39 protein-coding genes, 1 tRNA gene, 1 other RNA gene and 1 pseudogene are annotated in these 45,919 nt (G+C 57.8%); 10 read left to right on the forward strand and 32 right to left on the reverse strand.

What is annotated here, in order from left to right; all coding sequences use genetic code 11:
• Positions 1–190: 190 nt before the first annotated feature.
• The 8 genes from pufA to THISIDRAFT_RS12715 form a co-directional block, all read right to left on the reverse strand.
• Positions 191–322: a light-harvesting antenna LH1, alpha subunit gene (gene pufA / locus THISIDRAFT_RS12680; protein ID WP_006787500.1), complete on the reverse strand. Its 132-nt coding sequence runs from the start codon at positions 320–322 to the stop codon at positions 191–193.
• Between the two features lie 17 nt (positions 323–339).
• Positions 340–579, reverse strand: a complete 240-nt coding sequence (pufB, locus tag THISIDRAFT_RS12685; RefSeq protein WP_006787501.1) for a light-harvesting antenna LH1, beta subunit — start codon at positions 577–579, stop codon at positions 340–342.
• Positions 580–738: 159 nt separating this feature from the next.
• On the reverse strand, positions 739–2,181 hold the full coding sequence (bchZ, locus tag THISIDRAFT_RS12690) for a chlorophyllide a reductase subunit Z (protein WP_040852319.1): 1,443 nt from the start codon (positions 2,179–2,181) through the stop codon (positions 739–741).
• Positions 2,178–3,581: a chlorophyllide a reductase subunit Y gene (bchY, locus tag THISIDRAFT_RS12695; RefSeq protein ID WP_006787503.1), complete on the reverse strand. Its 1,404-nt coding sequence runs from the start codon at positions 3,579–3,581 to the stop codon at positions 2,178–2,180. The genes bchZ and bchY overlap by 4 nt, the downstream gene beginning before the upstream one ends.
• 18 nt (positions 3,582–3,599) lie before the next feature.
• Positions 3,600–4,544 carry a chlorophyllide a reductase iron protein subunit X gene (locus THISIDRAFT_RS12700; RefSeq protein WP_006787504.1) on the reverse strand — a complete coding sequence of 315 codons (945 nt, stop codon included), beginning with the start codon at positions 4,542–4,544 and terminating at the stop codon, positions 3,600–3,602.
• A complete protein-coding gene (gene bchC, locus THISIDRAFT_RS12705; RefSeq protein ID WP_006787505.1) occupies positions 4,545–5,522 on the reverse strand; it encodes a chlorophyll synthesis pathway protein BchC in 978 nt (325 codons plus the stop codon).
• Positions 5,523–5,708: 186 nt separating this feature from the next.
• On the reverse strand, positions 5,709–6,851 hold the full coding sequence (locus THISIDRAFT_RS12710; protein WP_246585398.1) for an acetylserotonin O-methyltransferase: 1,143 nt from the start codon (positions 6,849–6,851) through the stop codon (positions 5,709–5,711).
• Complete coding sequence (locus tag THISIDRAFT_RS12715; RefSeq protein ID WP_006787507.1) at positions 6,852–7,709, reverse strand: polyprenyl synthetase family protein; 858 nt, start codon at positions 7,707–7,709, stop codon at positions 6,852–6,854.
• 326 nt (positions 7,710–8,035) lie between these two features.
• Between THISIDRAFT_RS12715 and crtD the strand changes: the two genes are divergently transcribed.
• From crtD to rsxC, 3 genes are read left to right on the forward strand one after another with little or no spacing between them, the layout of a single operon-like run.
• The gene (gene crtD, locus THISIDRAFT_RS12720) at positions 8,036–9,532 is read left to right on the forward strand and encodes a 1-hydroxycarotenoid 3,4-desaturase CrtD (RefSeq protein WP_006787508.1); all 1,497 of its coding nucleotides are present in this window, start codon (positions 8,036–8,038) and stop codon (positions 9,530–9,532) included.
• 26 nt (positions 9,533–9,558) lie between these two features.
• Positions 9,559–10,437, forward strand: coding sequence for a carotenoid 1,2-hydratase (locus tag THISIDRAFT_RS12725; protein ID WP_006787509.1), 879 nt, complete (start codon positions 9,559–9,561; stop codon positions 10,435–10,437).
• Positions 10,438–10,465: 28 nt separating this feature from the next.
• On the forward strand, positions 10,466–11,983 hold the full coding sequence (rsxC, locus tag THISIDRAFT_RS12730) for an electron transport complex subunit RsxC (RefSeq protein ID WP_159098521.1): 1,518 nt from the start codon (positions 10,466–10,468) through the stop codon (positions 11,981–11,983).
• Here the strand turns inward: rsxC and rsgA are convergent.
• From rsgA to THISIDRAFT_RS12775, 9 genes are all read right to left on the reverse strand, one after another.
• Positions 11,925–12,854, reverse strand: a complete 930-nt coding sequence (rsgA, locus tag THISIDRAFT_RS12735) for a ribosome small subunit-dependent GTPase A (RefSeq protein ID WP_006787511.1) — start codon at positions 12,852–12,854, stop codon at positions 11,925–11,927. The genes rsxC and rsgA overlap by 59 nt on opposite strands.
• Positions 12,855–12,912: 58 nt before the next feature.
• The gene (locus tag THISIDRAFT_RS12740) at positions 12,913–14,517 is read right to left on the reverse strand and encodes a type I restriction-modification system subunit M (protein WP_006787512.1); all 1,605 of its coding nucleotides are present in this window, start codon (positions 14,515–14,517) and stop codon (positions 12,913–12,915) included.
• Complete coding sequence (locus THISIDRAFT_RS12745; protein WP_006787513.1) at positions 14,514–14,759, reverse strand: type II toxin-antitoxin system RelE family toxin; 246 nt, start codon at positions 14,757–14,759, stop codon at positions 14,514–14,516. The genes THISIDRAFT_RS12740 and THISIDRAFT_RS12745 overlap by 4 nt, the downstream gene beginning before the upstream one ends.
• Positions 14,749–14,937, reverse strand: coding sequence for a hypothetical protein (locus tag THISIDRAFT_RS12750; RefSeq protein ID WP_006787514.1), 189 nt, complete (start codon positions 14,935–14,937; stop codon positions 14,749–14,751). Before THISIDRAFT_RS12750 ends, THISIDRAFT_RS12745 begins: the two co-directional genes overlap by 11 nt.
• Positions 14,938–15,044: 107 nt before the next feature.
• Complete coding sequence (locus tag THISIDRAFT_RS12755; RefSeq protein ID WP_006787516.1) at positions 15,045–15,437, reverse strand: type II toxin-antitoxin system VapC family toxin; 393 nt, start codon at positions 15,435–15,437, stop codon at positions 15,045–15,047.
• Positions 15,434–15,652, reverse strand: coding sequence for a hypothetical protein (locus tag THISIDRAFT_RS12760; protein ID WP_006787517.1), 219 nt, complete (start codon positions 15,650–15,652; stop codon positions 15,434–15,436). The genes THISIDRAFT_RS12755 and THISIDRAFT_RS12760 overlap by 4 nt, the downstream gene beginning before the upstream one ends.
• Complete coding sequence (locus tag THISIDRAFT_RS12765; protein ID WP_006787518.1) at positions 15,649–16,932, reverse strand: restriction endonuclease subunit S; 1,284 nt, start codon at positions 16,930–16,932, stop codon at positions 15,649–15,651. The genes THISIDRAFT_RS12760 and THISIDRAFT_RS12765 overlap by 4 nt, the downstream gene beginning before the upstream one ends.
• On the reverse strand, positions 16,929–17,102 hold the full coding sequence (locus THISIDRAFT_RS12770; RefSeq protein ID WP_006787519.1) for a hypothetical protein: 174 nt from the start codon (positions 17,100–17,102) through the stop codon (positions 16,929–16,931). The genes THISIDRAFT_RS12765 and THISIDRAFT_RS12770 overlap by 4 nt, the downstream gene beginning before the upstream one ends.
• A 17-nt stretch (positions 17,103–17,119) precedes the next feature.
• On the reverse strand, positions 17,120–20,146 hold the full coding sequence (locus tag THISIDRAFT_RS12775) for a type I restriction endonuclease subunit R (RefSeq protein WP_006787520.1): 3,027 nt from the start codon (positions 20,144–20,146) through the stop codon (positions 17,120–17,122).
• A 303-nt stretch (positions 20,147–20,449) separates the two neighbouring features.
• On the opposite strand from THISIDRAFT_RS12775, the gene THISIDRAFT_RS12780 reads away from it, so the two are divergent.
• Both THISIDRAFT_RS12780 and THISIDRAFT_RS12785 read left to right on the forward strand, forming a co-directional pair.
• A complete protein-coding gene (locus THISIDRAFT_RS12780) occupies positions 20,450–21,628 on the forward strand; it encodes a GGDEF domain-containing protein (protein ID WP_217159206.1) in 1,179 nt (392 codons plus the stop codon).
• 164 nt (positions 21,629–21,792) lie between these two features.
• Positions 21,793–22,818, forward strand: coding sequence for a GGDEF domain-containing protein (locus THISIDRAFT_RS12785; protein ID WP_006787522.1), 1,026 nt, complete (start codon positions 21,793–21,795; stop codon positions 22,816–22,818).
• Here THISIDRAFT_RS12785 and argE read toward each other — a convergent pair.
• Genes argE through hisD form a run of 3 tightly spaced genes read right to left on the reverse strand, consistent with a single transcriptional unit; the run spans position 22,777 to position 26,400 of the window.
• Positions 22,777–23,934 carry an acetylornithine deacetylase gene (gene argE / locus THISIDRAFT_RS12790; RefSeq protein WP_006787523.1) on the reverse strand — a complete coding sequence of 386 codons (1,158 nt, stop codon included), beginning with the start codon at positions 23,932–23,934 and terminating at the stop codon, positions 22,777–22,779. The genes THISIDRAFT_RS12785 and argE overlap by 42 nt on opposite strands.
• 50 nt (positions 23,935–23,984) lie before the next feature.
• Positions 23,985–25,091 (reverse strand): histidinol-phosphate transaminase, encoded by a 1,107-nt coding sequence (hisC, locus tag THISIDRAFT_RS12795; RefSeq protein WP_006787524.1) that lies wholly within the window; start codon positions 25,089–25,091, stop codon positions 23,985–23,987.
• Complete coding sequence (gene hisD / locus THISIDRAFT_RS12800; RefSeq protein ID WP_006787525.1) at positions 25,078–26,400, reverse strand: histidinol dehydrogenase; 1,323 nt, start codon at positions 26,398–26,400, stop codon at positions 25,078–25,080. The genes hisC and hisD overlap by 14 nt, the downstream gene beginning before the upstream one ends.
• A gap of 512 nt (positions 26,401–26,912) precedes the next feature.
• Between hisD and THISIDRAFT_RS12805 the strand changes: the two genes are divergently transcribed.
• Both THISIDRAFT_RS12805 and THISIDRAFT_RS12810 read left to right on the forward strand, forming a co-directional pair.
• Positions 26,913–27,515, forward strand: a complete 603-nt coding sequence (locus THISIDRAFT_RS12805) for a hypothetical protein (RefSeq protein ID WP_006787526.1) — start codon at positions 26,913–26,915, stop codon at positions 27,513–27,515.
• A 404-nt stretch (positions 27,516–27,919) separates the two neighbouring features.
• Positions 27,920–29,470 carry a 2-isopropylmalate synthase gene (locus THISIDRAFT_RS12810; protein ID WP_006787528.1) on the forward strand — a complete coding sequence of 517 codons (1,551 nt, stop codon included), beginning with the start codon at positions 27,920–27,922 and terminating at the stop codon, positions 29,468–29,470.
• A 75-nt stretch (positions 29,471–29,545) separates the two neighbouring features.
• Here THISIDRAFT_RS12810 and THISIDRAFT_RS12815 read toward each other — a convergent pair whose 3' ends face one another.
• From THISIDRAFT_RS12815 to THISIDRAFT_RS12840, 6 genes are all read right to left on the reverse strand, one after another.
• The gene (locus THISIDRAFT_RS12815; protein WP_006787529.1) at positions 29,546–30,196 is read right to left on the reverse strand and encodes an electron transport complex subunit E; all 651 of its coding nucleotides are present in this window, start codon (positions 30,194–30,196) and stop codon (positions 29,546–29,548) included.
• Complete coding sequence (rsxG, locus tag THISIDRAFT_RS12820; RefSeq protein ID WP_006787530.1) at positions 30,193–30,813, reverse strand: electron transport complex subunit RsxG; 621 nt, start codon at positions 30,811–30,813, stop codon at positions 30,193–30,195. Before rsxG ends, THISIDRAFT_RS12815 begins: the two co-directional genes overlap by 4 nt.
• 14 nt (positions 30,814–30,827) lie before the next feature.
• Positions 30,828–32,555, reverse strand: coding sequence for a potassium/proton antiporter (locus THISIDRAFT_RS12825; RefSeq protein ID WP_006787531.1), 1,728 nt, complete (start codon positions 32,553–32,555; stop codon positions 30,828–30,830).
• 395 nt (positions 32,556–32,950) lie between these two features.
• Positions 32,951–34,174, reverse strand: coding sequence for a glycosyltransferase (locus tag THISIDRAFT_RS12830; protein ID WP_006787532.1), 1,224 nt, complete (start codon positions 34,172–34,174; stop codon positions 32,951–32,953).
• A gap of 456 nt (positions 34,175–34,630) precedes the next feature.
• Positions 34,631–39,007, reverse strand: coding sequence for an ankyrin repeat domain-containing protein (locus tag THISIDRAFT_RS12835; protein ID WP_040852332.1), 4,377 nt, complete (start codon positions 39,005–39,007; stop codon positions 34,631–34,633).
• A gap of 197 nt (positions 39,008–39,204) precedes the next feature.
• Complete coding sequence (locus THISIDRAFT_RS12840; RefSeq protein WP_221914020.1) at positions 39,205–40,269, reverse strand: transposase; 1,065 nt, start codon at positions 40,267–40,269, stop codon at positions 39,205–39,207.
• Between the two features lie 170 nt (positions 40,270–40,439).
• On the opposite strand from THISIDRAFT_RS12840, the gene THISIDRAFT_RS12845 reads away from it, so the two are divergent.
• A tRNA-Ala gene (locus THISIDRAFT_RS12845) sits at positions 40,440–40,515 on the forward strand.
• 195 nt (positions 40,516–40,710) lie between these two features.
• On the forward strand, positions 40,711–41,559 hold the full coding sequence (locus THISIDRAFT_RS12850) for a hypothetical protein (protein WP_006788721.1): 849 nt from the start codon (positions 40,711–40,713) through the stop codon (positions 41,557–41,559).
• Here THISIDRAFT_RS12850 and THISIDRAFT_RS12855 read toward each other — a convergent pair.
• From THISIDRAFT_RS12855 to ffs, 6 genes are all read right to left on the reverse strand, one after another.
• The gene (locus THISIDRAFT_RS12855; protein WP_006788720.1) at positions 41,545–42,024 is read right to left on the reverse strand and encodes a hypothetical protein; all 480 of its coding nucleotides are present in this window, start codon (positions 42,022–42,024) and stop codon (positions 41,545–41,547) included. The two genes, THISIDRAFT_RS12850 and THISIDRAFT_RS12855, sit on opposite strands and share 15 nt — an antisense overlap.
• 10 nt (positions 42,025–42,034) lie before the next feature.
• Entirely contained in the window at positions 42,035–42,379 is a 345-nt protein-coding gene (locus THISIDRAFT_RS12860) for a histidine triad nucleotide-binding protein (RefSeq protein ID WP_006788719.1), read from the reverse strand.
• Positions 42,376–42,978, reverse strand: coding sequence for a recombination mediator RecR (gene recR / locus THISIDRAFT_RS12865; RefSeq protein WP_083824675.1), 603 nt, complete (start codon positions 42,976–42,978; stop codon positions 42,376–42,378). Before recR ends, THISIDRAFT_RS12860 begins: the two co-directional genes overlap by 4 nt.
• A gap of 12 nt (positions 42,979–42,990) precedes the next feature.
• On the reverse strand, positions 42,991–43,317 hold the full coding sequence (locus THISIDRAFT_RS12870) for a YbaB/EbfC family nucleoid-associated protein (RefSeq protein WP_006788717.1): 327 nt from the start codon (positions 43,315–43,317) through the stop codon (positions 42,991–42,993).
• Between the two features lie 188 nt (positions 43,318–43,505).
• The gene (gene dnaX / locus THISIDRAFT_RS12875; protein ID WP_006788716.1) at positions 43,506–45,200 is read right to left on the reverse strand and encodes a DNA polymerase III subunit gamma/tau; all 1,695 of its coding nucleotides are present in this window, start codon (positions 45,198–45,200) and stop codon (positions 43,506–43,508) included.
• Positions 45,201–45,322: 122 nt separating this feature from the next.
• Positions 45,323–45,419, reverse strand: an RNA gene (gene ffs / locus THISIDRAFT_RS12880) — signal recognition particle sRNA small type.
• Positions 45,420–45,595: 176 nt separating this feature from the next.
• Here ffs and THISIDRAFT_RS12885 point away from each other — a divergent pair.
• Positions 45,596–45,919: pseudogene (locus tag THISIDRAFT_RS12885) on the forward strand (transposase); the annotation flags it as partial.

The raw sequence follows: 45,919 nt of genomic DNA on the forward strand, positions 1-45,919 counted from the left end.
ATCCTCTGATCGGAAGGTGTTTTCTTAACACCCCCCCGCAGCACTCAAAGCAGCGGACGAATCCAGGCAATACTCACGGAATTCGTCCGCTCCTTCACCCCCTGGCTCAGCCAAACCAAGACATACACTTGTGGTGCAAGCGATGGCTTGATCTGCATACCAGTCAATCAGAACGCGTAGGTTCTAACGATTACTGAGCCAGCCAGTTGAAGTTCTCTGTGCTGAGCACGATAAAATGGATGATGAATGCCAGCAGGGTCAGGAAAGCAAACAGAGCAGTCAAGGTGCCGCGTGGATTAAAGGTCTGCCACATTTTATACATGATGCGCTACTCCTCAATTAACCCAAGTTGGTGAATGCAAAAGGAACATAGGTTTGTGCCAGCACTTTGGCCTGATCAACGATCATGCCAACCTGCCAGGAATAGCCTTCTGGACCAGGAATCCAGGGGCGCCAGGACCATGCCAGGAAGTGGGCCACGATGGCCACCAAAATGAAGGCAGCAAAGCTCATCATGAAAATGCCGTGGAACTCAAGCGCTTCGTCTTCTGTCAGACCCGTTACTGATTTATCAGCCATTTTATAACCTCCAAGATTTAAGGTTTTTTTAGATTTACACCAACTCAAATAGCTGCGCCTTGACAGCGCAGCCGCTCAGCGCAACGGCATTGAGCCGCTGCGCTGGCTTACCCCCCGTAAATCGGGCAGATAATTCTATATTACAACACCTGCCGGGCTTTAGCTCAGAACCCTCTTGGCCTGCTCTACATGGTGTTGCGTAACCATTTCGGCGCCACTTTCCTGGGCCAGTTTTTCCGCCTGATCCCGCAGACGTTTGGCGGCGGAGATACGAATCAATACCGGGTAGGCATTGACGATTCGATCCAGCGCCAGTCTTGCTTCATCCTCCCACGGCAGCTCCCGATGGAGTCGGGCGCGGGTGGCCTCAACTTTATCTAAGTCTGTGCCTAACGGCAAGATGTTGAATAAGGCATCAAACAAGGCATTGCATACCTCTTGCACGATATAGGTCGCCCCGGCATAGCCCATAAAGGGGGTTCCGGTATGGCGGCGAATAATCGCCCCGGGAAAAGACACCGGGATATACATCGCCCGCCCGCCGATCTCGGCCAGATACATGCGCTCATTATAGCTGCCAAACAATACCAGCGGCGTTTTTTCATGCACGGCACGGCGCACCTGTGCGTTATCGAGCTTGACACCGGGGCTGCGCATAAAGCTGAAAGTGCAGGGGAAGCCCATTTCCTGTTCGAGAAAATGGCGAATCCCGCGAGCATGTGTTTCGCTGGCCACGATGGCAAAACTGGCGGTGCCAAAGAAATCCTGGGTCACCGAACGCCAGAGATCCCAAATAGGCTTTATAGTCGTATGTTTTTCACGTTCAATAAAGGGGTCTGGATCAAGTTTTAGTAATTCACCCAATTTTTTTAAGAATTGAGTGGTGCTATGCAGACCAATCGGCGCTTGCAAATAGGGGCGATCCAGGGCTTCGCAGAGCTGGCGCCCAAATTCACGGTACATGCAGATATTGACATCCGCATCGGCAAGCTTGGGGATATCGGCCAGATGCGTACCCAGCGGGAACACCAGATTGACCTCAGCCCCGATACCCTCGACCAGCCGGCGAATTTCGGCCAGATCCGAGGCGCTATTAAAATAGCCATAGCTTGGGCCAATGATATTCACGCGGGGTTTTTGATCGACGGCACGCGGGCTTTTTGGGCTACGCTGGGCCGCTTTCAGACCAAATTCACGCCATAACCAGAATAAGGCGCGATCCGCGCTTTGCCATTGATCTTCGTCAATAGTGCGCGGTAAAAAACGCAAAATATTGGTGCCTTCAGGTACCACACCACCACCGATCATCTCGGCAATGGAGCCGGTGACCACCACGGAGGGCAAATCCGGATCCAGTGTGCGATGCGCCCGCTCCATCGCCTGCTCCGTACCCAGTTGGCCCAGCTCTTCTTCACCCAGGCCGGTGACGACAATGGGCAGCTCATGCGGCGGCAGGGCATCGGTATAATGCAATACCGAGGTCACCGGCAGGTTTTCACAGCCCACCGGCCCGTCAATGATGACCTGCAGGCCCTTGACGGCGCTGAAAACATACACGGCGCCCCAATAGCCGCCGGCGCGATCTAAATCCAGCAACATCAGCAGCCCTCCTTGCCAGGCAATACATTGATGCGATGCAAGGTGCGCTGTGCATAACGCTGACGGAATTGCGGACGGTCGTGTGGAATGTCTTCCCAGATACCGGCGGCATAGCCGGTTCCGGCGCCTTCAAAAAAAGATCTCATCACATCAAAACGCGCTTTATTATTCAAGGCTGTATTGATTACCTGCGCCAGTGAACCGGCCCCGGCAACCCCCATCAGCGGGCGGGCAGAAATCAGGTTGGTAAAATACAAAGCAGGAATGGCCATCTCTTTGGCCTTTTGCACCACCGGCGTGGTTCCTATGGCCAGGTCGGGCTTGAATTCGCGCACGGCCTCAATATCTTGTTCCAGGGAGGCACGAAACTGCACCCGCACGCCTTTGGCTTGTAGCCATTGGCGATCCGCATCTGACCACGGGGTACGCCCACAAGCGCTGCCCACATAAGGCACCTCTGCGCCACTTTCAAGCAGCAGGCGTGCAACCAACAGCTCCGAGCCTTCATAGCCGGACACGGTGATGCGCCCCTTGATCGGGGTTTGTGCCAAAACGCCCTTGATGGCCGGCAAAAACTGGTTCTTGGCGGCGTCAATGGTATCTCTGGTGATCCCGCACAAGGTGCCAATCCCTTCCAGCCAGCCTGCGGTGCCCTCGTAACCGACCGGCGCAGAACCAATCACCTCGCGACCGGCCAGATTAAACTCACGCACACTGGCGGTATAAAACGGGTGAATCGCCGCTACGGCGGCGCAATCAAGCGCGGCATACAGCTCGCGCCACTCCCGCGTCGGCACCACCGGCCCACAGGCTAACCCCAGCGGCTCAAGCATCATGCCGATGCTCATCGGGTCTGCCGGGAACATCTCACCCAGTAAGGTCACTGTCGGCTTGGCACTACGCCCGCCGCGAGGGGCCTGCACCGGCCCCTGTTCGGCTTCATTGCGCGCATAACGCAGCATGGTGGCGGCCAGCAGGTCTTTTGCCTCAGCATGGGTGGGCACACCAAACCCCGGCACATCCAGACCAATGACGCGCACCCCATTGATTTCCTTGGGCAATAACTGCAGCGGCACCCCGGAGGCCGTCGGCACGCACAGGTTCATGATGGCAATGGCATCATAGCGTTCCGGGTCGGCCAGTGTTTCCACTGCGGCGCGGATATCTTCAAAGACCTTGCCGGTCACCAGGGTTTCGGAATCAAAGGGCACATAGCCCACAGTGCGCCGGGCACCATAAAAATGCGAGGTAAAACTCAGGCCATACACGCAGCAGGCCGAGCCACACAGCACGCTGGCGGTGCGCCGCATCCGTAGCCCCACGCGCAAGGCACCAAAGGCCGGGCACATGGTTTGCGGGCGATCATGAGGTCCCTGGGGACAGGAGGGATTTGATTCAGTCATGCCGGGATCCAGTGCGTGTTACGCGTCGTCGTAAATCACTTCAAGCGAAGGCTTCTTGGTCACGGTCTGACCACACATATCTTCGAGGGTGGCAGGCTCTAACACCACATCACGCCCTACGGCATCCCCGGCAAACAGCCCTAACAAGGCGTCCTGGCTCAGGGCCGTGGGGTGCATCGGCGGGGCGGTGGTGACGTTTTCTGCCAGCTGATTAAACAACGGCGCCCAGGCACTGTCTGCGCCACTGACAATCTGATAGCTGGCGCTTTTGCGCCGGATTTCTTCGTTGGCCGGAATGGTCGCCAGTACGGGAATCCCTACCTGGGCGGCGAAAGTTTGCGCCTCGCCCGTGCCATCGTCTTTATTGATCACCATACCGGCGACGCCGACATTGCCGCCCAGCTTACGGAAATATTCCACCGCCGAGCAGACATTATTCACCACATACAGCGATTGCAGGTCATTAGAACCGACCACAATCACCTTCTGGCACATATCGCGCGAAATCGGTAAGCCAAAGCCGCCACAGACCACATCGCCGAGAAAATCCAGCAAAACGTAGTCAAAGCCCCATTCATTGAAGCCCAGTTTTTCCAATAACTCAAAGCCGTGAATAATGCCGCGCCCACCACAGCCACGCCCGACTTCCGGACCACCGAGTTCCATGGCGAAAACGCCGTCACGCTTGAAGCACACATCGCTGATGGTCACTTCTTCCCCAGCGAGCTTTTTTCTGGCCGAGGTTTCAATGATGGTCGGGCAGGCACGCCCGCCGAACAGCAATGAGGTGGTATCACTTTTTGGATCACAGCCGATCAGCAATACTTTTTTGCCCTGCTGGGCCAAGGTATATGACAGATTGGCCAAGGTAAAACTTTTGCCAATACCTCCCTTGCCATAAATAGCGATAATCTGGGTCTCTTTTGCCGATGCAGCCTGCGCATCCTGGGAGCTCAGGGTCATTTACATGCTTCTCCAGTCTAAGATCATTTTCAAACAGGCCGGGTCGCCAAAGGCCGTACGATAGGCACGATCTGCCTTGTCAATGGGCATCCGGTGCGTAATCAAGCCTTCCAGCGAAAGGCTTTCGTCGGCAAGCAGCGCTTTGACGGCCTTGATATCGGTCTCACGCCATTCGGCGGCCACCCGCAAACGCGCTTCGCGCATGAAGGCCGGGGGGAAATGAAACGACAAGGGCTGACTATAAAAACCGGCCAGCACCACCTCGCCTTGCGGTGCCAGATGGGCAATCAGGGTATCCAGTATGGTGGAATCGCCGCTGACATCAAGGATAGTTTTATACTGCTTGCAATCATCGGCGTCCGGATCAAGCACAGTATAGCCCAATGCACCACTGGCGCGTTCGGGGTTACGCTCCCAGACTGTAACGCTGTGCGGGCCTTTTTTGGCAACAATGATGCGCGCCAGCAAGCGTCCCAACACGCCATGCCCGACCACCAGGGTTTTACCCAAGTCCTCGCTCAGGTGGAAAACAGCATGATACGCGGTAGCCGCCAGGGCCAGCAAAACCGCCTGCTCGCCCAGGGATTCACTGATCGGAACCAGACGCACGCCGGGTATCACCACCCGCGAGGCCGCCCCGCCAAACAAACCGTTAACCTCACCATAACAGCGCGCCCCAGGCACAAACACAAATTCATCGACACAACGCCCGGAATCTGCGCCTGCCCAGATGACTTTGCCGACAGACTCATAGCCTGGCACCAGCGGGTAGCCCATGCCGGGGAAACTCGGCATGCGCCCCATCCACAGCAAACGCTCCGTGCCCGTACTGATACCACTGTAGTGAATATCCACCACCGCATCTTCAGCGCCCGGCGGTGTCAGATCCAGGGTCTTGACCACCAGGGATTCAGGACGCTCCAGCACAACAGCGGTGGCGCTCAGGCTCAGATTTGGATCAAATGTTGCAGCAGACAAGGCAGTCTCCAGATAAAAATACGGGTGATGGACACACCGATATGCGGGTCGTCGATCTTAGGCGTGGCATTGTAGCGACGCCCTGTATGTCCCTGCAAGCGCAGTCCCACCGCCAACGGCAGAAACGCGCTTCAAATACATCAGGCATCATGCCGCTTAATGTCGCTTAGCTCGCCGCCGCTGATCTCAGCGGGCTGGATGCGCCAGCATGACGCGCGTCAATAGGGGCGTGTGGGTGGCTAAAATGCGAAAGCGCTCAAAGCCTGCGGCAATCAGCAGCGCTTGAAGCTCGGTGGGGGTACGTGCCCGACCGGTTCCCATCGCCAGGAGATAAAAGCCAAAATAAGCATCGCTGATCGGCTCTGCACCGCTGGTACCCGCCATTGGTTCGGCCAGCAACAAGACCCCATCATCGGGCAAGGCCGCACGCGCAGCGCGCAAAAAGGCCAGTGCCACCTCATCTTCATGGTCATGAATCACCCGTACCAGAGAGATAATATCCGCCCCCTGGGGCAAGGTATCCGACAAGGCGCTGCCGCCAAATACCTGCACGCGCTCGGCAAGCCCGGCATCATTAAAGCGCGCTTTGGCCTGCTGCGCCACGGCGGGCAAATCAAACAGCATCAAGCGCAGCTGCGGGGCCTGTGCAGCCACCGCCCGCAAAAAGGTACCATCGCCCCCACCCACGTCCAGCAAGCAGCGATGCCGCTTGAAGGAATAAACATTCAAGACCTCTTGGGCGACCATCGGCTGCGAGGCAGCCATCAGCTCGGTGTAAGCGGCGATTTTTTCCGCCTGCAGGCTGGAGGGTTGATCCGTCGTCGCATAGGGCCAGTACTGTCCCAGGCCCGTTTGCTCCTGCTCACCACGCAGTAGGGCCAGCGGGTCACGCAAATCATGGTAGAGCAGCGCATGGTGCTCTACCATCGCCATGATGCCCTGATTATCAATCATCGCCGCACCCAGGCGACCCAGACCATAACGCCCGCCACTGCGCGCCTGCACCAGCTTGAGCGAGGCGGCGGCCCGCAACAGGCGCAGCATCGCCTCCTCCGATAAGGCAAAACGGCTGGCCAGCTCCGCCGGGCTTTGCGGGCCATGCTGGGACAAATGTTCAAACAGACGCAGGCGCACACAGGCGAGCAGGGTCTGGGAATACACAAAGCCCGCGCATACATCGAATAAGGCGCGGGCATGGTGGCGCGCCAGCGGGCGGGTCAAGGGGAAGGCGGCGGCAAAGCGGCGAAAGCGCGCATTGCTCAACCAGCGGTCACGGGCAGCAAAGAAATGATCAAATAGGCTCATGGCAAATAAGGCAATACGCGACACTCAGGCGGCAAACCGCGCCAAGGCCTTGGGCAGAAACTGCTCGGCTTCCTTGGCAAAAGAGGCCCGGAGCTCAGCCTGGCCGGGGCAGGGAGGGATGGATTCAATGGCCTCGGCCAACAGCGTCCGCAGGCGGGTCTTGGCACCGGACAAGCCCAGCTCATTGGCAGCACTGGGTCGCCCCAGGGCCGCATCACGCCCGCCGGGTTTGCCAATATCAGCCTCGGTGGCGGTGGCATCGAGAATATCATCAGCAACCTGATAAGCCTCGCCCAAGCACTCACCCAGCGTCCGCCAGGGTTCATGTTCTGCACCCGCTGCAGCCGCACCCGCCATCGTCGCAGCGGCAAACAAGGCGCCGGTTTTGGCGCGCTGATAATCGGCCAGCACAATCTCTGACTCGCATTCCCAGGCCTGTCCGGGGATGATGCCGCTGGGCAGGCCGACCGCACGACCCACAATCGCGATCAAAGCCGGCAGACGCTGCGGCGAATCCGTGGCCGCCCGCGCCAGGGCCTGAAAGGGCAACACAATCAAGGCATCACCGGCCAATACCGCAATGCGCTCACCAAAGGCGACATGCACGGAGGGTTTGCCACGGCGAATGCAGGCATTATCAAAACAGGGGAGATCATCATGAATCAGGGAGGCGCAGTGCATGATTTCCACGCTCGCCGCCGCCATGGCCGCCAAGCGCGGATCATCCTCACCGCAGGCCTGTGCAACCGCTAAAGCCAGACTTGGACGCACCCGCGCCCCACCCGGAAACACGGCATATCGGATGGCAGCAGCCAATTGGGGCGGACAATGCGGCCCTTGTTCATAGGCCAACGCCTCAATGAGGGCCTGTTCGATACGCATCAAGGGGTCCACGTTGTTTAGCTCCCAAAGAGATTTGATTTAACGATAAAAAAGCCCGGCAACTCGGTCAACACCATCACGTTAAATCACGCAAGGCAAAGACAAAAGCGCCTTTTATTGAGCACACGACTTGCTTAATGCCGATTTGAGTCATGTAGAATAGACATTGCACGGATAAGGAGTCAAGCACACCTTGGCCTGGCTTGCCGAAGATTGGCGCAAACAGCAAGTCCGTCGGGAAGCAGGCGTAGATCATTGCAGATCATCAATGCGTACCCCGGTGGCGTTACATCAAAAATTTCAGGACCAATGATCAGGATCAATGCATGCCGACACATCGTGTGATTGTGATTGGGGCGGGCATGGGAGGCTTAGTGAGCGCCCTTGAGCTGGCCTCGCAAGGCTTTGAGGTCACGCTGCTTGAGCGCGCGGCCACCCCCGGCGGGAAAATGCGTGAGGTTCGTCTCGCCGACCATGCCATCGATGCCGGCCCAACGGTATTTACCATGCGCTGGGTATTTGAAGAGATTTTTGCCGAGGCCGGGGCGCAGCTTGCAGATTATATTGATCTGCAGCCGGTTGAAACCCTCGCCCGTCATGCCTGGGCGGATGGCCAACAGCTGGACCTGTTTGCCGATCTGGCCCGCTCGCATGATGCCATTGCGAATTTTGCCGGGGCTAAAGAGGCGCAAGGCTTTCTGGCCTTCAGCGAACGGGCGCGCTCCATCTATCAAACCCTGGAACACTCATTCATTCGCACCCTCAAACCCAGCCCCTTGACACTGATGAAGGATGCCGGGCTGAGTGGGTTAAGTGATCTGTGGCGCATCAATCCCTTTAGCATCCTCTGGCAAAGCCTCGGGGAGTTTTTCCAAAACCCGCGCCTGCGCCAACTGTTTGGGCGTTATGCCACCTACTGCGGCTCTTCGCCCTTTGCAGCCCCGGCCACTCTGATGCTGGTCGCGCATGTGGAGCAAAACGGCGTCTGGCTGCCGCAAGGCGGAATGCACCGCATGGCTCAGGCGCTCGCAACCCTTGCGCAACAGCAGGGCGTCAGCCTGCGTTACAATTGCCACGTCGCCGAGATTTTGCTAAAAAACGGACGTGCGCAGGGTGTGCGCCTGGCCGATGGTGAGTCCGTATATGCCGATGCGGTGGTGGTCAATGCGGACCCTGCCGCCCTGGCGGCTGGTCTTTTTGGCGCCTCCGTACAGTCTGCCGTGTCCCCCATCCCGGTGCGAATGCGTTCGCTCTCGGCCCTGACCTGGAGTCTGCTGGCGCGCTGTGAAGGAATGCCCTTGCTGCGGCACAATGTGTTTTTTTCCGATCAGTATCAGGACGAATTTGACGCCATTTTCAACCAGCACAAGCTCCCGCAAACCCCCACTGTGTATATTTGCGCACAGGATCGCGATGATCATGAACACCTCAATCCAGCCAGCCCTGAGCGCCTGCTATGTCTGGTCAATGCGCCCGCTATCGGTGATCAACGCCCCTTCGCCCCCAATGAGATTGCATCATGCCAAGAAACGACCTTTGCCCTGCTTCAGCGCTGTGGCCTGACCCTTCATCCCGAGACGAGCGTACTGAGTACCCCCAGCGACTTCAACCAGCTTTTTCCGGCGACCGGGGGCGCCCTGTATGGTCAGGCCTCCCACGGCTGGCGGGCCTCCTTCACGCGCCCTGCTGCCAAAACGCGCATCCCGAGGCTGTATCTGGCGGGGGGGAGCACACACCCAGGGCCGGGCATTCCGATGGCCGCGATGTCGGGACGCCTGGCGGCACAGATTTTGATCAAAGACCTGCTTTCGACCAAGCGATAACGCCGGGGGGCTATCTCTGGTGGTATGTGGATGCCTTCAGCGAAGACCATCGCTTTGGCATCATCCTGATTGCCATGCTGGGAAGCGTGTTTTCCCCGTATTACGCCCGTTCTCGGGCACGCGGTGAGCTTGACCCGCTGAATCATTGCGCGCTCAATGTTGCCCTTTATGGCCCGAATGGCAAACGCTGGGCCTTGACCGACCGAGGCCGTTCATCGGTTGAGCGCGGCCGTGATTTTCTACGCATTGGCCCCAGCCAGTTATGCTGGCAGGATGGCGCCTTGCTCATTGACATCAACGAAGTCACCGTGCCCGTTCCCTCAAAAATCCGGGGACAGGTGCGGGTTTATCCGCAAGCCTTCAATCCGCAAAGCTTTAGCCTGGATGCGGCGCAGCGTCATCACTGGCGCCCGGTGGCCCCCTGTGCGCGGGTGGAGGTGGCGCTGAACAGCCCAGAATTGCACTGGAGTGGGCCGGGTTATCTGGACAGTAACTGGGGCGATGAGTCGATTGAGCAGGGCTTCACCCGCTGGGACTGGTCACGCGCCGAGCTTAAAGACGGCACGGCGATTTTGTACGACATCACCCGACGCAATGGCGAAGCCTTTGCCCTGGCCTTGAAATACCACCCTGACAGCGGGCTGACCCAACTACCGCCGCCGCCTGCCCACCCCTTGCCCAGCGGCCCGATCTGGCGGGCGGGGCGCAACATGCAAGCCGATGAGGGCCATCAGCCCAGGATTGCCAAAACCTTTGAAGATACGCCGTTTTATGCCCGCTCCATGGTACATTCACAGCTCTTTGGCGAGCCCGTCACCGCGATGCATGAAAGCCTGGATCTGGATCGCTACAGCAAAAAATGGGTACGCTCCCTGATGCCCTTTCGGATGCCGCGTGTGGAGTGAGGCACTGCGCCGCGTGTGGCGCCGTGCCGTGCCAACCGCGCACCCCAAAACATGGCATTTCCCCGGCGGCCTGATACTGCCAGATCGTAAAGCGCTCAGCACACACACACCGCTACAATCCACGCCACTGTCCACACACTTGTATCTGCCGCTGCGCCAGCACATCGGTGCAGCGGCCACGCCGGTGGTAACAATGGGTGACTACGTTTATCGGGAGCAGCTGCTGGCGCGCTGCGAAGATCCCCTTGGCGCCCATCTGCACGCCCCCACGTCCGGCTGGATTGAGGGGCAGGTCGAAATGGCCGTGCCGCACCCCTCGGGACTGCGTGCTCCCGGCCTGATCCTGCAAGCGGATGGCCTGCATCAGCGCACCCCGTCCCCCTTACTCCCCATTGAAAACCCGTTCAACCAGCCCAACGCGCGGCTGCGTGAACGGATGCGCGAGGCGGGGATTGTCGGTCTGGGCGGGGCCGGCTTTCCCACAGACCGCAAAAATCACCCCCCAGAGGGGCTGGTCATTGACACCCTGATTGTCAACGGCGCCGAATGTGAGCCATACATCAGCTGCGACGATCTGCTGATGCGCACCCAGCCCGAAGCCATCTTGCAGGGCGCCCGTCTGATACGCCATCTGCTCGGCGCTGCGCGCATCCTCGTGGGCATCGAAGACAACAAGCCCCAGGCGCTGGCAGCCATGCATCAGGCGCGCACGCAATGGCCGACAGAACACATCGACATTATCACCATCCCCACCCGCTACCCCGCCGGCGGTGAACGCCAGCTCATCTACACCCTCACCGGGCGCATGGTTCCCAGTGGACGTTTACCCGCCCATAGCGGCGTGGGTTGCCATAATGTCGGCACCCTCGCCGCCATTGCCCAGGCCGTCTATGCAGGCCAGCCGCTGATCTCGCGCATCGTCACCGTCAGCGGGCACGGCGTCCGCCAGCCGGGTAATTTTCAGGTCGCTATCGGCACCCCGGTGAGCGCCCTGATAGCCGCCGCTGGCGGTTATCGGGAACGCGCACCGCGCCTGATTCAGGGCGGGCCGATGATGGGCTTTGCCTTGGCGCATGATCAGCTGCCGATCATCAAAACCAGCAACTGCATCCTCGTGCCTGGCAAAGAGGAACTGGGCCACCCTCGGCCTGCACAGGCCTGTATCCGCTGCGGGGCCTGTCAGCCGGTTTGCCCAGCACAGCTGCTGCCGCAACAGCTTTACTGGTTCGCCAAAGCTCAGGATTTTGCGGCACTGGAGGATTACCACCTGTTTGACTGCATTGAATGCGGCTGCTGTGCCTACGTCTGCCCCAGCCATATCCCTTTGGTGCAGTATTATCGCTTCGCCAAACACAGCATTCGCACGCAGCAGCAAGAGCGCCGCAGCGCCGCCGAGGCCCGGCAACGCTACGAACACCGTCAGCAACGCCTGCAGCGCGAGGCCCAGCTCAAGGCCCAGCGCCGCGCCAAGCGCAAGACCCCAACTCCTAAGCCATCGCCTCCTGCGTCAAAAGCGTCCGATAATGCGCATAGCGACGCGCATTGATCTGCCCACGGGCAACCGCCGCCTGCACCGCACAGCCCGGCTCATGAAGATGCAAACAATTATGAAAGCGACACTCCCCGGCCAGGGCGCGAATTTCCACAAAGCCCTGTTGCAAGGCCGCCTTATCCAGCCCTTGCGGAATAAAATCACGCAGGCCCGGCGAATCAATCAAAGACCCGCCCTGCGGCAGATGATATAAGGCGGCACTGGTGGTGGTATGTTGCCCTTCGCCGCTCAAGGCCGACAAGGCACCAATGCGGATCTCCAGCCCCGGAATCAAGGCCTGCACCAGCGACGACTTACCAACCCCCGACTGCCCCACACACACCGCCGTACCCTCGCCTATGCGGGCGGCCAGTGTGTCAATCCCCGTGCCCTTGAGCGTGCTGGTTTGCACGATGGCATAGCCCAAGGCCGCATATTCATCCAGCAACGCCAACGCCGCATCATCCGCACTACACAAATCACATTTATTAAGCACCAGCAGCGCCTGTGCCGGCAGATTTTCCGCCGCGATCAGATAACGATCCAACAGCAAAGGATTGGGCGCAGGGCGTGGCGCCAGAACAATCACCAATTGACTCAGGTTCGCGGCAATGCCCTTGAGCTGCCCCCGTGCATCGGCACGCTGTAACAGATTACGGCGCGGCGCAATCGCCGTCACCACATGGCCGCGCCGCGCCGCATCGTGCGTCCAGGCCACGCCATCCCCACAGACTGCATCCTGCAAGCGCCGCCGCAAGGTACACCGATACAAGCCGCCCTGCGCATCCTCCACCAAAACCTGCGCGCCAAAACGCTGCACAATCCGCCCAGACAACGCACCATCCGCCGACGAAGGCACCAAAAGATCTTTTTTCAAAGGAATCACAAATGCTCCAAATTAAATGCTCCAGCGTCTCTGGTGCCATGCGCCCGGTAATCCGCGCTCACACCGGCGGCAGATTTAGCTGTTTCAGATACTGGTTATGCTGGTTTGCTGCCTCAGCCATGCGCTTTTCGATCTCCCCCAGCCGCGCATGTACCGCTTCCAGGTCGATGTCCTCCTCGGCCTTGGCGGTGCTGACATAGCGGGAGATGTTCAGGTTGTAGTCGTTCTTCTCGATCTCCTCCATGCTCACCCGGCGGGAATAGCGTTCTTCTTCCTGGCGGTGCTGGTAGGTCGCGACGATCTTGTCGATGTGCTCGGGCTTGAGGAAGTTCTGGCGCTTGCCTTTCTCGAAGTGCTCGGCGGCGTTGATGAACAGCACGTCGTCGGGCTTTTTGCATTTCTTCAGCACCAGGATGCAGACCGGGATGCCGGTGGAGAAGAACAGGTTGGGCGGCAGGCCGATGACGGTGTCGATGTGGCCGTCTTTGAGTAACTTGGTGCGGATGCGCGACTCGACCCCGCCCCGGAACAGCACGCCGTGGGGCAGGATGATGGCCATCGTGCCTTCGTCGCTGAGGAAGTGGAAGCCATGCAACAGAAAGGCGAAGTCGGCAGCGGATTTCGGGGCTAGACCGTGGCTCTTGAAGCGGAAGTCCTCGCCCAGCGCCTCGTTGGGCTCCCAGCGGTAGCTGAAGGGTGGATTGGCGACCACCGCATCGCATTTCAGCTTCTTGGCCGGGTTCATCTCGCTAAGCAGCGGCCAGTCATTGGTGAGGGTGTCGCCGTGGTAGATGCTGAACTCGCTGTCTTTCAACCCGTGCAGCAGCATGTTCATGCGCGCCAGGTTATAGGTGGTGATGTTTTTCTCCTGCCCGTAGATCATGCCGATGCCATGCGGCCCCATCTGCTGGCGGACGTTGAGCAGCAGGGAGCCGGAGCCGCAGGCGAAATCAAGCACAGATTTCAGGCGCTGCTTCTTGCCGGTGGAGGGGTCCTGGCTGTCGAGGGTGACGATGCGCGAGAGGATGGTGGAGAGCGTCTGCGGGGTGTAGAACTCCCCGGCCTTCTTGCCAGAGCCAGCGGCAAACTGGCCGATCAAATACTCATAGGCATCGCCCAAAATGTCGCTGTCGGTGGAAAACTCAGCGATACCCTCGGCGATCCTGGTGAGGATGGTGCAGAGCTTTTTATTGCGCTCGGCGGGAGTGCGCCCGAGTTTTTCGGAGTTCAGGTTAATCTCGGAAAACAGACCCTGAAAGGTGCTGGAAAAGGATTCGTTCTCGATGTACTTAAAGCCGCGCTCCAGGGTTTGCAGCAACGCATTGTCCTGGGTGCGGGCGCGCTCGTACAGACTGCTCCAAAGATAGTCCGGGTGGATAACATAGTGAATCTTGCGCCGTATATGCGCCTCAAACTCGGGCACATCAGCGGCATTGTCGGCATACCAGAGCGCGAGCGGGGCGCGGCGGTCGTCGGCGGCGGGCGTGGGGTAGTCCCCCTTGAGTTCATTTTGCGCGGCGGCCTCGTAGTTGTCGGAGAGGTAGCGCAGAAACAGAAACGACAGCATGTAATCGCGGAAATCGTCGGCATTCATCGCGCCGCGCAGATCATCAGCGATGCTCCAGAGGGTTTTGCCGAGTTGGCTCAGTTGTTCTTGGGTCATCGATAGCTTTCTCTTCGGTGAAGAACCCGGCCAATCAGGATAGTCTCGCCGTCGATATCGAATAAAACGCGATAATCGCCAATCCTAAGCCGATAGGCCGGCTCGAAATTCGTCAATCGTTTCAGATTAGGTACATCTGGAAAATCGACTAACGTCTTGATCGCCTCATGCAGGCGTTGTTTTTGGTGCTTGTCAATCCGTTGCAGATCCTTGATCGCGCTCTTGCGCAATTCAATCCGCATGGGATAAGTAATCCTCAAACGGCACTGACGCCTCTCGGCGCGTCGCGTGAAGCGCCTTCAAGTCTTCAAGGTCTTCGACAGAGATGATCTCCAGGCCATCCTCCTTGAAGTGCTCAAGCCACCACAGAACCTGTTTGGCTAACTGATCGTCTTTGATGTTGATTGTGATCTGATGCATTATGAATTATTCCTCTTCGGTGACGGATACAACCGGAAAAAGCGTCTGCATCCGCCCTTTTTTGTGGGTTTTTAGGGTTTTGCCGAGTTGGTTCAGTTGTTCTTGGGTCATTGTTCAAGACTCGGCTTCAGGGTCACTCTCTCGGTATTGAGTCCAAGGCGCTCAAAATCGCTCGTATTATGAGTCACCACTGTTAAATCATGAACGAGCGCCGTCGCGGCGATGATGGCGTCCGGGGTTTTGGTTTTAAACTGCTGCCGCAAGCGAATCGTCTGCTCAATGATTGCCTCGGAGAGCGCGAACACTTGAGCATGGCTGAGAAAGGCTTGCGCCTGGTTGTAGAGCCGAGGATCGCTGGCAAATCCGCTCCATCCCAAGAACTCGATCTTGGTGATGGCGGAGATGTTGAAACTCTCGGCCAGACGCTGATGCAGGGTTTCATCGGCGGTCAGACCGTTGAAGTAATAGATGACGATATTAGTATCGAAAAGATGAGTCATTCACGCCAACCTTCGCGCGCTTCGGCCAGGTACTGATCTACGGCTTGCCGTGACTGGTGTGCTAGACCATAAAAGCGTTTAGGGTCAAAGCGTTCCCGTGCTCGCTCAGTGGTGCCATCATCCTGCACAAGTTGTTCAAGAACAATCTGCATCAAGCGGATTTTTTCCGCATGAGACAGCGAATTCACCGAAGGAATCAGTTGTTCGATGGTCATGGCGTCGGTTCCTCTTCGGTGGCGGATGCCACCGGAAAAAGTTGTTGCATCAGCCCTTTTTTGTGCAATTTGAGGGCGTCGAGTTTGTCGGCTTGGGCGGTGATGAGGGTGTCGAGGGAGGAGAGGCAGGCGGCGATTTTTTGTTGTTCGTCTAATGTAGGTGGTATCTGAAAAGGTAAGGATGCATATTCTTTTCCGTTTATTCCAGGCTGGCCGCTACGAGCAGAGATAAAGGCAACCCAGCGCCAATATTTTTCGGTTGAAAGGAATTGATACAATAATTCGGAATCGAGTTTATTTTCGTCCGGTCTTATCCGAATCAAGAATCCAGCAAAAACCAACCTGCCATCTTTTTTTCTGTACTTGTAAGCTTTACCAACACTCGCGCCAGTTCTAGCAAGTACGATATCGCCTTCCTCCAGATAATTCTGGTCGGTTACATTCTTGGCAACAGATACCTTTTGATCTTGACGGATCTGCCCATCGTCAGAAATGTCAGTTATCCGGAGATAGACAGGAAGTTTTTCGTGGTATGCCACCGCTGGCGCATTGATTCCATACTCAGGCTGTCTTGAAAGATGTTGGCCTAACGTAGTTTCCTCCCACTCCCCAGCCTCCCGAAACTCGGGAAAGCGCAGGCGGGGGACGGTTTCGCCCTCGCGGGGGAAGAGCTGCTGCATCAGCCCTTTCTTGTGGGTCTTGAGGGCGTCGAGTTTGTCCGCCTGCGCGGTGATCAGGGCGTCGAGGGAGGAAAGGCAGGCGGCGATTTTGCGTTGTTCTTTTAGGTTTGGTAGGTAGACCGCGAGTTTTGAAATGTCTTCTTTTGTAAAGCCTTTAATAGCCATGCCTTGGCCAAAGCTTTCCAGTACACTTCTGTTTGACGCAAGCAAATAGCCAAGAAATTCAAGATTATCGTTCCACGGTGTCAAATTGGTAAAGTCTTGACTTGTGCAAACAGAAGATTTCGTTATCGCAAGTTTTCCAACCCCAACACGAGACACAAGAAGAATACTGTTCTTGGGCACTAGCTTTGTAGCTGAGTTTTTCAGAGCTTCAGGAGTGATGAATCGGCTGATTTTAATTTCATGGATCGAGTCTTCTGATATGTCAGAACTCGAAACCCATGGAATATTTCCTTTCCAAAAAGAGTCATTGCTTCTACTTGGCGTCCCGCCGCCAGTAAATTCACCAATTCCTTCAAGCGGCTTCTCCTCCCACTCCCCCGCCTCCCGAAACTCGGGAAACCGCAACCTCGGCACCAATCCTTTTTTCTCGCTCATTGATCCTCCAACCCGTCATAGCAGGCGTAGCACGTCAGCATGATGTCGCTGATCTCGCGTTGACTGCCGGAGCCGAGTTCGACCATTTTCCCGACATCGGCAAAATGGTCGGCGATGTCGTGGCCCCACACGAAGCTTTCCGTCATGGCGTAGACAAATTCATTGTGCATATCTCGATTTCCCCTTGTTATTCATATGCTGCTAATCCCGAAATCTCGCGTGCCCCGGCTTGCTTCTTGAGCACCGGGACTAATTCTACCATTAAGGCTGTCTCGGCCTTGCCGCGTGCCTTCCAGCCGAGATCTTGCGGAGCGAACAGCTCGCTCAGTTGCTCGCTGTCGAATCTCCCCCGCTCGATAATCTCCTCAAAAAAGCTGTGCAGCGCGTCGGCGTCAAGGCCGTGTCGCTCAGCGATGGCGGTGAGTTCTTCGCGGCTTTTGTTTGTCTTGAACACCTGATACTCGCCTTTGATCTCCTCAATACCGCCGTGGCCCTTGCCGACGTTCAGGGTGTCGATGTAGGCGATGATGTCCTCGCGCTCGTCCATCAGGTTGCTGTGGGCGCAGAGCAGATTGACGATCTGCTCGCGGGTCATGGTTTCCTTGCCCGGTGCCTCCTGACGATATTGGGCAATCAGGCCCATGATGTAGTCGTAATCAATCAGTGCCGAGGAGAACAGCACGAACTCGAAGTCGAGTTGGTCGATCTCCGGCGGAAGGGCGCCGTCGTTGCCGGTCTTGCCCTGCTTTTTGCGCAGCCGCTGGGCGATCTCTATGTATATGCCCTTGAAGCCGCGATCAATCTCGGTGGGCAGGCATTGCTCGATCTGTTCGCGCTGGGCGTCGCTTAAGTCGGTGTATTGATTCAGATCGGTCTTGATCCTTTGCACCGCCTTGAAGCATTCGATGAACTCAGCGCGGGCGATGTCGCCCTTGAGGTTGTTGACCGCTGCGGGGGTGAAGGGCTGGTTGTGGGCGGCCATGAACTGTTCGAGCTTTTGCACGGCGGCCTCGAACTTTTGGATGACGGTGGGCGCGGAATCGGCCAGCCAGATGTCGCGCGAGCGGTGGGTGTTTTCGCCGGAAAACAGCGCGATGGCGGCATCAACAGCCTGCTCTTGGGCGCGGAAGTCGAGAATCTGCCCGTGCGGCTTGGTGTCGTTGAGCACCCGGTTGGTGCGCGAGAAGGCTTGAATCAGACCGTGGTGCTTGAGGTTTTTATCGACATAGAGGGTGTTGAGGTATTTGGAATCAAAGCCGGTCAGCAGCATATCGACGACGAGGGTGATGTCGATCTTGAGGCGATGCGGCACGTCTTTTTTGGAGTACTGCTGATCCTTGATGCGGGTCTGCACGTCCTGATAATAGAGATCAAACTCGCTCAAGCTGTGGTTGGTGCCGTATTGAGCATTGTAGTCGTTGATGATGGCTTGCAGCGCGGCTTTTTTGTGCTCGGGCTCCTGCTGGTTGTCGGCCTTTTCTTGCGGCAGGTCTTCCTGAAGCTGCTTGACATCGCGGTTGCCCTCAGCGGGCGGCGAGAAAACGCAGGCGATGTTGAGCGGGTGATAATCCGGGGTTTGTGTTTTGCGCTCGGCCTGAAGCTGCTTGAACAGGTCGTAGTAAGCGATGGCCTCGTTAATTGAGCCGGTGGCAAACAGGGCATTAAAGCGACGCTGGTTGGTGGCGGCGTCGTGCTTGGTAAGAATCGCCTCGGCGATGGCGCGCTGGGTCAGCGCCTGGTTGGGCTTGGGCGTGGCCGCAGACTCGCCCTCGGTCCTGACTTCGGGCTTGTAATACTCGATATGAAAGCGCAGCACATTGCGGTCATCAATGGCGTGGGTGATGGTGTAGGCGTGCAGCTGCTGTTGAAAAATATCCTCGGTGGTCTTGAAGGTGCCCTGTGTGCCGTCAATCTGGGTGTGGCTGGCGTTTTCTTCAAAGATCGGCGTGCCGGTGAAACCGAACAGTTGCGCCTTGGGAAAGAACGCCTTGATGGCCTGATGGTTCTCGCCAAACTGCGAGCGGTGGCACTCGTCGAAGATGATCACCAGGCGCTTGTCGCGCAGCGGGGCCAGGCGTTCCTTGTAGGTCTGCTTGCCTTTCTCCTTGTGCTGCAAGGCTTTCTTGCTGGATTCATCCAGCGCCAGGCCGAGCTTTTGAATGGTGGTGACAATCACCTTGTCGGCGTAGTCCTCGGAGAGCAGGCGGCGCACCAGGGTCTCGGTGTTGGTGTTCTCCTCAACGCAGCCTTCTTGGAATTTGTTGAATTCGAGCCGGGTCTGGCGGTCGAGGTCTTTGCGATCCACCACGAACAGGCATTTCTCGATGTCGGGGTTGTCCTTGAGCAGGGTGGAGGCTTTGAAACTGGTCAGGGTTTTGCCGCTGCCGGTGGTGTGCCAGATATAGCCGTTGCCGCGATTCTGATGGATGCAGTCCACAATGGCCTGCACGGCGTAGATCTGATAAGGCCGCATGATCAGCAGCTTCTGTTCGCTGGCAACCAGCACCATGTAACGACTGAGCATCTGCCCAAGGGCGCATTTCGCCAAGAAAGCCTCGGCGAAGTCGTTCAGATGGGTGATCTTGCGGTTGTTCTGATCCGCCCACTGATAGATAGGTAAAAAGCGCTCGTCAGCGTTGAAGGCGAAATGCTGGCTGTGGTTGTTGGCGAAGTAGTAGGTATTGTTGCGGTTGCTGACGATGAACAACTGCATGAAGCAGAGCACGCTGTTGGTGTAGCCGTTGCCGGGGTCGTTCTTGTAATCAACGATCTGCTCCATGGCGCGGCGCGGGGTAATCTCCAGGGTCTTCAGCTCGATTTGTACCAGCGGCAGGCCGTTGAGCAGCAGGATGACATCGTAGCGGTGGTGGCTGCTGTCGGTGTTGATGCGCAGCTGATGGATGACCTCGAAATGGTTTTTGCACCAATCTTTGAGTTTGACCAGCATGTAATGCAGCGCCGAGCCGTCCTCGCGCTGAAAATAGCCGATCTCGCGCAGCTGTCTGGCGGCCTGGAAGACATCGGCGCAGATGATCTTATCGCGCAGCCGGGCGAACTCGGTATCGGTGAGGCTGACCTGGTTCAGCGCCTCGAACTGGACGCGAAAGTTGGCCTCCAGCGCGGCTTTGTCGCGGATATCGGGGCGGTAGGTGTATTTCAGCTCCTGAAGCTTGGCGATCAGCGTTTGTTCAATCTGGCTTTCTGTCAGAGTCATCCTGTGACCTTCTCGTGATGTTGGGGTAATGCGTCTGGATTTTTTGTGTGCTTAGGTTTTCCATGCTACAACATGCGGCTATTTGAATTTTATCCCATAAAAAACAAATAGCTTAAATCATCTTTTGCCGTAATGCAGAAGTCTTTAAAATACAAAGCAGCGCATTTTATCCTGTCTTGCGTTGAGCGTTCCTTAAATGTCCCCGCGCTTCTGGTACAATGCGCTGCCTCTGGGATAGAGTGCCCGCCATGCACTCGCGATAAACACGATTAGGCGGCCTTGCGCCGTACCATGGACCCCCCCGTGCCAAAAAACCCATTGTCGCAACTGCCCATCCCCGAGATTGCCGAGATCCGGCGCCTGCGCGCCCGTTTTGTAGATCAGCAGGTCGAAAATACCTATTGCAAGCTACGCATTGCCGGATTTTTGCGCACCTATCTGATTATCCTTGGTCTGATTATCCTCATGGCCGCCGCCATCGCTCCGCTGGATATCGAACGCTTAAGCGGTGGGCAATTGCATGCGGTCTTGGCGGTGCGCAGCTTCTTTATCGGCGGCCTGATCATTTTGGGCATTATCGCCTGTTACCGCCCGGCAAGCCTGATGCGCATCGCCCCGGCCACCGGCATACTGGCCACCCTCTGTACCCTGCTGATTACCTTGCTATACAAAACTGACCATGGTTCCGTGGTGGGCAATGTCACCCAGTTTGCCTTCATCGGCCTGGTGTTTTTGCTGCTGCTGCCTAACACCTTCACCACCCGCCTGCTGCTCACGCCCCTGATCCTGGTGTCCACCTGGCTGGTTGCGCTAGACAGCCAAGGCGTGGCCACTGATGCGCAGATCTTTATGAGTGGTCTGTTTGTCAGCGGCGTCGTTTTGATGATTCTGGCGGTGGCTCATCGCGAAGATCTGATGCGCCGCGAACAATTCGCCACGCTGCATGCGCTGATACGCCTCTCCACCACCGATATGCTCACCGGCATCGCCAACCGTCGGGCATTTTTTCATCATGCCGAACACCTACTGAAAAGCGCGGCTCAACAAGGCCGCGCGGTCAGCGTGCTGATTTTTGACATTGATCATTTCAAGTGTATTAACGACCGCTTTGGTCATGCCAATGGCGATGAGGCGCTGCGCTGCTTCAGCCGGACCATTCAGGCCCTGCTGCGCCCTGACGACCACTTCGCCCGGATCGGCGGGGAGGAATTCAGCGTGATGCTCCCGCAAACCACGCTCAATGAGGCGTTGGCCATCGCCGAACACCTGCGTCAAGGTGTCGCCGCCATCCGTCTGCAAAGCCCGCAAGGATATATCCCGCTAACCACCAGCATCGGCGTCGCGCAATGGCAGCCGCATGAAACCATCGACCAGACCTTGGCCCGCGCCGATCAAGCCCTATACCTGGCTAAAAATAGCGGACGCAATCGCGTTATTGCCAGCGAGAGCACTGCCGAAAGCTGCACCTTGCCGCAATTTTGACACCCGCCCGCGTGGCGTTTATCCAAACCCGCCCGCGCATCAATATTTTGACTCGTATAAAAATCAAGTCTTTTACAATCAAAAGATTAAACAATAAAGTTAAATTGGCACAGAACTCGCATCAGACCCGTCAACATACTAAATCTTCATTTGAGGTCTGCGCAATGAACCATAACTCCACAAGCCCGCAGCTTTTGACCTCTGTGGCAACTGCCGGCGCTTTCCCCCAAGAGCTCAATACATTAAACCATGCTTTACTGACGCCAACCGCACTGGCCTTGCGTTTGCAAACCACGCTGGAGATTGAAAAGCTGCTGGATCTGTTTTCGCAAACGGTTGGCTACGCCATCCCCCACGATGGTCTGACCTTTAGCCATCAAGACAGCGGCCTGCACCTGTCTCAAGGTCGCATCTCCCGCCACAGTTGCAGTTATCGGCTGAGCCTGGAAAACGAGTCATTGGGGGAATTGCGGTTTTTGCGGGGGCGCAAATTCCGTGAGGCTGAATTGAGCCTGCTGGAGGAGTTTTTGGCGGTATTGGCGTACCCGATTCGTAACGCCTTGTGGTATCGCCGGGCGTTGCTGGCCGCGCAAACCGATGTCTTGACTGGGCTTTCCAACCGCCTGGCGATGGAAACCCTGGTCAACAAAGAGCTGGCCCAGTTTCGCCGGGGCGGCCCAAGCACCGCCCTGGTCGTCATTGATCTGGATCACTTCAAGCGTATTAACGACGAATATGGCCACCTCACCGGGGATCTGGTCTTAAGAACCGTTGCCCAAGCCCTGCAAAAAGCCACCCGCAAAAGCGATAGCCTGTTTCGTTATGGCGGCGAGGAATTTGTCGTCTTGATCCCCAACACCGACGCTGAACAGGCACAGCTCGCCGCAGAACGCTTCTGCCAGGCGGTACGCGATTGTGAAGTCATCCTCGAAGACGGCACACAACTGGCCTTATCCGCCAGCGTCGGCGTAGCCCTGTGCGAATTACAAGACAGTTGCATTGACTTGTTCCAGCGCGCTGATGCGGCCATGTACGCCGCCAAAACCGCCGGGCGCAATCAGGCCAGAATGGCATCGTATACGGGCGATTTTGTGGCCAAAGCGCATCCCGATACCACAACGGTGAGCCAGCGCGAATGCGGCGCGGATCTATCCAGCGGTGCCGCAAAAGCGCTGGATCAGCGCGCGTAACAGTGTCACGGTTGGCGCCAGGCGCTCCACGGCGAGATATTCGTTGTGCTGATGAGCCTGGGCGATATCGCCGGGGCCGCAGATGACCACATCCATGCCCAAGGCGTGCAGATAAGGCGCTTCGGTGCCAAAGGCCACCGCCTGGGCTTTTTCGCCGGTCAAGGCTTCCAGGCTCGTCACCAGATGCGAATCCGCCGGGGTTTCCATCGCCGCAATCCCTTCAAACAGGCTAAACAGCTCCAATCCAAGGCCGTGGCGCTGGGCAATCGGCGCCAGGCGTTCGCGCAGGGTGTGACGCAGTTCATCCAGCGCCATGCCGGGCAGCGGGCGCAGATCAATATGCAATTCACACTGGCCGCAAATGCGATTGGGATTGTCTCCGCCGTGGATATGGCCGAGGTTGAGCGTGGGATGGGGGACGCTGAACAAGGGATGGTGATGGTGTTTTTGCAGCGTGTCACGCCAGGCGAGTAGCTCCCCGATCACGGCATACATCCCTTCCAGGGCATTGATGCCCAGTGCGGGGTTGCTCGAATGTCCGGAGCGCCCGGTCAGGCGGATGCCTTCCATCAGAATGCCTTTGTGCATCCGTACCGGAATCAGGTTGGTCGGCTCGCCAATGACCGCATAGCGGGCCGGTAAAGGGGCGATGCTGCTCAGCAGCTTGGCGCCTTCCATGGAGCTTTCTTCATCGGCGGTGGCTAACAATATCAAGGGACGATGCAGATCTTCAGCCTTGATACCCCGCACCGCTTCCAGTGCCAGGGCAAAAAAGCTTTTCATGTCGCTGGTGCCTAACCCGTACAGCTTGCCGTCGCGCTCCGTCAGGCAGAAGGGATCACTATCCCACAATGCCGGATCGCAGGGCACTGTGTCGGTGTGCCCCGCCAATAGCAGACCCTCTTCGCCATGCCCCAGGGTTGCCACCAGATTGGCCTTACCGGGCCGCCCCGGCAAAGGTTGAATGCTGACCTCAAAGCCGGCGCTTTGGCAAAACTCCGCCAGAACCTCAATCAGCGGCAGATTGGACTGATCAAAGGCAGGGCTGACACTGCTGACGGAGGGAATCTCAATCAGCCGCCGCAGGAGTGTGTGCAGATCAGGAAGTGTGGACATGAGGCTGCTCTCTATCAGACAGCAAAAGGGTTTGTAACGGCGTGGGTTGCCTACAGGCAATCTGCCAGCGCGGCTAAAAAGGCGCGGTTTTCATCCGGTGTCCCGATGGTGACGCGCAGGCAATCGTGCAGCAAACCGCCCGCTGGGGCGAGATTTTTAATTAAAATCCGCCGTTCGCGCAGGGCATTGAAGATTGAGGTGGCCTGCCCGCTGGGCGTGCGCAACAGGATAAAGTTGGCCTCACTGGGAAAGGGTGTGATACCCGGCATCGCAGACAAGGCTGCAAAGACCTGCTCGCGGTCGCGGCAAATGGCCTGTGCCTGGGCGGCAAAAACGTCCTCATGCTCCAAAGCAAAGCTGACGCTGATCTGGGTCAGGACATTGATATTATACGGCAGGCGCACCTTGTCAAATTCACTGATCCAGGCCGGATCGCCACACAGATAGCCCAAACGCAGCCCTGCCAGCCCTTGCTTGGACACCGTGCGCATCACCAAAAGCTGCGGATGCGCGGGCAAATCAGCCATGAAGCTGTCGCGGGCAAAGGGGGCATAAGCCTCATCCAGCACCACCAGCCCCGGCGCAACCTCCAGCAAGCGCTCAATATCGGCACGCGCAAAACAGTTACCCGTCGGATTATTCGGATAGGCAATAAACATCACCGCCGGCTGATGATGCTCAATGGCGGCCAGCATCGCCGGCATATCCAGCGAGAAATCCTCGCGCAGCGGCACCCCCACATACTCAAGCCCGGTAAACCCGGCAATCATCCGATACATCACAAAGCCTGGCTCCGGTGCCAGCACACACTGCCCCGGCTGGGCCAGCGCCAGCAGCAGGATCTGGATCAATTCATCCGAGCCATTGCCCAGCATGATCGACTGCCCCTGGGGCACCTGAGCATGACGGCGCACCCGCTCAAGCAACGCACTGGCCCGAGGATCTGGATAACGATTGACGCTCACCTCACGCAGGCGCGCCAGCCACTGCTCGGTCAACGGTTCTGGCCAGTGATAGGGATTTTCCATCGCATCCAGTTTGATCATGCCGGTACTGTCAGGCACCGGATAGGCGCTGATCGTGCGCACCAGCGGCTTGATCCAGCGCGTCAGCGCGTTCTCCAGCGCGTTCTCCAGCGCGGTCTTAGGCGTCGTCACGGGCATCGTCCTGCATCAAGCGATATTCCGCCGAACGGGCGTGGGCAATCAGACCCTCGCCGCGTGCCAGAATGGCCGCCGTGCGCCCCAGAGTATCCGCGCCCTGGGCGCTGGCATGTACCAGGGTGGTACGCTTTTGAAAATCATAAACCCCCAGCGGCGAGGAAAAACGCGCCGTGCGCGAGGTCGGCAACACATGATTAGGCCCGGCGCAATAATCGCCCAGCGCCTCACAGGTATAACGCCCCATGAAAATCGCCCCGGCATGACGGATGCGTGGCGCCAGCGCCTGCGGATTATCCACCGATAACTCCAGATGCTCCGGCGCAATATAATTGGCTAACTCCACCGCCTCATCCATATCCTGCACATGAATCAAGGCCCCGCGCAAAGACAGCGAGGCGCGGATAATCTCAGCGCGTGGAATATCCTCAAGCAGGGTATCCATCGCCGCCGCCACCGCATCCAAAAAAGCCTCATCGGGAGACACTAAAATCGCCTGCGCATCCTCATCATGTTCCGCCTGCGAAAACAGATCAGCGGCAATCCATGCCGGATCAGTTTGGCCATCACAGATCACCAAAATCTCCGACGGCCCGGCCACCATATCAATGCCCACCGTGCCAAACACCATCCGCTTGGCCGTGGCGACATAGATATTGCCCGGCCCAACGATTTTATCCACCTGCGGAATGGTCTGCGTGCCATAGGCCAGCGCCGCAATCGCCTGCGCCCCGCCAATGGCAAACACCCGATCCACATCCGCCACATCCGCTGCCGCCATCACCATATCGTTAATCTCGCCATCGGGCGTTGGCACCACCATAATCAGCTCCGGCACCCCCGCCACCTTGGCAGGAATCGCATTCATCAACACCGACGACGGATAAGCCGCCTTGCCACCGGGCACATACATCCCCACCCGATCCAGCGGCGCCACCTGCTGCCCCAGCAAAGTGCCATCCGCCTCGGTATAGGACCAGGACGCCAGCCGCTGCTTTTCTGCATAAACGCGAATCCGCTCAGCCGCCAGCTCAATGGCCTCAAGCTGCGCCGCCGGAATATTACGCCGCGCCTCCGACAGGCGCTCATGGGAAATCTCCAGCTCCGCCAGCGAACTAGTCGACATACGATCAAAGCGATTGGTGTATTCCACCACCGCCTGATCCCCCTCACGCCGGACGGTTTTCAGAATATCCTTGACGGTATTAAACACGCCCTCATCAGAGACCGAATCCCAGGCAAGCAGGGTATCTAAGCGTTGGCGAAAATCAGACTGGCGGGAACTTAAGCGGACGATATCAGGCATGATCTCGATCAATCGAATGGTTGCAAGAAGAGCCTCAAGTTTAGCGGTGCAAGCCAAGTCACCGCAAGAGCGCAGCGCCAAAGCGACTCTGTATGGGCGCGGCACGCAGTGGCGGCGGCTTCTAGCCGTCGCTTTCTTTTTGCGGCATCAAGATGATGCCGCCCCTTTAGGGGGGGGGGTTATAAAAGCAAACACCTTAAAACATAACCCCCTCCCCGCCTGTGGCGGGAGTTCCCCTTAACAGGGGGAGAGTTTTTTAACGGCCACGGAGCTGGAGCTCGGCGCTCCCAGTGGCGGCATCTTCCAGATGCCGTTGCAAAGCGACGGGTGGAAGCCGCCGCTACTTCGGGCCAGGCGGGTGCTCGGCACGCCCAAGCCGCAGGAGAAACTTTCACAGTCTTTGCACAATCTATGCAAAACACTTGCAATGTTAGCGAGTAGACTAGGTTCCAACGGTGAGGAAAATAGGCTCCGAGCCGCTTCGTTCGTTGAATCATTTTTAGGAGAACACCATGAGAAAACATGCACTCGTACTTGCTCTGGGGTTGCTGGCAGGCACCGCTACGGTTCACGCGCAGGGCTTCGAATACGGGCCGTATGGTCCGGGAGCCGGGCCGGGGGCCTGGCAGCAGCCGCAAGGCCATTATTGCCATCCCGGCATGATGCAGCCTCGTCATGGCCAAGGGCAGATGCAAAAAGGCCAGCGCATGATGCAGGCCGATCCACAACAGCGGATTGAGCAACGGCTGCAACGCATGACACAGCGCTTAGAGCTTGATGCCGATCAGCAAGAACAGATGCGCAGCTTGCTCAAAGAGCAGCAGGAACAGCGCGACGCACAGCGCGCCGAACGCATGAAACAGCGCGAGGCGATGCAGGCACGCATGGATGAGATTCTCAGTCCGGAGCAGCGGATGATGCAGCGCCAAGGCGGTGCTAACCCGGCTTTTCGTGGCCCTTGGCAAGGGATGTCGCCGCAACAGGGAATGCCACAGCAGGGCATGGGACGTGGTCAAGGCTATAATAACCCCTATGCCCAGCAGCCCTGGCACCCCGCACCTTACGGACAGCAGGGATTTGGCCCCGGCCCCGGTTATGGCTATGGCCGCTTTTAAGCACGCCACGCGCATTCGATAAATATACTTGACTTATACACTAAGGCTTTGCTAGATTCGGGTCAAATGGCGTCGCTAAATCACGGCGCTGTTTGACCCGAGTTTTTTTGATACACGGCTGAAATACACACATGTCATGCGCAAACGCTCACCATAGTGCTGTTTGGGTGACGCCGCCATCGACAGGCTGCGTCGCTACGGTGTTGCCGGTTGCCTTGTTATCTTCCCTCCTGGTTTTGCTGCGACTGCCGCGGCTGTGCGGCGACTTCTCCTGATCATGCCTGGCGAGGCTTAACGCATTCCCCAAAACACGCCTGTCCTGATGGTGGCAGGAATCGTATAAGATAGCCCCACTTTTAACCGCAGCAGGTGCCGCCGTGCGCCTGTTTTATGAGGTCGCAGCCATGTCCAAAGATAAATTGATCATTTTTGATACCACCTTGCGCGATGGTGAACAAAGCCCCGGCGCCTCCATGACTCGTGATGAAAAGGTGCGCATTGCCAAGGCCCTGGAAAAGATGCGGGTCGATGTGATCGAGGCCGGTTTCCCGATTGCCAGTGTCGGTGATTTTGAGGCGGTCAACGCCGTGGCCAAGGTGATTAAAGACAGCACCGTGTGCGGCTTGGCACGGGCCAAGGAGGCCGATATTGACCGCGCCGGTGAGGCTTTAAAACCCGCCGAATCCAAACGCATTCACACCTTTTTGGCCACCTCGCCCATTCACATGCAGCATAAGTTGCACATGACCCCGGATCAGGTCGTGGAGCAGGCGGTGCATGCGGTCAAGCGGGCACGCCAATGGACGGATAATGTCGAATTTTCACCCGAGGATGCCGGGCGCTCTGAATTGGATTTTTTGTGCCGCGTGATTGAGGCGGTGATTGACGCCGGGGCCACGACGATCAATATTCCCGATACCGTGGGGTATAACATCCCGCAACAATTCGGCGAATTGTTGAAAAACTTGATCGAACGGGTTCCCAATGCCGACAAGGCGGTATTTTCCGTGCATTGCCATAATGACCTGGGGCTGGCCGTGGCCAATTCCTTGAGCGCCGTGCTCAATGGTGCCCGGCAGGTGGAATGCACCATCAATGGCTTGGGGGAACGGGCTGGCAATGCCGCGCTGGAAGAAATTGTCATGGCGGTGCGCACCCGCCAGGATATTTTTGCGTGCGATACCACCCTGGATACCACGCAAATTCTCCCCTGCTCACGGCTGGTATCCGGGATTACCGGCTTTCCGGTGCAGCCGAATAAGGCCGTGGTGGGTGCCAATGCCTTTGCCCATGAGTCCGGGATTCATCAGGATGGCGTACTAAAATCACGCGAAACGTATGAAATCATGCGCGCCCAGGATGTGGGCTGGACCGATAACCGCATCGTCTTGGGCAAACTCTCCGGGCGCAATGCCTTCAAGACCCGCTTGAAAGATTTGGGCATTGAAATAGCCTCTGAGGAAGAATTAAACGAGGCCTTTGCCCGCTTCAAGGATTTAGCCGATAAAAAACACGAGATCTACGACGAGGATTTGCAGGCGGTGGTCAAAGATGCCTTCAGCACCATGGAACACGAAAGCTTAAAATTGATTGCGCTGAAAGTCTGCTCAGAAACCGGCGAAACCCCGGTGGCAACCGTAACCCTCAATGTGCGCGGTGAGGAATACACCGGCAGCGCCCCCGGCAGTGGCCCGGTAGATGCCTCCTTTCGGGCGATAGACAGCGTGGTCGGCAATCATACCCAGTTGATGTTGTATTCGGTCAACAACATCACCAGCGGCACCGACTCACAAGGCGAGGTCAGCGTGCGCCTGGAAAAAGCCGGGCGCATCGTCAACGGCCAGGGCGCGGATACCGATATCGTCATCGCCTCTGCCAAGGCCTATCTCAATGCGCTTAACCGCTTTGAACTCCCCGCCAACCCCCGCGCTCATCCACAACTGGGCGATGTGTAAACCGGCATAACCCCGCCCCGGCAAGCCATCGCGCTTGCCGCCTCTGGTGAGTTTGCGGCCTTGTCAATGCCTGGATCAGGTTTTGTGTGCGCGCGCCGTCAGCCAGTTTTTCAATGCCAGCAAAAGCCCCAGGGCAATGAATGCCCCTGGGGGCAGCAGCGCCAGTAAAAAGCCGGGGTAGTCGGGGAAGATGATCAGGCTCAGGGCCTTAGCCTTTTCGCCAAACAGCAGATGCGCCTGGGTTAACAGGGTGCCTTGTCCGATCAGTTCACGCACGGCGCCCAAGGCGATGAGTGCCAGGGTAAAGCCCAGACCCATGGCCAGCGCATCCAGCAGCGCCCGTGGTAGGGGCTGGCGCGAGGCAAAGGCCTCGGCGCGCCCGATAATCAGGCAATTGGTGACAATCAGCGGGATGAAAATCCCCAGCAGGGTGTGCAGTTCATAGAAATACGCCTGCATCAGATGTTCAATCGTGCTCACCACCGAGGCAATGATCAATACATACAGCGGGATGCGGATCTCCGGGCGTATCCAGTGGCGCAACAGCGACACGCTGGCATTGGAGATCAGCAGGGTCAACATTGTCGCCAGACCCAACCCGAGGGCGTTGATCACCGTTCCTGACACCGCCAGCAATGGACACAATCCCAGCAATTGCACCAGCGCCGGGTTATTCGTCCACACCCCTTGATACACAATACTGCGATAACTCGGCGGCGCTATCATGATGGCTCGGTGGGCTCATGCCACAGTTGCGGATGTAGGGCCACATAGCGCAGCACATCACGCACCGCATGAACCACAGCGCGGGCCGTAATCGTTGCGCCGGTGAATTGGTCAAACACCCCACCATCGCGCCGGACGGCCCATTGGGTCAGCGCCGGATCAGTCAGCGAGCGTCCATTAAAACCCAGAATCCAATCGCTGCGGCGTAGCTCAATATCATCACCCAGTCCAGGGGTTTCCTGATGCGCCACCACCCGTACCCCCACAACCGCACCGTCTTGTGCAATGGCAATCAGCAGATCAATCGGTCCGGCATAGCCTTTAGGCGCCCGGGCGGCAAAAATCAGCGCAGTGGTCCGCCCCTGCTGGCGCACCGGGTACACCCACACCGGCTGGCTGTGACCTAAGCACGGATCGGGCGCAACGGTAAAAGCCTGCGCGAGGATGTCGTTATCATAAACCCGGTTAGCCAGCAAAGCCTCCAGACTCAGGCGCATCGCCTCCGCCGTATTGGCCTGGATGCGCGGCGCCGTGGCCCAATGGGTCAGCGCCACCAGCCCCGTACCCACGCTGGCAAACACCGCAAGCACCATGGCCGCAAGCAGGCTACTACGCACAACGGCGAAGGTCCTTAGGCATCATCGCGGATCAACTTCAGGCCCACGCGGGTCACTTGATCCCCCTCCATTTCGCGTACCACCAGCTCCACACCGCCGATCTGCAGTCGATCGCCGACGACCGGCTGGGTTTGCAGATGCGCGTGAATCACCTCATTGAGGGTCTGATCCGCCTGTTCTGGCGGCATATTCAGGCCATACACCAAGGACAGCTCGCCGAGCGTCGCCTTGCCATTGAGCGCAAACTCGCCGAAAAAGCGCTGCTCCGAGAGCCGCTTGGGTGCCAGACTCTGGGTAAACAGACTATCCAGCACCGCAAAATCCTGGGGTACAGCCATCAGATATAAATAATCGTTTGGCCGCAGATCAAAGAAATCCAACGTATCCAGCAGCCGTTTATCACGCAGATGGGCCACCACCCGCACCGTCTTTGGCAGGGTGAAATTGCTCCACTTTTTGCGCACCACCGGGGTATTTTCGGTCAGGCGATAGCCTACCAACACCAGCTCCTGCTGACCGGGAATATCCAGCGCCACCCGCTGCACCTCCTTGCTGGTCGGCGGCACCTCCAGTTTCAGCAGGCGCGCCGACAAAGACACCGTCCAGCCCTGAATCAACAACGACAGCAACACCACGAAAAACACGATATTGAAAAAGCTCGCCGCGACATCCAGCCCGGCCAGCAGCGGAAACAGCGCCAGAATAATGGGCACGGCCCCGCGCAAGCCCACCCAGCCAATAAACACCTGCTCACGCCAGGGAAAATGAAAGGGCAACAAACACAGCCACACGGCCAGCGGCCGCGCCAGCAAAATCAGCACCAAGCCGATCAGCAAAGCATCCAAGGCCACCGGTAACAGCGCCGAAGGCGTCACCAACAGTCCCAACATCAAAAACATGCCGATTTGTGACAGATTCGCAATGCCATCATGAAAGCGGCTGATATGGTGACTAAACTGCAGCGGACGATTGCCCAGAATCAAGCCCACCAGATAAATCGCAAGAAAACCACTGCCATTGACAACAGACACCAGACCAAAGATTGACAAGGCCCCAGCCAGCGCCAGCAAAGGATACAAACCCGCTGACAGCTCCAGACGGTTAATCAGCCACAACAGCGCAAAACCCCCGGCAATGCCAAGCAAGGCCCCCAGCCCCATTTGCTGGACAAACTGCCACAACACCATCAGGCCCATATGCTCAGCGCCACTGAGCAAAAGCTCAATTAACAGAATCGTTAAAAAAATCGCCATTGGGTCATTACTGCCCGACTCAATCTCCAGCGTTGCGCCCACCCGCTGCTTAAGCTCCAGACCGCGAGAATGCAGCAAAGAAAATACCGCCGCCGCATCGGTTGAACCCACAATGGCGCCGAGTAACAAGCCCTCCAGGATGCCCAGTTGCAGCCACCACGCCACAAATGCACCGGTTATCGCCGAGGTAATCACCACCCCCACGGTCGCCAGCACCAGCGCCGGTTTCAAACCCACCCGGAAGTTTTTTACCGGTGTGCGCATCCCGCCATCAAACAAAATAATTGCCAAGGCCAGTGAGGCAAATAAATGCGCAATCTGCACATTATCAAAATCAATCCCCCCAAGCCCCTCCTCGCCCAGCAACATGCCGATGATTAAAAAAACCAGCAATAAAGGCGCACCGACGCGGGCCGTGATGACATTGGCCAGCACACTGACCAATAAAATCAGACCACCAAGCAAAATAATATGATTCGTTAAATCCATGCAGGGCTATTGATGAGGTAAAAGTCGGAAGACAACGGATGGCGCGTATTGTCACACCACGCAACCGTCATAAAACGCCAGTATACAAAAAACTGTGCTGTTCAGCGCACAAACCCTTTGAGTTTTGCGACTTAACGAAACAATGGCGATAACCTTGCAGGACTTACCGCTCATCAATGGCTGAGATAATCGACACCATCCGTCCTTGTCTCGCCATGTTCACGCCGTCAGCACCCGCGCGGGCGAACCCGTCTTACCTGGCTCTTGCGTGCGTTTAACGTCCGGCCTGAGCGCGTCCAGACGATCCAGACCATTGCGGTCTAAATCTTCGCCCGCTTACGGTGTTTCTTTGAACGGCTGCCATAAAGACGCACGCTTTCTAACCCTCTAACGATTTAAAACACGTCGCGGCGGCTTTGCTGAAGGTTGAAGATGCGTAGATAAGTGTCGGCTACATAGGATGCCATGAAGCGGCGGCAAATTTTGGCGCTGTCTTCTTCTATGGGTAAGGCATCCAGCGCGCGTTCCATGCCTTGCGTGAGCGCTTGTACGTCATTGGGGGGAACCAGGGTGCCGTATTTCCCCTGTTGCAGAATATCGCCTGCATCGCCGGGGGCATCGGTAGCAACGACCTTGACGCCCAGGTATAAAGCCTCGGCGAGGGTCTGCGGAAAGCCTTCCCATCGTGCGGATGTGACAAATAAATCGGCCCGCGCCATCAGTGGGTAGGGATTAAACACATGCCCATGAAATTCCACAAAGGCACCGATGGCCAACGCTTTGACCAAGGTTTCCAGGGCGGCACGGTCTGGCCCATCGCCTAAAATCAGCAGACGCGCCGGGCGCTGCTTGAGTAAATGGGTAAAGGCGTGCAGCAGGGTTCGATAATCTTTATGCCGGGTTAGGCGCCCAACACTGATGATCAGTGGGATGCCGGGCTGTGACAACCATGGATGTTCAACCACTTGGGCGGCCTTTTTTTCCATCATGGGCGCGGCGCAGGCGGGGTATACGGTGATGATGCGCGTCCCCCCAAGGCCGGTGATCTCGGCCAGTTCCTGCCGGATGCTGTCGGAAAAGGCGATGATATGTTGTGCACTGGGGTAGCTGCGCTGTATCTCGCGCAGTCGCTGGCGTAAGCTGTCGGGGTCATGTTGCAAGGCCTGGGTATGCAGCGTTGCAGCGGTCAAAACACAGCGGGTATGCACGAAGGGGCGCTTGCTGACACGCGCCGCCAGAAGACTTGCAGGGTGTGAGGTGGCGAGCAGTACATACGGCTTGCGCGTGACCAGATAGCGCCATAAGGCCGTGCGCGTGGCAAAACCGCCATCCCCTTCCAGCTCAACCCAGCGCACGAGGTAGGCGATTTCATCCGGATAGCATAGTGTGCCGTCGGCGAAATTGACCATTTCAACCCGCAAGCCCCGGCTAACCCATTCCCGCACCAGATTTGCCAGATGGCGACATAAGCCGCCCTCACCACGAAAATGCCCCAACACGCTGATATCCGGCGCCCGGCGAAAGCGGGGGTCGTCGTCATCAATCGCGGGGAAAAGATCGGGTGAGTTGTCGCTTGCGTGATTGCGGGGTGTTTTATGCTGGTTTGGGTCTTGGCTCACTCAATAACCTATACTTTGACGGCTCGGGATGGGGTGCGCTATTTTTTCTTAATGCGCGCGGTTTTTCCAGTCTTAACCGACATTTTCCACTCGCCGGGGTTTGTAACTGCTGGCTAAAATCTATCATTTTCTATAAAAACCTTGTCTTTTTGCGCCCGGTTGCGCTGTGCTTTGTTATGTAGTAGGCTGTCCTTGTGCGCTTTTGCACCGTCCAGACAGGCTACGGCTGGACGTTAATCCGTACGCAAGAGTTATGTAAGACCCGGTTTTTCCTGGCAATAGCAGTGACGGCGTATACAAATCCGTGAAATAAATTTTCATAGATTTTTAGTAGCGGCACAGTGAATGGATACTGCACTATGGGTAACATGGAGCGGCGGTGTGTTGCCGGGCGAGTGCCCGGCATTCCATGATGCCTATGGTGGCAAAAATTTCACCTTTCGTAGCAAAGCGCCATCATTGCTCCGCACTGGGCGCGGCGCTGGAGAGCAGACGGAATATCTCGGCATGGCGGGAATATCTGGCAAGGTCTCGCGGGGTATATCCCTGTTCATTGTGGGCATGTACATCGGCCTGGTGGTCAAGCAAACGCTGCACCAGCTCGATATGGCCTTCTTCTGCGGCGCTGTGCAACGGGGTGTTGCCGTCAGCGTCGCGTACATTGACCTGTGCGCCGTAGCTCAGTAGCTGTTCTACCAACGCTGCCTGGTTTGCAGCGACGGCATAGTGTAAGGGGCTGCGTTGGCGAAAACCCGCTGTTTGCTCAATGTCTGCACCCAGTTCATGCAATAGTGCCAGACGCGGCGCATTCCCATTGTCAATCGCCTCATGCCAGAGGGTCTCGTCAAATCGGCTGATGCGGTTGATGTCCGCTCCCAGTTGATGCAGGTGACGCAGCAGCGCATCATCATCTACCCTAAAGAGCAGCGCATCGCCGGAGTTTATATACTCGGCATTCAAATCAACGCCGGCGGCGACCAACTGGCTTAGTGCCTCAAGATCGCTTTGGTACATCGCACCACGCACGAGATCATCCAGCGGTGTGGGATCAGCCCCCAGCGCCAGCAGGCGTTGCACCGTCTGCGCATGGCCATGCAAGGCGGCCTGGGCAAGCGGTGTGTCTTCCCGCCGGCCTTCGTTGGGATCAGCCCCGGCGGCGATCAGCGCCTCAATGCTCGCGGTTTGGCCGACGCGGGCTGCCGCCTGGAATACCGACCAGGCAAAGCGCTCGCTATCCTCGGCCAACACTGCCACGCCACGCCGCAGCAGACGCTCAAGCTGTTTGACATCCCCTTGCAGTGCTGCGATGCGTACCGGTGGCCAGTCGATGTGTTGTGGATCCACTGCCGCACCGCGTGCAATCAAGGCCTCGGCCATGCCCAAAGGCATTTCCTGATCCTCCTGACCCAATAAGCCCGTCAGCGCCGTTTGCCCCTGTGCATCGCGGCTATTGATATCCACGCCCTGAGCCAGCAGGTAATCCACGGCCTCAAAAAGCCCACGGCTGACCGCATCGTGCAGCATCAATGGGCCATATTGCGCCAGTTCCGGCTTTGCCCCCCGGGCGATCAGCCATTCTGTCAGGGCCTGCTGGCCTTCATTGATGGCCAGATGCAGCGGTTGCAGCCCGCCCTGCTCGGGTAAATCCAGGCGTGCCCCGTGCGCCAACAGCTCCGCCAGCAGTGTTTCATCGCCCAGCAAAACCGCAAAATGCAGTGGGGAGAATGACTGTTCGTCATCCAGCACATTCACTTCAGCGCCGTGCGCCAAGAGCTGTGATATGGCTTCGCGCAACGCCTGTTGACGGGCCAGCATCCCTTCGTCGATGTCCCAGCCGCGCATCACTAATTCCTGGTGTTGCTGATGAAAGTCGCGCATCAGCTTGCTGAGTTGCAGCAGCGGCGTCTCGCCATGAACATTGGTGGCGTTGATGTTCACGCCCTGTTTAAGCAGATAGCTGAGCGCATCCTGATATGCCAGATCATAGGCCACCCCTTGCAAGGCATAATGCAAAACACCATCACCCTGTTGATCGAGACTGTGCGCATTGGCCAACAGGCTTTGATCAGCCCCCTGGGCGATTAAAAGCGCCACTATCTCAGGATCATAATAGGCGACGGCCAGATGCAGGGCGCTGACCTGGTGGGCATTGAGTGCATTGACCGGCGCTCCTGCCTCAAGTAATCGCTGTACCGCTGCAAGATGGTTACCCCCTGCGGCCAGATGCAGCGCCGTATGACCATCCTCATCCTGGGCATCCACCGCCACCCCGCGCTCAAGGTGACGGTTTATATCATCAAGATAGCCTACAGCGGCGGCTTGATGCAGTGAGGGATAGACCGTGTCGATATGCGCCAGCAAGACCTCAAGCACAGCCTCATGCCCTCTGGCATGGGCGCGTATGGCCGGAGTATCGCCACGCTGGTCAGCCAACAGCGGATCAGCCCCCAAACTCAGCAGAAACGCGACCACCTCCTGATGGCCACCCTCGGCGGCTAAATACAGAGCGGTTTGCTGATTGCGCGCCACGGGTAGATTGATGTGATCAGCCTGGGCCAGCAGACGCACGGCCTCAAGATGTCCCTGCCGGGCGGCGAGATGCAAGGGCATCTGTCCGTGGCGCTGGGTGGCCTGGGGCTCCGCACCCTTGGCCAGCAGGTGTTTGATAATTTCGGTATATCCTTGCTGTGCGGCCTGATGCAATGGCTGCTCATCGGCCTCATTGGCGACATTCACCGCAGCCCCGGCGGCCAGCAACAGCTCAACGATCTCCGGCTGATCCTGTCTGACCGCATGATGCAATGGCGTATTGCCGCGTGCATCTGCTGTGTTGGGATCAGCACCCTGCGCCAGCAGGGCGGCGACGGTGTGTGTCAGCCCCTGCTCAATGGCCAACTGCAGCAGGGTTCGCTGACTGCGATCAAGCAAGCCGGTATCCAGTCCGGCCTTGACCAGGGCAACACTGATGCGCTCCTGGGTTGCAGTGTCAAACTGGCGCTGCTGCAAGGTGAGATGAAAGGGACTGGGTGCATTGGCCTCAAGCGGATGCGGATCTGCGCCCTGCGCGATTAAACGCAACGCAATCTCGGCATGACCGCGTTCAATGGCGCGGGTTAAGGGGGTGTGCTGACGCTGGTCAGGCTGATTCAGTGCAATGCCGGGGCGCTTTAACAGCATTTCGACCAGGCCCAGTTGCCCCACTTGGCTGGCCAGCAGTAGCGGCGTCTCGTTTCTGGGGCTTTGCGCATTCACATCAGACCCCAGCGCCAGCAAAGCCTCAGCAAAGGCAACGGCGCCGCGCAGGGCGGCAAAATGTAGCGCGGTCCAGCCTGAAGTCAGCTCCTGATTCAGATCAATTTCCGGATGATACAGCCTGCCGAGGATGGCCGCTGCCCCCTGTTCCTCATAAGGATCAATAAGAATCCCCGCCATGACAAACTCAAAGGGATAGTCCCCCCGTCGGGAGGCTAAGGCAGGATCAGCACCCGCATCAAGCAATACCTCAAGCAGCGGAAAGACCGCCGCATTGCGTCGTATGCCAGCCGCCACAAGCAAGGCCGTGCGCTCATCGGGCAAGCGGGCATTGATCGGGGCACCGGCTTCGAGTAAAAGATGGGTAATCTGCGCATCGACCTGCTCAACCGCCAGGATCAACGGCGGCAGACCGCCCTTCGGGCCGCTCCCCACGGCATTGACATCCGCCCCCTGCGCCAATAAATAGGCCACTATGTCGCGGTGCTGTTGTAAAACCGCCTGCTGCAATGGGGTGTACTGATCGGCCTGCCGCACAAAACCTATCGCGGCAGGTGCGCTTGGCGCATTCATATCCACACCGGCCTGTACCAAGGCCCTCACCCCCTCAAGATCCCCGGCAGTCACCAGCGCCAGCAGGCTGGGCGGTTCGGCGTCCTCATCGGCTTCCACCACTACCCCTAATTTAGCCAGCTCCATGCGGGCCGCCTGCTCCAAAATACTGCTGGAACGGCGCGTGGCGTGCGCCAGATACGCCTGATAAATCGCAATCGCCTGATCCGGTTGCCCAAGTCCTTGCAGGGCCCGACCGTAGGCGATGAAGTGATCCACCAGCCCCTCCGGCGCTGCCGCAGGCTCAGGAATCAGCGCCGCATATAGTGCCACCGCCTTATCCCACTGCGCTGTCTGTTGATATAAAGACAGCAGGCGTTGTTTGACAAGGGGCAAGCCTTCACGGGCAAACATCGCAAAGTGCTCATCGAGCAGCGTGGAATCCGGGTAACGCGCAAGATACTGCTCCAAAAGCGCGATAGCCTGTTCCTGGCGCGGCGGGGTATAGCCTTGCAGATACAGATTGCTCAGGCGCCAGTAGCCCATCTGCGCCTGTGGGGTATCCGGGGCTTCTTTAATCAGGCGCAAAAATAACGCCTCGATGGCCTCATGCTCCCAGCGTTCGTGCGCCGCAATCTGCGTACTGAGATCACGCGCCAGTATCTGCTGGGCTCTGAGATCCGCCTTACTCGAAGCAGGCGCAGCCAGTACTGCCTGCATATGCTCGGCCAAGGCTGCCAGCGCGTCACGATATTCATGCAAGGACGAATCGGCGGCCTGTGCCTGCGCCATCAATGCCTCCAGCGCCGCACGATCCGCCGCCAGCAGATCAACATCCAGTGCGTGCAGACTCAGGGCCAACTGCACAAAAGGCGCGGGCAACTGATCCCAGGCACGCAAGGCACGCACCGTCAGCTTGCCCTCGGCCTCAAGCTGCTGTAATGAAGGCGGTGCCTGTGGCATGGAAGGTTCTGCCATCACCACCGTCAATGGATACAACAACACCCCACCAAGCACTGCCCGATACAAAGCCCTCAGCCTCTGAGGTCTGACACTGGCCGCATACTGCATGACTACCCCCTTGATTCATTGATTCAATGCCTTACCATCCTAAGGAAGCTCTGAATAACTCCGCATTTTTGCGATAATTCACTCATCAGTCAATCAATCGGTATTTGCCCCATGGATCAGATGAGCTTTGCTGACCTTACCACCTATCAATTTACTCACGGGCACGAAAAGCCGGCAGCGGCAGGTCGTTTTGCAGACAGCGCATCAGGTAGCGCAAGCCACGTGTGAACCACGAAACCAGGCTGCGGGCAAGCTTGCGAAAGCGCCAGTGGTTCGGATCGTCCTGTGCTTGGTTTTTTTTCGAGCGGGGTCGGAGGGTGGCACGCCTGTTCGCGCCCAATGCGCACACACCCATACATCGCCAAGGCCATGATCAACACCCGGCGTTCCAAACGATCCGCATGGCGCAGGTGCGAATCCCCCAAGCCAAATCCTCGCCCCTTGAAGTCGGAGAACATCGGCTCGATGCCCCAGCGCGTGGCATAGTCCAGTACGCGCGCACGGGTCGGAATCGCATCCATGGCCATGATCCATGGCTGTGGATGCCCCGGGTCATGCACAATTCCCAGGTGGGTCACCACCCCAGAGGCGAACAGGCGCACACCCGGAAAATACGCTTCCCGCACACCCTTGGCCAAATCCCCGGTCGTGGTCTCCGCCACGCCGGTGTCCACCCGCAGATTCCCCTTCAAGCGCAACCGGTAGCCCCATTCGTGCGCATGCAACCACGCGAACAGCGCCGCCGATGGGTAGAACCGATCCGCCAACAGCAGCACCCGCGCCCCAGCCGGCAGCCAAGCCAACACCGTCTCCAGGAGGGCTTGCTGGCCCGCAAAGCCGATGTTCGCCGCGCCTTGCCTGGCCCACCAAACCAACGGCAACGCCCGCTCGCTCACGCGCAAGGCCAACACCCGCAATGCCATCCGATCCCCCAAATCGGTTTGATCCAGACTCAGGCACAGCGTCTGATCGTGACGGGCCGCCTGCGCCAGTTCGGCCATCGCCAGCGGCTTGATCATGTCGGTTGGACACACCAACGGGTTCTTCAGCAAGCGTCTCAACCACTGTTCGCGCATGTCTTGGCGCTCGGTCTCCAGCGGCAACACATTCGCCAACTCCACCGTGTTGGCGGTTTGCCCCTCGATCATCGCTCCGACCACCAGCGACAGCTTCCTCACCACCGTCAGGCGCAGCCCCGGATGCGGCTTTGCGCAGTCCACGTTCCACCTCTTCTGCCAAGCGTTTGATGCTTCCCATGCCCACCCCCATGACCTCAGTTCAGCTAACCCTCAGAGTTTGCCATAAAAGTGATAGGTGGCAAGGTTCTGAGATCGGTGGCTTTTCTTTTGTGCGTTGAGGTCGCTATAATTTAGCACCTGTAGCAGATTATGGGGCGGTAGCTCAGTTGGGAGAGCGCAGCAATCGCACTGCTAAGGTCGTGGGTTCGACCCCCATCCGCTCCACCATGTATGATCCAATGAACCACGGGCGCTGTTTGAGCGTGCCCTTCCGTTAAGCCCCGCCAGCGGTCGATCTGTGCAATGTTATCGTCTGCAAGCCAAGCTCAAGCAGTATTTTCTATCTACAGGTGCGACAAATCTGATCTCAATGTGGTCGGCTATCCGCGAAATTGTGAACGGCTTGCCACTAGATGTAAACCGATGAAAATTGCCAGATACTGGGCGTCAAAATCGACGCAGCTACAGGATACCAAAGGCCACCCCGTGCATCTAAAGCGGTGGGGCTATTCGGATGACAGCATGGCGGATGCGCATACGATGGCGGCGAGCAAGCTGGAAAAAACCTTGGATTTGGTGCGTCTGTATCCGCGTCAGTGGCAGGATCGGCACTATGCCAGTGATTATGCACACGGCATGCGGCGTGAAGAGATCATTGAGGAATTTTGCGACGCACAGGGGCAGCGCAAGGCTGCTGTGACGCGCAATCGTTACGGCGCCTTGGTGCTGAATACAGCGGATCTGCTGATTGCGGATATTGACCGGCGCAGCGTGGGCGTATTCGGTTTTTTCGCCGACTTGTTTCGCGTCAAGGGTACGCCCAGGCCGCGCACGCTAGCGGCGATTGAGGCGTATCAGCAGGACCATCCGGAATATCAGTTGCGCATCTATGAAAGCTTTGCCGGCTACCGGGTGATGGTGGTCAACCAAACGCTGGCCCCCGATGCCCCGCAGACACAAAGGCTCTTTGCCGAACTTGATTGCGATCCTTTGTATATCCGGTTATGTCAGGCACAGCAAAGCTTTCGCGCACGACTCACCCCCAAGCCTTGGCGTTGTCGCTGTCGCACGGCACCCAACACCTATCCACGCGAAACCGTTGCTGCGCAACAGACCTTCAACCAATGGCTCAATGCGTATGAAACTGTCAGTCGACGCCATGCGGTATGCAGGCTCATCCATGGTGCCCAGTATGAGCCTTTACCTGCGTTCAAGCCCTTGCTGGCCCTTCATGATCGGTATGTCTTGCGTGAAGGCTTACCATTGGCGTGATGCTAAGCTTTTGGCGGGTTGATGTGCGAGCAGATAGGTACGCAGGCGTCTGAGCGTTTCGGGGTGTTCGCAGTGGCGCGTGAGGAGTAATGTTGTGCCTAGGCTGAGGCGTGGGGCTTGATGTTTTCGCAGGCGCAGGATGATGAAGGTGGGCAAGACGAGATTTTCCTGTTGCAGTTGTGCGGTCCATGCCGTGCCGCGCAGGGTTTCGCCATACCAGCTTCCGTCGGCATTACAGCGCAGATATGTCAGGCTTTTACTGCTGCAGCGCAAGGCATGCAGACGTATCGTGTACAGCCCGTTGAGGATGATAAGCAGCGCCAGTCCGCTCAATATCCATCCCGGCAGAGCGGTATAGACCAAGGCCAGCAGGGCGACGGCGTGCGGCAATGCCAGCCCTCCGGCCAAGACCCAGGAAGGCTTGGGTCTTAACTCGATCACCGCGACCTGGGCGCCCCTGTTCACCGGAAAACCCTCAGCCGGGTGGCCAGCTGTGTTTGCGTCCTGCCAGCAGGTGCAGGTGAATGTGATAAACCGATTGGCCGCCATCCAGGTTGCAGTTGATCACACACCGATAACCGCGCTCAGCAAAGCCAGCCTGGGCGGCGATGTGCTGTGCGGCAAGATACATTTGCCCCAGCAGCGGCGCATCGGCCTCGGTGAGGTCATTGAGGGTGGCAATATGCTTGCGCGGGATAATCAAGGCGTGTAGCGGGGCTTGCGGATTCAGATCATGAAAGGCCAGCAGTTCCGGCGTTTCGTAAATAATCTTGGCGGGAATGTCGCCGGTGATAATTTTACAAAAGATACATTCTGTCATAAAAAATACTCGCGTCGTCCTTCAAAAGCATGCAGTAAAGTCCCCTGATCGACGTATTCCAGCTCGCCACCCAGAGGGACGCCGTGGGCAATGCGGGTGGTTTTGATGGCCCGCACACGGGCCAGTTCACCGATATAGTGGGCGGTGACCTCGCCTTCTACCGTGGTATTGGTGGCCAAAATCAACTCGCGAATGGCGCCGCTGTTGAGGCGCTGTTCAAGCTGATCCAGCCCCAACTCAGCCGGGCCGATGCCATCCAGCGGCGATAAGCGACCTAGCAGGACATGATATTGGCCGCGAAAGTGGGTGGATTTTTCAATCGCCAGGACATCCGCCGGCGTTTCCACCACGCACACGATATCGCGCAGACGGCTTTGATCAGCGCACAGATGGCATACGGGATGTTCGCTCAGGGTACGGCACTGCTGACAGTGGCCGATACGCTCAACTGCCTGCAACAGGTGATGCGCCAACTGCCGCGCCCCTTCACGATCCCGCTGCAACAGGTGCAAGGCCATCCGCTGCGCCGATTTTCGCCCAACACCCGGCAGGCATTGTAATGCCTGCATCAGGCTATCCAGCAAAGGGATGTCCTTCACCGACCGGTGGACCTAAAAGGGCAGTTTCATGCCCGGAGGCAGGGGAATGTTGGCGGTCACGCTGGCCATGCGTTCCTTACCCGTGGCGCTGGCTTTTTGCAGGGCATCGTTGAATGCAGCGGCGACCAAATCTTCCAGCATGTCTTTATCATCCCCTAGCAGACTGGGGTCAATCGTGACCCGGCGGACTTCGTTGCGACAGGTCATCAGCACACTCACCATGCCGCCACCAGCCTGGCCAGTGACCTCAATATTGGCGAGTTCTTCCTGCATCCGTGCCATATCTTCCTGCACTTTCTGCGCCTGTTTCATCAGGCCGCCAATTCCACCTTTAATCATTAGTCGACTACCTTATGTGTTTTATGTTGATGTGAAGGGTTTGGATTGATCCATTGAATCAATCGACGGATCACATGGAGCGGATCCAGAATGACTAGCTTGCAAAGTATAGCCCATTCCGCCCGACAAGCGGCGTCTTCAGTGTGGTTTTGCCAAGGGAGAGGGTGCACGCTGGCCTGAAAAGCGGCTCAGGCATCGGGCTTGGGGTTGAGTGGGCGGATTGAGCCGGGGACAATCTCGGCGTCAAAGGTCTGACATACCGAGTGTGTCAGTGCATCATCATGAATCGCCTGTTCAGCGGCGAGCTGGCGTTCCTGATTGAGCCGTGACAAGCGCTGTGCCGGAGTTTCCAGGGAGTGTGCCTGCGCCTCCAGAATCTCAATGTGCAGCGTGACCTCGCTGCCGAGCACCTGCTGCAGGGCCTGCGTCAAACGCAGCTGCGCATTCTCCGTTCTCATGGCCCCATGTTGTTCGGTGAGTCCCAGTCGCAGGACGTGATTCTCATAAGAAAGCAGCACACAATTATTAGCCAAGGCGGAGGTCATGCCGCGCAGATTCAAATGGGGCAACAACTCTGCCCAATCCAAGGGGCCGGAAGCGGCTGGCCTTGCCACGGGCACGGATTCCAGCGGTGGCGATGCAGCAGGCGGTACGGGCGCATTCAATGGGACTGGCGCAGGAGCGCGGGCGGGCGGCACCGGGGGCGCGGCTGACATGGCGACTGGTGGGGCCAGCGGAGCACTGGGCTGCGATGTCACCGGTGCGCATGGGGTCGGGCTACTCACTGCACCTGCCTCCGGGGCTAGGCGAAAACTCAACATGCGCAGCAAGGCCATCTCCAGACCCAGGCGCGGGTTAGGCACAAAGGGCAAATCACGCCGGGCCAGCACGGCAATCTGATAATACAGCTGGAGATCTTCTGCCGGAATCTGCGCGACTAACGGCAATAATGCCGCTGTATCGGTGCGCAGCTGTTCGGCGGCGTGCGGCAGTTGCTGCAACACCGCCAGCTGGTGCAACAGGCTGATAAACTCCGCCAGCAAGGCATCATAATCCGGGCCTTGGGTGGCCAGCTCATCCAGCGTGCTCAACAAGGTCTGCGCATCGGAATGGATCAAGGCCTGCAACAGGCGCAGCAAATGGGTGCGCGACACCACCCCCAGCATCTGCCGCACCGCCTCTTCCTCCAGGACACCGGCCCCATAGGCAATCGCCTGATCCAGCAAACTCAAGGCATCGCGCATACTGCCATCGGCCTGCTGAGCAATTTGCAGCAGTGCCGCCGGTTCTGCGCGGATTTGCTCGGCTTGCATAATGCGTTCCAGATGGCGGGCAATCAGCTCTGCCGGCATCGGCTTGAGATGAAATTGCAGACAGCGCGATAACACGGTCGGCGGCATTTTTTGCGGATCGGTGGTGGCCAGCAAAAACTTGACGTGCGGGGGAGGTTCCTCAAGGGTCTTGAGCAGGGCATTAAAACTGGATTTGGAAAACATGTGTACCTCGTCGATGAGATACACCTTGAAGCGGCCATGACTGGGGGCATACGGCACATTTTCCAACAGATCGCGGGTATCATCGACCCCGGTGCGCGAGGCCGCATCCACCTCAATCAAATCCAGAAAACGCCCGCTGTCAATCTCCTGACAGGCGCTGCATTGACCGCAGGGGGTGGGCGTAATCCCTCCCTCACAATTCAGACACTTCGCCAGCACCCGCGCCACCGTGGTTTTGCCCACGCCACGCGTTCCGGTAAACAAATAGGCATGGTGCAAGCGCTGCGCCTGCAAGGCATTACTAAGCGCCTGCACCACATGCGGCTGGCCGACCATCTGCTCAAAACTGCGCGGGCGCCACTTACGGGCGAGAACCTGGTGACTCATCGACGGGGTGGCTCACAAAGGCCGTACAGGCGTGTACATAAGACGGGGATATAAAGAGAACAAGCAGGCGGGTGCATTAGATTCATTGATGTGTGCGCCTTGTCTTCATCAAGGACGGCAACCCATGCCAGCCACACCTCGGCGCCCAACATCACCGCTACCGTTGCTCCCTTCCGGGCCTGGCGGGGTTTACGGATCATTGTCGCGAGGGCACCAACACAGGTCACCACAACATTGCGAGGCCGGACTATACCGCAAGCACCACGCCAAGAGCAAGCCGCGCTTGCTGAAACCTTGCCACCTATCACTTTTATGGCAAACTTTGAGGGTTGGCTGAACTGAGGTCATGGGGGTGGGCATGGGAAGCATCAAACGCTTGGCAGAAGAGGTGGAACGTGGACTGCGCAAAGCCGCATCCGGGGCTGCGCCTGACGGTGGTGAGGAAGCTGTCGCTAGCCGTCGGAGCGATGATCGAGGGGCAAACCGCCAACACGGTGGAGTTGAGCCATGTGCTGGTGCTGGAGACCGAGCGCCAAGACATGCGCGAACCGTGGCTGAGACGGTTGCTGAAGAACCCGTTGGTGTGTCCAACCGAGATCATGCAGCCGTTGGCGATGGCCGAACTGGCGCAGGCGGCCCGTCACGATCAGACGGTGTGCCTGAGTCTGGATCAAACCGATTTGGGGGATCGGATGGCGTTGCTGGTGTTGGCCTTGCGC

The organism is Thiorhodospira sibirica ATCC 700588 (assembly GCF_000227725.2).
Lineage (GTDB): Bacteria > Pseudomonadota > Gammaproteobacteria > Ectothiorhodospirales > Ectothiorhodospiraceae > Thiorhodospira > Thiorhodospira sibirica.

Excerpts from the sequence above, each read along its gene's own strand:
- argE (WP_006787523.1), bottom strand. The coding sequence starts at position 23,934 with ATGTCCACACTTCCTGATCTGCACACACTCCTGCGGCGGCTGATTGAG.
- THISIDRAFT_RS12745 (WP_006787513.1), bottom strand. The coding sequence starts at position 14,759 with ATGCGGATTGAATTGCGCAAGAGCGCGATCAAGGATCTGCAACGGATT.
- THISIDRAFT_RS12870 (WP_006788717.1), bottom strand. The coding sequence starts at position 43,317 with ATGATTAAAGGTGGAATTGGCGGCCTGATGAAACAGGCGCAGAAAGTG.
- THISIDRAFT_RS12740 (WP_006787512.1), bottom strand. The coding sequence starts at position 14,517 with ATGACCCAAGAACAACTGAGCCAACTCGGCAAAACCCTCTGGAGCATC.
- THISIDRAFT_RS12825 (WP_006787531.1), bottom strand. The coding sequence starts at position 32,555 with ATGGATTTAACGAATCATATTATTTTGCTTGGTGGTCTGATTTTATTG.
- THISIDRAFT_RS12715 (WP_006787507.1), bottom strand. The coding sequence starts at position 7,709 with ATGCGTATCGAACAGGCCCTCATTGAGGCGTTGGCCTATGAACAAGGG.
- hisD (WP_006787525.1), bottom strand. The coding sequence starts at position 26,400 with ATGCCTGATATCGTCCGCTTAAGTTCCCGCCAGTCTGATTTTCGCCAA.
- THISIDRAFT_RS12805 (WP_006787526.1), top strand. The coding sequence starts at position 26,913 with ATGAGAAAACATGCACTCGTACTTGCTCTGGGGTTGCTGGCAGGCACC.
- THISIDRAFT_RS12770 (WP_006787519.1), bottom strand. The coding sequence starts at position 17,102 with ATGCACAATGAATTTGTCTACGCCATGACGGAAAGCTTCGTGTGGGGC.
- THISIDRAFT_RS12775 (WP_006787520.1), bottom strand. The coding sequence starts at position 20,146 with ATGACTCTGACAGAAAGCCAGATTGAACAAACGCTGATCGCCAAGCTT.
- THISIDRAFT_RS12860 (WP_006788719.1), bottom strand. The coding sequence starts at position 42,379 with ATGACAGAATGTATCTTTTGTAAAATTATCACCGGCGACATTCCCGCC.
- THISIDRAFT_RS12750 (WP_006787514.1), bottom strand. The coding sequence starts at position 14,937 with ATGCATCAGATCACAATCAACATCAAAGACGATCAGTTAGCCAAACAG.
- pufA (WP_006787500.1), bottom strand. The coding sequence starts at position 322 with ATGTATAAAATGTGGCAGACCTTTAATCCACGCGGCACCTTGACTGCT.
- THISIDRAFT_RS12760 (WP_006787517.1), bottom strand. The coding sequence starts at position 15,652 with ATGACCATCGAACAACTGATTCCTTCGGTGAATTCGCTGTCTCATGCG.
- THISIDRAFT_RS12700 (WP_006787504.1), bottom strand. The coding sequence starts at position 4,544 with ATGACCCTGAGCTCCCAGGATGCGCAGGCTGCATCGGCAAAAGAGACC.
- THISIDRAFT_RS12810 (WP_006787528.1), top strand. The coding sequence starts at position 27,920 with ATGTCCAAAGATAAATTGATCATTTTTGATACCACCTTGCGCGATGGT.
- THISIDRAFT_RS12850 (WP_006788721.1), top strand. The coding sequence starts at position 40,711 with ATGAAAATTGCCAGATACTGGGCGTCAAAATCGACGCAGCTACAGGAT.
- crtD (WP_006787508.1), top strand. The coding sequence starts at position 8,036 with ATGCCGACACATCGTGTGATTGTGATTGGGGCGGGCATGGGAGGCTTA.
- THISIDRAFT_RS12765 (WP_006787518.1), bottom strand. The coding sequence starts at position 16,932 with ATGAGCGAGAAAAAAGGATTGGTGCCGAGGTTGCGGTTTCCCGAGTTT.
- pufB (WP_006787501.1), bottom strand. The coding sequence starts at position 579 with ATGGCTGATAAATCAGTAACGGGTCTGACAGAAGACGAAGCGCTTGAG.
- bchY (WP_006787503.1), bottom strand. The coding sequence starts at position 3,581 with ATGACTGAATCAAATCCCTCCTGTCCCCAGGGACCTCATGATCGCCCG.
- THISIDRAFT_RS12815 (WP_006787529.1), bottom strand. The coding sequence starts at position 30,196 with ATGATAGCGCCGCCGAGTTATCGCAGTATTGTGTATCAAGGGGTGTGG.
- THISIDRAFT_RS12755 (WP_006787516.1), bottom strand. The coding sequence starts at position 15,437 with ATGACTCATCTTTTCGATACTAATATCGTCATCTATTACTTCAACGGT.
- dnaX (WP_006788716.1), bottom strand. The coding sequence starts at position 45,200 with ATGAGTCACCAGGTTCTCGCCCGTAAGTGGCGCCCGCGCAGTTTTGAG.
- THISIDRAFT_RS12785 (WP_006787522.1), top strand. The coding sequence starts at position 21,793 with ATGAACCATAACTCCACAAGCCCGCAGCTTTTGACCTCTGTGGCAACT.